The organism is Flavobacterium succinicans (genome assembly GCF_001662485.1).
GTDB classification, from domain to species: Bacteria; Bacteroidota; Bacteroidia; order Flavobacteriales; family Flavobacteriaceae; genus Flavobacterium; species Flavobacterium succinicans_A.
The window spans coordinates 1-57,671 of sequence record NZ_JMTM01000004.1 but is presented as its reverse complement, the minus strand read 5'-3'; the positions used below and the strand labels follow the sequence as shown (position 1 = coordinate 57,671).

The window sequence follows — 57,671 nt, the reverse complement described above, 5'->3', positions numbered from 1 at the left end:
AATAATGGATACAATAAAAATACTTTGGGTAGATGATGAAATCGACTTGCTCAAACCACATATTCTTTTCTTAGAAAAGAAAAATTATAGCATAACCACTTGTAACAATGGACTTGACGCAATCGCTATTTTTGAAGAAAATAATTTTGATATCGTATTTTTGGACGAAAACATGCCAGGAATGAGCGGATTAGAAACCCTTTCGGAAATGAAAGAAAAAAAATCGGCCATCCCCATGATTATGATTACCAAAAGTGAGGAGGAATACATCATGGAAGAAGCTATTGGTTCAAAAATAGCCGATTATTTGATCAAACCCGTCAATCCCAATCAAATCCTTCTAAGTCTAAAAAAGAACTTAGATCATTCTCGATTAATTTCTCAAAAAACAACCTTGGATTATCAAAAGGAATTCAGAAAAATTACCTTAGAGATGGCAATGGTCAACACTTATGAAGATTGGATTGAACTCTATAAAAAATTACTGTTTTGGGAATTAGAATTAGAAAATATCGATGACCAAAGCATGATCGAAATTCTTGAATCACAAAAAGTAGAAGCGAATTCTCAGTTTGGTAAATTCATAGAACGCAATTACGAAGATTGGTTTGCTCCTAAAAGCAATAAACCCATTCAATCGCATACCTTATTCAAAGAATTAGTTGTCCCAGAAATCCTTAAGAAAGACAAACCTGTACTTTTTGTTGTGATTGATAATTTAAGATACGACCAATGGAAAGCTTTTGAAAATGTAGTCGCCAACTATTACAAGCTCGAAAAAGAAGTCCCTTATTACTCGATTCTTCCCACAGCCACGCAATATGCCCGAAATGCTATTTTTTCAGGGTTAACTCCACTAGACATGGAGAAAAAATTTCCACAATACTGGAAAAATGATCCCGAAGAAGGCGGCAAAAATCTCTATGAAGCCGAATTTTTAACGGCTCAATTGAAACGATTAGGCATAACGATTAAAGAAGATTATTTCAAAATCACCAATTTAGCTGGAGGGAAAAAATTAGTTGAAAATTTTAAAGCCTTAAAAAATAACGACTTAGTTACTATTGTCTACAACTTCGTAGATATGCTTTCTCATGCCAAAACCGAAATGGATGTGGTCAAAGAATTGGCCGCAGATGATAAGGCCTATCGCTCTTTGACCTTAAGTTGGTTCAAAAATTCTCCTTTGCTCGAAATCATTCAACAAGCCCAAAAATTAGGTTTCAAATTGATTTTGACGACTGACCATGGTACTATTAATGTCAAAAACCCTTCCAAAGTAGTAGGCGATAAAAACACGAGTTTGAATTTAAGATACAAAACGGGTAGAAGTTTGACTTATGAGCAAAAGGATGTGTATGCTGTAAAAGACCCAAAAGAAATTGGACTCCCTGCCATAAATATGACTAGTTCGTATATTTTTGCAAAAAATGATTTGTTTCTGGCCTATGTTAATAATTATAACCATTATGTAAGTTATTACAAGAACACCTATCAACATGGCGGAATTTCGTTGGAAGAAATGATTATTCCGTTTTTGGTTTTCAATCCAAAGTAATTCGTTTTTACTTGTTTGAAATAAATCTTTGAACTCAAAAAAACTCAAGATTGTTAAAATAATAGCCGATAAACCATTATAAGAATGACAATAACATTTTCAATAGAACAGTTAGATCAAGTTGCCAAACAAATATTAGAACAAAATCCCAATAAAGTACTCTTATTCAATGGAGCAATGGGTGCTGGAAAAACGACCTTGATAAAAAAATTATGCAAGCATTTAGGAGTTAACGAACCTACTAGCAGTCCCACTTTCTCTTTGGTAAACGAATACTATACTAACAACAATCAATATATTTATCATTTTGATTGTTATCGATTAAAAACAGAAATCGAAGCTTTGGATATGGGAATTGATGAATACTTATATTCGGGACATTGGTGTTTTATAGAATGGGCTGAAAAAATTACGACTCTTATTCCAGAACAACATTCGATCATTACCATAGAAGTATTACCTGATGGCAATAGGTCGCTAGTTTTAACATAACAACTATTTCTTGCTATGAAATTCGCCATTAACAACAGGTTTGTTGCAAACAAACACTGATAAATAAAAGGCGATACCATATATGGCTGCTAACAAATAACTTTTACATATATGAAAAATCCAAATGCCACAGTTGAAATCATTCCTTTCTCTATTGAACATAAAGAAGCTATTAAAACATTAAATTTAGAGTGGTTACATAAATACTTCAAGGTCGAACCCAAAGACGAATTGGTATTAAGCAACCCTGTTGAGGAAATCATCAATAAAGGAGGAAAAATATATTATGCCCTTTATGATAACGAAATAATGGGAACCGTTTCCTTGATAAAAATGAATGCTACTACTTTCGAACTATCAAAAATGGCCGTCACTGAAAGTGCACAAGGATTAGGAATAGGCAAAAAGTTACTTGAATTTTGTATTCAAGAAGCCAAAAAAAACGAAATTCAGAAGTTTATTTTATATTCCAACCGACAATTAAAACCAGCTCTACACTTGTATGAATCTTTTGGTTTTAAAGAAATCCCTTTAGAATCTGGGGTGTATGAAAGAGCCGATATCAAGATGGAATTGCTTTTACCTTAAACCAATAAGAGTTCCTTCCTTCTACATCCAAAAAAACAAATACTTTTTGTAAATTGTACGCTTAAATTTTTAAACAATTATGTCGATTAGCCCATTTACCAAACAACAATTAATGCCCCAAGAAGAAAAATTGGAAGTTGCCAGACATAAAAGTGAACTTTTCATTGGGATTCCCAAAGAAACAAGTTTTCAAGAAAAACGAATTTGCTTAACTCCAGATGCCGTTAATTCGCTCACAATTCAAGGACATCGCGTAATGATTGAATCAGGCGCAGGCGAAAGTTCAAGCTACACTGACAAAGAATATAGCGATGCGGGTGCCGAAGTAACTAAAGATACCGCAAAAGTCTTTAGTTGTCCCATGATTTTAAAAGTAGAACCGCCTACTCTAGCAGAAATAGAAATGCTCAACAACAAAGCAATCGTCCTTTCTGCCATTCAATTAAAAACCAGACAAAAAGCATATTTTGAAGCTTTAGCAAGAAAAAAAATCACGGCTTTAGCTTTTGAATATATTAAAGACGAAGATGGTTCTTATCCTGCGGTTAAGTCTTTGAGCGAAATTGCAGGAACCGCTTCCATTTTAGTTGCTGCCGAATTAATGATTACCACCGAGTTTGGTAAAGGCTTATTATTTGGCAATATTACAGGAGTTCCTCCGACTGAAGTGGTTATTCTAGGCGCAGGAACCGTTGGTGAATTTGCTGCTAAAACAGCCATTGGACTTGGTGCTAATGTAAAGGTTTTTGATAATTCGATTACCAAATTAAGACGCTTACAAAATCATTTGAACCAACGCATCTTCACATCTACCATTCAACCCAAAGCTTTATTAAAAGCCTTAAGAAGATGTGACGTAGCCATTGGAGCTATGAGAGGCAAAGAACGATGCCCAATTGTAGTAACCGAAACCATGGTAGAAAACATGAAAAAAGGAGCCGTAATCGTCGATGTAAGCATTGATACAGGAGGCTGTTTCGAAACCTCCGAGGTAACTACTCACGAGAAACCCACCTTTATCAAAAGTAATGTTTTGCATTATTGCGTTCCTAATATACCCTCTCGTTATTCTAAAACTGCTTCTCTTTCTATCAGCAACATCATCACGCCTTACCTACTCCAAATTGCCGAAGATGGTGGTTTAGAAAGTGCTATACGTTGTAACAAAGGACTTAAAAATGGCGTATATCTTTACCACGGGATACTTACCAACAAAGCAATAGGAGAATGGTTTGACATTCAAGACAGCGATATTAATTTACTTGTTTTTTAAGCTAAGTTTCGATTACCTTTGCAAAAAAATTACTTCATGAAGTTTACATATCGTTTCGCTTATTATTTGATTGGTTTATTGATGGGATTATTTGTGGTAGCCGCTATATTTTCTGGCAAAGATACCCGCTGTAACTATTTTCCAAACGCCCGTGTGTTGAATGATTTAAGAAATAAGCCTTTTGTTTATTCAGCTAAAGCTTCTCAAATTCTAAACGAAAAATGGGTCGACACCGCAGATATTAAAAACACCTTAAAATTTGGCGATGTAGATTTTGACAAAAGTAATATTAGTGTAGAAAAAGGAAAACTTTACACCATTTACGGAAAAACAGCTAAAAATCAAGAAATCAGTGTAGAAGTAATTAATTACTCCGACAAAGCGGTTTTAAGAGATATTATCAAAAAATAATTACAACCAATCAATAGGTTGTACCCCCTTAGAAGCTAAATAAATATTGGTTTGTGAAAAATGTTTGTTCCCAAACCATTTTCCCTGATTGGCACTCATAGGCGAAGGATGTCCCGATTCTAATACTAAATGTTGGTTTCGATCAATTTTGTTGCCTTTCTTCTGAGCAAAACTTCCCCAAAGCAAAAAAACGAGCTGCTGTTTTTCAGACGCTAATTTTTCTATTACAGCGTCCGTAAATCGACTCCAAGCTAAATGTTTGTGGCTATTGGGACTGTCTTTTCGCACACTCAAAGTTGCATTCAACAACAAAACGCCTTGCTTTGCCCAAGCTTCTAAATTTCCCGAAGTAGGCATAAAAATAGCCCCCAAATCATCTGTTAATTCTCTATAAATATTGCGCAAAGACGGTGGAATTTTAACTCCATCATTCACCGAAAAGCTCAAACCATTGGCCTCGCCTTCTCCATGATAAGGATCTTGACCAATAATAACCACTTTTACCTCATTTAAATCACAATGATTAAAAGCTGAAAAAATCAAGTCTTTTGGCGGAAAACAAGTATGATTTTGATATTCTTCATCGACAGCTTGCATCAAATTCAAGAAATAGTCTTTTTCTAGTTCTTCAGATAAAAAGGTTTGCCAAGAAGAATTAAGCTTTTTATACATTACTACATCTTTTTAATTCTTCTTCAATAACTGTTTGAAGTTTTGGTAAATGATTTTTACCTATTTCAAAAACAATTTCATAATCAAGCATTTCATAATGGTGCGAAATAAAATCTCTGAATCTAATTATTTTATTCCATTCAATTTCGGGATACTTTTCCTCTAAAATAGTATGTTTTCTGAATATATTCTTCAAATTTTCACCCACCGCTTGAAGCCTAGTGACTATGGCATCTAACAAAATATGACCATATTCGGTCGCAATAAAATCTGAAGGCTCCTTTATTTCTGAAAATCTCTTATTACAAACTTTAATATGCTCTAAAATAGTTTCTAAAGAATACTGATACACTTCATTAAACATAAATCAAATCATTTTGTATACTATTTATGAATCGTTCAGACAAATGAGGCCCCTTTCTTATAATTTCAATTTTAGATTGCAATTTATCTTCCAAATAAGTATACAATCCCATCAATAAACTATAAGAGGGTTCAGAAAATTCTACCATAAAATCAATATCACTATCCTTATTTTCCAAACCTTTAGCATAAGAACCAAATAAAGCAATCGATGCTACTCCAAAATTCTCCGTCAGATATTGCTTATCGGCTTTTAAAGCTTTTATAATTTCGTCTTTTTTCATTTTTGATAAAATCTATTACGAATTTGATTTGTAACAAATATAAATATTAATTGTTTTAGATTAATACAACTTAACAAGTTTGTAACTTTGTCCTTTTCACAATACAAAATTCAATGATTGCTATCACCGAAAAAACATTACAAGATTTACAATTCCCCACTGTACTCGAAACCCTATCGGATATTTGCAATACCGATATTGGCAAAGAGAAAGCATTAAACATAACGCCTTTCAGAGAGAAAGAAACGTTGATGGAAGCTTTGTTGCAAACTTCAGAGTATGTTTCTTCTTTTCAAAATAACAATGCCATTCCAAATCATGGATTTGACGCCATTACTCATGAAATCAAATTTCTTGGAATTGAAGATAGCTTTCTAGAAGTAGGAAGTTTTAGAAAAATTGCGACGCTTTCCGCTACCAGTAACTTCTTACTGAATTTCTTAAAAAAATTCGAAGACTATTATCCTAACTTGAATGCCCGAGCGGCTAAAGTTGAATACACCAAAAACATCATCACCTTAATTGACGAAGTCGTAGATAAATATGGAGAAATCAAAGACAATGCATCCCCGGATTTACTCAACATTCGAAGAAATATGAATGTGGTACGTGGTAAGGTAAACCAAAGTTTTGGTGTGGCCTTATCGCAATACAATGGCTTGGGCTATTTGGATGATATCAAAGAAAGTTTTGTACAAAATCGTAGAGTTTTGGCCGTTTTGGCAATGTATCGTCGTAAAGTGAAAGGAACCATTTTGGGAAGCTCAAAAACAGGCAGTATTGCTTATATCGAACCAGAAGCTACTTTGAGATATTCGCGTGAATTGAGCAATCTCGAATATGAAGAAAAAGAAGAAATCACGCGAATCTTAAAGCAATTATCAAACGCTATTCGTCCCTATTTGCCTTTGCTTGTCGAGTACCAAGAGTTTTTGAGTGATATTGATGTTATTGCGGCCAAAGCCAAATATGCCAACAAAATCAATGCTATCTTACCTCAAATCACCGAAGAAAGAAGGCTCTTCTTTAGAGATGCTTACCATCCTATTTTGTATTTGAACAACAAACAAAAGAACGAAGTTACGCATCCGCAAACTATAGAACTCAACCAAGATAACCGAATCATCGTTATTTCTGGACCTAATGCTGGTGGAAAAACCATTTCGTTAAAAACGGTTGGTTTGTTACAATTAATGTTGCAATCGGGTATGTTGATTCCTGTACACGAACGCAGTGAAACCTTTCTATTTGACCGAATTCTAACGGATATTGGAGACAATCAATCCATAGAAAATCACTTGAGTACCTACAGTTATCGTCTAAAAAACATGAATTATTTTCTAAAAAAATGCAATAGAAAAACCATGTTTTTGATTGATGAGTTTGGTACAGGTTCCGACCCTGACTTGGGTGGAGCGCTTGCCGAAATTTTCTTGGAAGAATTTTACCATCGTGAAGCATTTGGAATTATTACGACCCACTATTCCAATTTAAAGATTTTGGCCAATGAATTGCCTTGTGCTCAAAATGCTAATATGCTTTTTGACGAGAAAACATTAGAACCTTTGTACAAACTCGTTTTGGGTCAAGCAGGAAGCTCTTTTACTTTTGAAGTAGCTCAGAAAAATGGAATTCCGTTTGGCTTAATCAATCGGGCTAAAAAGAAAATCGAAACGGGAAAAGTACGTTTTGACAAGACTATTGCCACTTTGCAAAAAGAACGTTCCAAACTCGAAAAAACCTCTCAAACATTAAAAGAAGAAGAATCCAAAGCCAGAGAAGAAGGTAAAAAAATGGAGAACATCAATGTGAAAATCAAGCAAAAACTAGAAAGCTATCAGGAATTGTATGACAGCAACCAAAAAACGATTTACATTGGACAAAAAATAGAAGATATTTCAGAGAAATACTTCAACAATAAAAACAAAAAAGAACTCATTGGTGAGTTTTTGAAAATTATTGAAATAGAAAACTCTAAGCGAAAAAAGATTTCAGCCAAAGAAGCCAAAGTCATCACCGAAAAGAAAAAAGAGATTATCAAAGAGGTTGAAGTGAAAGTCGAGGAAATCAGAACAATCAAAAAAGAAAAGAAATTGAAACCCGTTATCGAGAAACCAAAACCTATTTTAAAACTAGGTGATCGCGTGCGCATGGCTGATGGAAAAGCGGTGGGAACGATTGATAGTATTGAGAAAAATAAAGCTACTGTCAATTATGGTATTTTCACCTCGAAAGTAAGTTTAGACGAATTGGAATTAGTTGAAGCGGTTAAGAAATAAAAAAAATGACCGCAAATTCGCAAATTTTTATTGCATAAGCCTCAAATTAATTTGCGAATTTGCGGTAATTACACCTATTCTCAAACCTTAATTAAGACCAATAAACAAATGCAACATTCGCTATCACTTCCTGAACATAAGAAAATCATTCTTTTTGATGGCGTTTGCAATTTGTGTAATACTGCCGTGCAAACCATTATAAAACACGATAAAAAAGATGTTTTCCGTTTTGTGGCTTTGCAAAGTGAATCGGGTATAGCTATACAAAAACATATTGGGATTGCTACGCGCAAAATAGATAGTCTTGTTTTTTATGCGCCTGGGGTTTCGTATTCTTATAAATCGGAGGCGGTTTTGGATATTGCAAAGGAACTTGGTGGAATTTTTAGTTTGGCTATTGTTTTTAAAATCCTTCCTACTCCCCTTTTGAATTCCGTTTATGATTATGTCGCCAAAAACAGGTACAAATGGTACGGTCAACAAGAACACTGCTGGATGCCTACTCCTGAATTGAAAGCAAAATTCCTATAATTCCAATAATAGTTCTCTCGAAGACGCTTGCGTGAGTGATGGCAGTGGAGCTCTCCCGATTTTTTCTATCGGGAAGCGGGAACGTACAGCACGACCTCCTCTAGCCTTTTTCTGGCTAGAGGAGGGCACGCCCAAATAAAAAAATCGTTTATAAAACACTAAGTCTTACAAACGATTATAATTTTGAATCCGCTATGTTATTTCATTTTAAACACAGAAATCGCCAAAGGAGGCAACGTCAAGGCGATGGAATAATCTCTGCCATCATAAGGCGTGGCTTCGACTTTTAGCTTTTCGCTTTGTTGCACGCCACTACCACCAAATAACTTGGCATCGCTGTTGAATAGTTCAACTAATTCTCCTTTTCTAGGAATCCCTATGCGATAATTTTCTCGAACTACTGGTGTGAAATTGCAAATCACAATCAAATCATTCTTTGGATCGTTCCCTTTTCGGATGTAGGTCATAACTGCATTCTCGTGATCAGAATAATTAATCCATTCGAATCCTTCAGGGCTAAATTGCTTTTCGTACAAGGCAGGTTGTGATTTGTAGAGTGTGTTCAGCTCAGTGATTACTGTTTGAATCCCTTTGTGAAAAGGATGTTGCAGCAAATGCCAATCCAAACTTTGTTCAAAATTCCACTCGGCACTTTGCCCAAATTCGCTACCCATAAACAGCAGTTTTGTTCCTGGATGTGTAAACATATAGCCATACAGCAAACGGAGATTAGCGAACTTTTGCCACTCATCACCAGGCATTCTTCCCGCGATGGAATGTTTTCCGTAGACCACCTCATCGTGAGAAAGTGGCAACATAAAATTCTCCGAAAAAGCATAAGTCATCGAGAAAGTCAACTCGTTTTGATGGTATTTTCTATAGACTGTTTCTTTTTGAAAATAATGCAAGGTATCGTGCATCCAACCCATCATCCATTTCATTCCAAAGCCTAATCCACCAGCGAAAGTAGGTCGAGAAACCATAGGAAATGAGGTACTTTCCTCGGCTATGGTTTGCACACCTTCGTAATTGGCATAAACTGCTTCGTTAAAATCTTTAAGAAAGCTTATCGTGTCAAGGTTTTCGCGTCCACCAAAAATATTGGGTTCCCACTCCCCATCTTTTCTAGAATAATCTAAATATAACATAGAAGCTACAGCATCCACTCGTAGTCCATCCACATGATAATGGTGCAACCAAAATAAAGCATTACTTATTAGGAACGAACGCACCTCGTTACGACCATAATTAAAGACTAAACTTTTCCAATCGGGATGGTAGCCTTTTCTGCGGTCAGGATGTTCGAATAGATTTGAGCCATCAAAAAAACCTAACCCGTGTGCATCATCTGGAAAATGAGACGGTACCCAATCCAAAATTACTCCAATTCCTGCATCGTGTAAACGATCCACCAGATACATAAACTCTTGAGGGTTTCCAAAGCGAGAAGTTGGTGCAAAATACCCGACCAACTGATAGCCCCAAGAAGGATCGTAGGGATATTCCATTACGGGCATGAACTCTACGTGTGTAAATCCTGTTTCTTTGACATAGGCCACAAGGTCTTCGGCCATTTCTGTATAACTTAAGAAACTATTATCATCCGCATGGCGTTTCCAAGATCCTAGATGCACTTCATAAACAGAATAGGGTTTATCTAGCGCATTGTGTTCTTTTCGAGACTTCATCCATTGGTCATCCTCCCATTTATAATCCAAATCCCAGATTACTGAAGCGGTGTGTGGTGGTTTTTCGCAATAAAAAGCAAAAGGATCTGCTTTCTCAGTAACTATGCCGTTGTTGGATGACTGAATTTTATATTTATAAGTTGTTCCTTTAGTGATATTTGGAATAAAACCTTCCCAAATACCTGAAGCATCCCAACGGACATACAAGTCATGATTGCCGGCTATCCAATAATTAAAATCCCCAATCACAGAAACCGAGGCCGCTGAGGGTGCCCAAACGGCAAAATATACTCCTTTCACACCATCCACTTCCATAGGATGTGCGCCTAATTTTTCATAGAGACGAAAATGCTTCCCTGCTTTAAATAAATCAATATCAAATTCGGTGAAAAGAGAATGTACTTGTACTTTATTCATTTTTTATTTTTTAAACTGATTGCTCAGTACTGTCATTTATTTTGTTCCAAAATTCATAATACTCGCAATTCCTGTCAGTGGAATTACAGACCAACGAGGTCTTGAATTTAATTCGTACCCTAATTCGTAAACCGCTTTTTCGAGCAAACAATATTTGAGTAAAAAGTCAATTTCATTTTTGTAACCAATATTAAGATTCCCTCCTTGAGCGACCTCGGTGTACGTTTGTAAAAAAATACCAACAAAGTATTTATACAACAACTCTCCTGCCATAAATAGTTCAGCTTGTTCGTAATTGTACTTGTCCTTATTATTGAAAATCGTAGCATAAATGGCATAATGGAACGAGCGGAACATTCCTGCCACATCTTTCAATGGGGGTTGTTTTACTTTTCGATCGCGAATGGTGCTTTCTGGTTCTCCTTCGAAATCTAAAATGAAAAAATCTTCTCCGTTGACTAATACTTGACCAAGATGATAATCACCGTGTATTCGAATACGCTCAGATTTCATTTTGGTCCAATCAAAATCTAAGAAAACTTTACGAATGTTCTTTTTTTGATCCAAAAACTGATTCGCCAATTCCAGAGCCAAACCATCTAGTTTGTGCAAGTTATTCTCTAGAATATTCAATCGGTTTTGAAATTGATAGGTCAATCGATTCTTTAACCATACCGAATAATCCCCGTTATAAGTTATTGGTGTAAAAGCGGTTTCATGAATATCACTCCCTAAAGCAATATGCATTTCGGCCGTACGCGTCGCCAAGGTTCTAATGCGTAAAAAAATCTTTAACCCTGCCCAATCGATAATTTCGTGTGGAATATCATTCAATCGTAATCTCGAGAACAATTCAACGTCTGGTAATTTGTCAATTTTTATTTTGCGATAGCTTAGGTTTTCAAAAATTCGATCTACTTCTTCTAGCATAAACTTCCATGCATCGCCTTGATTCGGAACTAGCTCTTGCATTAATCCCAAGGTGATATTTCCTTCAGTCAAAATAACGCTAATACTTCCGGTGTAGGCTGGTGAATTTTCAAAATGCATACGTTCCGTCAAAAAACGGCTTATCTCATAATCTGGATTCATATTGATATAAATCCTTCTGAAAATCTTTAAAACCAAGGTATCATTGTAAATTATAGACGTATTGCTTTGCTCCACGCCCATAAATTTCGAGCTTTGATAGGTCTTTTGTGTTAACTTGGAACCACAATGAAAACTCAATTTTTCATTTACTTTCGCGTTAGGATGAACAATGTTATCAAACATTAATTTACGAAAATCCTCCTGATGAAGGGCATCGACCAAATAACCTTGAACTCCATTCATAATAACTGGAGCGATTACTGTATTGGTTTCTAAATCGACTTCCGACATGAACGAAATAGGCATAAAATAATGCTGGTAGAACGCTTCTTTAAAATTAACTTCAAACAAAACCCCATAATAAGTGTGTTTTTTTGAGGAAATTTGAAACGATTCTACAATTTCAATATACTTTAAAGTACTGGCTTTTCCACCATACCATCGTTTATTGATAATGTAATTTTCGAGTATATCCGATGAAAATATTTTCACAAAATCTTCTTCAGCAAAAGCATTTTTCCATTCAATATTGAAAACAAACGGATTTTGGAATTCGTCTTCGTTAATTTTATCAACCATTACTTGATTATTTTAAATAAATGAAAAGGCAAATCAGGTCGTAATTCTATAAAATTCCATTCATTTTCCCAGAAATAAGTTGCATCTGTCATTAAATCGTGTACACGAATGGGTTGATTTCCTAGTTGTGCATAAGGCAAACGCACCATGGCTTGAACCATCTGTTGATCGTTTAAACTCACCACCATTAAGGTTTCATTCTGTTTGTTATCGTCGTATTTATAGTAGGCAATTACTTGATCATTATTGGTCTCACAAAAAACAATGTTATTGGTCTGCTGTAACGAATTTTGTGCCTTTCTTATCGCATTAATTTGGGAGATTCTGTGGATTAAATTATTCTGAATATCCCAATCCCATTTAACAAACTCATATTTCTCAGAATCTAAGTATTCTTCTTTTCCTGGAGCCAATGGTGCACTAATCCTATATTCGAAAACAGGTCCATAAATCCCCACATTTGAACTTAGGGTAGCGGCCAAAAAGTACTTTTGCAAATGAATGGATTCGTTTCCTCCTTGCAAAGGAAACGGGTTAATATCGGGAGTATTGGGCCAAAAATTGGGTCTATAAAATTCTTTTTGAGAAGACTGCGTCAGCTCTGTCACATACTCGATTAATTCGGCTTTGGTGTTTCTCCAAGTAAAATACGTATACGATTGACTAAAGCCTTGTTTGGCCAATTCATTCATGATTTTTGGGCGCGTAAAAGCTTCGGCTAAAAACAAAACATCGGGATGTTTTTTCTTAATTTCACCAATCAACCATCCCCAAAAATAAAACGGTTTGGTATGTGGATTATCCACACGATACACTTTGATATTGCATTCTTCAATCCAAAATAAAGCCACATCTAACAACTCTTTCCAAAGGTTTTTCCAATCGGTACTTTCAAAATAAATGGGTTGAATGTCTTGGTATTTCTTGGGAGGGTTTTCGGCATATTGTACGGTACCATCTGGTCTCCATTTGAACCACTGTGGAAAATCTTTAACATATGGATGATCGGGAGCCGCTTGCAACGCATAATCCATCGCGACCTCAATACCCAAATCTTGAGCTTTTTTGACCAAAGATTTAAAATCTTTTATAGAACCCAACTCGGGATGCGTCGATTTGTGTCCACCATATTGAGAACCAATTCCCCATGGAGAACCAACATCACCTTCCTGTGCATTAGTAGCGTTGTTTTTTCCTTTACGGTTGATTTCCCCAATAGGATGAATGGGTGGAAAATACAAGGTATCAAAACCCATGGCTGCTACTCTAGGCAACAATCTTTCGCAGTCTTTAAAAGTACCGTGTTTCCCTTGTTCTTCCGATGAAGATCTTGGAAAAAATTCGTACCATGTACTGAACAATGCTTTTTTTCTATCGACATATACCTTTAGTTCCGAGGATTTATTTTCTATGTAACGAACAGGATATTTTTTAAAAATACTTTTTAGTTCATAAGAAGTAGCCTCTTTTACGGCTTCATTGTAATCCGCTTCGGATTTGAAAAGTTGCATTACCTTTTTGAGATAGTCTTTCTCAGAAGCATCGACTTTCTTTATAATCGCTTCTATATACTCTGCCCCTTCAAGCAATTCTGATTTTACATATTGATGGTCTTGAATTTTACGTTCAGTACCGTGTTGCCAATTCAATGCATAATCTACCCATCCTTCTACGAAATAGCTATAAAAACCTTGCTGTTCCACTTTAAAACTTCCATTCCATTCATCATTATAAGTTGGCCACATTCGCACTTCTTGCCATTTCTTTTCAGTTTCGTGTTTGTATTTGATACAACATTCAATTACATCATGTCCGTCTGAAAAAACATCTGCTGTAAGAGCGACAGTTTGACCTACTATTCTTTTGATAAAATGAGTGCCTCCATCTAATTGAGGCATCACATTTTCGATAATAATTCGAGTTTGCTTCTGCATAATATTAAAAAAAATTAAATCATTTTCTATTCTCTAGAAACTGATACTATATTCATAAATTTATAATACTTTGCTGTATTATTCTATTCTAAAATTATCCGGCAATACAGTTCCTTTTTTAACCACTACAATACCATCTTTGATACAGTATAAATCTTCGGAACAATTGGCGAGATGCTTACCCCCATTGATATACACGTCGTTACCTATTCGGCAATTTTTATCTACCAACGCATGATTAATAAAACAACGTTCTCCAATACCAATTAATTGATTATCATTTTCGATATCCTCTTTCATATCCGATAGACTTTGATAAAAATCATTACCCATAATATAAGAGTTTTCAATTATGGTTCCTTCACCTATTCGAGAACGGTTACCGATTACCGATTTTATAATGGCTTTGGCATTAATAATACAGCCTTCGGATATCAAAGAATTATCCACTTGTGTGCTTTTAAACTTGGAAGGGGGTAATAAACGAGGTCTGGTATAAATTTTATTATCGTTGTCGAATAAATTAAAATCTGGAACATCATTGGTCAAACCAATATTAGCATCAAAAAAGGATTCTATGTTTCCAATATCTGTCCAATATCCTTCGTATTGATAGCTGAGTATTTTTTGATGGCCCACGGCTTGAGGGATAATTTCTTTACCAAAATCCTTAGTATCCGGATTTTTCATCAACTCCACCAATAGTTTTTTATTAAAAATATAAATCCCCATTGAGGCCAAATAATGCTTGCCTTGTTGCTTCATTTCATCACTCACATCCGATTCCCATTCCGGCAAAAGCTCGGCGGCTGGTTTCTCGATAAATGCTTCAATAAAACTTTGATGATTCGTCTTTAAAATTCCAAATTCTGGTGCGTCTTTAGCGTTTACGGGAAGTGTAGCTATAGAAATATCGGCATCATTGGCGATATGGGCTTCCAGCATTTCATTAAAATCCATTTGATACAATTGGTCTCCAGATAAAATCAAGGCATATTCAAAATCATGATTTAAAAAATGAGGCATACATTGTCGAACAGCATCTGAGGTTCCTTGAAACCATGTAGGGTTATCAGGTGTTTGTTCTGCAGCTAAAATGTCTACAAAAGCATGACTAAAAATACTAAAATTATAAGTGTTTTTGATATGAGCATTCAAGGATTTAGAATTGAATTGTGTTAAAACAAACATTCTAAAAATATCCGAATTCATACAATTCGAAATTGGAATATCTACCAAACGATATTTACCTCCGATAGGTACTGCTGGTTTTGAACGAAACTCAGTCAGTGGATACAGTCTAGAACCTTGCCCTCCACCTAAAATAATTGCAATAATATTCTTTTTTTGTTGCTTCATTTTTTTTAGTTAAAAATATTAGACCCTACTTTTTATTACAAATTATACTCTTACATAAAACTTACAACAATCACTAAATATTCTCACAATACTCAAAATATTGGTTTAAAAATCAGATTTTATAGTACTTTTATGTTTCTTAAATTTAGTAAAAAAGAACTTCACTACAACTTTTAAAAAAAAATTAGCAAAATGCCTAAAAGAAAGACTAATGCAGCAAAAAATTTGCGAATTCCAAAAATAATCATAGTAACTGCTAAACTATTCGCTTTTATTTCGACAAAATTAGTTACTCGTTTTGCTGCAAAACTTTTCGTGACTCCAATCAAACACAAGACCCCGAAAAGAGAATATGATATGGACTCAAAATGTGCTAAACATATTCTTGATGTCAAAGCAATTGACAAAAAAATAATGACCTATCATTTTGGAGATTCGAATCAAAAAATACTTTTAGTACATGGATGGTCTGGCCGAGGTACACAATTATTTAAGATTGCTGAAGAATTACTAAAAAATGGCTATTCGACCATTAGTTTTGATGCGCCTGCCCATGGAAAATCACCTGGTTCAACTAGCATAATGACGGATTTTATCGAATCTATTTTAGAAATAGATCAACAATTTGGACCATTTGAAGCGATAATTGGTCACTCTCTAGGCGGAATGTCCACCCTTAATGCTATTAAAAGAGGCTTAAACGTAAAAAATGCAACCGTTATTGGAAGTGGCGATGTGGTTCAAGATATTGTTGATGATTTTGTATTGAAATTAAAAATTAACCCAAAGATTGGTAATCATCTCAGAGCGTATTTTGAAAAAAAGCACAACATTATTATGGATGATTTTTCTGCTTATAAAGCTGCTGCCGAAATTACCATTCCGATCTTAGTCATTCATGATCACAATGATGCCGAAGTTCCTGTTTCGGCAGGCATTCATATACATGAACACTGCCAAAAAGGAACATTATTTTTGACCCATAATCTTGGGCATCGCAAAATTTTGGGAGATAAAGAGGTAGTTGATAGTACCGTTTCCTTCGTAAAAAAAGCATCGCAAATTAAGTAACCCTTTTTCAAGATGATCAATCTTCTTCTTCAGGAATAAGACCTTCTTGATTTTTCTTAGGTTTTTCAGGAACCGGCTTTTTCGATTTATTGAAATTAATATAATCTGGTGACAATGAGGAATCGTCATCGATAGGTGTTGTTTTGGTAGGAATAACCAATTTATGCTTTTTGAATATTTGTTGAACAAATTCTTTAAAAGTATCAAAATCTACATCATAGGAAATACCTACGCCTTGAGTATAACCAACTCCTTGCCCTATATAATTGATATCATTCTCTTTGTTAAACAATCTCAAATTAAAATTACCGGCTTCATTTACCCTATATAAGATTTCGACATCTCCTACAATTGCCGATTCATTAACCCCTCCAAAAGGGACACCTACTTTTCCGTTTATGGTGATTCTTTCATTTAATTGGGAAGAAACTGTTGCCACAAAACGTCCATCTGTTTCTCGACCCGCTCTTCTATCGGCTGTAATTACATTCATTCCAATTTTAAACTTATCATTATCCGATTGAATGATATCCCCCAATAGACCTGATGCTGTTTCAAAAAGACTGGTCGAAAAATCAGATTGACTTATCCCTTGAGCACTCAAGAAACTTCCCGAAGACAATAAATATAGTGCTTGAGTTTGTCTTGTATCTTTATCGTTCAATTTATACTGTATTTCGGATTCTAAAACAGAACTTACTGTTGGAAATACAATATTAAAATCTGGTTCAGGACGAGCTAAATCCCCTCTAATTCCAACCACTACCTCTACTGGCACCTTTGTATTAAAAGAAGAATTTTCTAGTAAAACAGAAGGATTCGCAGATGTTTTATAGACCGCTTCAAGATTTAGTTGTGCTTTCAATGGATTGCCCTCCCAAATGATGGAACCTCCTTTTTTAACCGCAAATTTTTTATCGATTAAACCACCATATTTAAAGTTATAAGTCCCCTCGTAAGCCTGAAAATCTCCCCACATATTGAACTTTCCTAAGGTATTAATTTTGAATAACAAAGATCCGTATCCTTTCCCTTTCATACCGTGCCCCGTGTTTCTATCCAGAATTACTTCTACCTCCGCGTTGGGATTAATATCAAAATCAAATTCTAATTCAAGACCATTATAATCCCTTATACGCTCTGAAATTCCGTTTTTGCTATTGCTTTTCTCTTTTGCCGTAACAAAATGAATGAATCCATTTTCGCTAACACTTTCAGTATTGTTAATAGGGATTTTTACCGAGGTTCCTTTTTCTGATTTGGCAACCACTTTTACAAATAAACCATCAACAGGTCCTTTTATTGATGCAGTTCCATCAATAAAAGCAGTTCCAAAATAAGCAGCATCCTCAGAATCTTTTGTATCTAAAGCCAAAAATCGTTTAGAATTAATGGCCAAATCTAATTTCCAATCCGAAAATTGATTATGTTCTACAACCCCATTCAAAATCCCCTTGGTTTTGTATTTGGTATCAAAAATAGCATTGTTTCTGAACAAAAACTTTTCATTAGTTAAATCAACTATTGTTCTATCTGCCAATTCATAATCGACGTTCAAATAAGGAATAATCATCCCTGCGCCTTCTAAATACAAACGACCATTTATGTCGGGTTTTGCTAGGGTTCCTTGTACTTTGGTATTTCCTGAAGCTAATCCTCTAATATTTTTAATAACTTCTCCACCAACTGGACTCAAGAAAGCCAAATTAAATTTATCTAATTTAATATCTAAATCAAGTATGGTTTCTTTATTTACAATTTCAAATTGACCATTAGCACTAAATGATTCAAAACGATCATTTTCTAAATTGGAATGAATGGTGAATTTTTTAAAGCTTTGATCACCCTCGATGTCAAAATTTAGGTCTCCAAAAAAAACATCATTTATTTTTAAACGGTCCACTACTACAGAGGCCGTTGGTTTGTAGACCAATCCATTTTGCTCATAATTTACCTGTCCATTGATATTACCGTTAAAAGCAAATTGACTTCCTGAGGGAGTAATTTTTTTCAAATCAACCCCTTTAAAATTAAGATGCAATTCTTTATAATTGTCCCCTTTAATCAATCCTCTCAAATCAATTTCTTGATCTTCATGAGTCAAAACAATATCATTTATTGCGAAATTTTTTAGTGTTTTATCAAAAATAATCTGGTTACTCTCAGTATCAACTTCGTTCAAATTCCAGACATAATTTTTAAATTTTATGTCGGATTTACTAAAACCAATTACATTGTTTTTGTTTTTATCAATAGTATGATACAAATTTAGATTATAAAGATCCTCCCCATTTTCACCCCCTTTGAACTCGGTTCTCACTTTTAAGGAATCTTTCATGGTCACATTGATCAAGCTAAAATCTCTGATTTTATAAACTCCTGTTTTTATGCTATCCAATTCTATAAAAGTGTTGAACAAAGGATTTTTATTATCGATGGCAACTCTTATATTATCCAAAGTGGTTCCTGCTGCTGTAATCTTCTCCGAATTAAGATTCAATTTAAACTCCTTGTTGTCAGAATTGATTACCCCCTTAACTCGAGCATCTGTTGCCAAAACTACTTCCGGATATAAAACTTCAATTATTTTATTATAAATGGTAAAATCAAATTTGAGAAATTGCCCCTTAGCAACAAGGATAGGTTTGTAGTTGCCATAAAGACTTCCGAGTGAATTTTGAACTAAAGCTTCTAATTGATTAAATTTAAATTTACCAACTACTTGTCCTTGACCTACATCTGTAGAATTTATGGTTAAGGTTCTAACATTATTTGCATCAAAAACAGAAGCAACATGCACATCATCAAAGGCATAGGTTTTCTTAGAATTCTGATATGTAGTGTTTTTTACGTAAATGTTTCCAAAGACATTGTCCATTGAATTACCGGTGGCATCAACCACAATATCACCTTTGAAATTGGAAATTAACTCTTTGTCAAAATGCAATTGATGTAAATGTGCTTTATCAATGGCAATATGAAAATCGTATTTATTTTGCTTTCCACTCAAATCTATTAAGCCATCAAAATTTAGCGCTAAATTTGGATCTTTAATTGAAATTTTACCTTTATATAATGGCATTTTGAAATGACCATCTAAAATCACATTACTGTAGCTATACTCATTATACATGGCTTTTGAAACTTCGCCTTTAACTACCGTATTTAAGCTTTTTTCAGTAAAACCTATTCCATCTACTTTCAAATTTAAACTGGTTGGCCCGATATCTTTCTTGTTCAAGAAAACGCCTAAATCAAAATCAGTCATTTTAACATTACCAACATACTTAGCTATATCGGACTTATTCATGTTTACAATCACCAAATCTGAAGTTAAAGTTCCAATAGCCGTTTTCATTACAAAATCGGCTTCAATGTTTTCAGTAGTTAATGCTGTACTTCCTACTAAATCAACGTTTCCGAGTCTTTTCAAGATTTCAGGCAATCTTTTTCCTAAAACATTAGGCAGAATAGTGACCAAATTATCATAACTTGTGGTAAGTGATTTGAACCTACCTTTCATATAAAACTGCTGTGATTTTGAAGGAAATAAATTTTTGAAGTTTAAAGCTCCAACAATTTTAGAGCCTTTTCGATCCCTCAGCGAAAGATCGGTTAGTCGCAAATCATTCAACGTTCCTTCAATTCTGGAACGGGCATTAAAAAATAGATTGCGACCGAGCTCGTTATAAAAATAGCGAATATCATTTGAGGCAATGGAAGACGATTTTAGATTAATATCAAATTTTACTTTGTTGTTGAAATCTGAAAAATCTTCAATCTTGTAATTTAATTGAACATCACCTTTTAAGCTAGATTCTTTTGTAGCTAAATCTAAGTCTTCTAGTCGGATGCGTTTTTTATTGTAACTAAAAGCCGCACTTAATCTTTTCACAAATACCCCTCGATGATCTTTGAATGACAAAAAATTGATATTGGTTTGCACTTCGGGACCAAGGATTTTAAAATTACTAATTTGAGCATTCAATTTCGTAAAGTCAACATCCTTTGGAATGGTTCTATTTTCATCGGTCAAAATGAAATGTCCATTAGATATAAAAGCTTCTCTAGCGGTCATCAAAAAAGGCTTAGTAGAAGGCTTTCCTGTCTCAAAAGCCTCAATAAAAACATCTAAATTGGTGAGTTTTTCTTTTTTATAGGTTTTCAAATTAAAGAGTAACCCGTCCAACCGAATATCATTGAAGATTAAATCGCCGTCAATTACTTTCTTTAGTCCGATAAGGTTAGTTTTTATCCGATTAGCATAAATCAACGTATCTTTGTGATGGTCTAAAATCAGAACTTTTTTCAATTTTACGCCTCCAAAAATAGAAATTGCAACTTCATCTACCACCATGGAAGTTCCGTAAGTGGTATTGATATCATCCATCACTTTTTTTGCAATTCGAGTTTGAACAGCAGGCAATGAAAGGGCAATACCTGCTACTAATAAAAGTAAAAGAAGTGCTAAAATTGATCGGAATAGTATTTTTTTAAATTTTTTGATAGCAGAAATATTAAGCATTCTTTAGATAAACATAACAACTTTAGTATTACTTGAAGAAGCATATTACTTTATAATACTATAAATCTAATGACTCCAACCGCCATTTCATAAAAAATAGCTAATTTTGACCAGGCTGTAAAATTAAAGAATTTCGCAGCCATTTATCAAATAATATTTAAAAATTGTCCCTTTTTATGCAAAATCAAGACGTTTTTATTCTTGCTATTGAAAGCTCTTGTGACGATACCGCCGCTGCGGTTCTAAATAACAACCAAGTTTTATCAAATGTTGTTGCTAATCAGCTCATTCACAATCAATACGGTGGCGTTGTTCCAGAATTGGCCTCGAGAGCACACCAGCAAAACATTGTTCCCGTTATCGATGCCGCCTTAAAGAAAGCCAATATTACAAAAGAACAACTTTCTGCCATTGCCTTTACCCAAGGCCCAGGTTTAATGGGATCTTTACTTGTAGGTAGTTCCTTTGCGAAATCTATGGCCACAGCACTTTCTATTCCTTTGATAGCCGTAAACCATATGCATGCTCACATTTTGGCTCATTTTATTGATGAAGAAGGATTTGAAAAACCTGAATTTCCATTTTTAGCTTTGACCATCAGTGGCGGTCACACACAAATTGTTCGTGTAGACGGCTTTTTTGATATGACCATTATTGGTGAGACTACAGATGATGCTGTTGGAGAGGCTTTTGATAAAAGTGCTAAAATACTAGGATTGCCTTATCCTGGTGGTCCTTTGGTGGATCAATTCGCGCAATTGGGCAACCCAAAAGCATTTTCATTTACCAAACCCAAAGTACCCGGATTGGATTTTAGTTTCTCTGGTTTAAAAACTGCCATTTTGTATTTCATTCAAAAAAATCAAAGAGAAAACCCTCACTTTATCGAAGAAAATAAAAATGACATTTGTGCCTCTATTCAGCACACTATTATTGCAATTTTAATGGATAAGCTTAAACAAGCAGTAAAAGAAACAGGAATTAAACAAGTAGCCATTGGTGGAGGTGTTTCGGCAAATTCAGGAATTCGAAGTACGTTAAAAGAAGCTGAGCAAAAATACGGATGGAAAACGTTTATCCCTAAATTCGAGTATACCACAGATAATGCGGCAATGATTGGAATTGTAGGTTATCAAAAATATTTATCTCAACATTTTGAAGCTTCATCTGTAGTTTCAAAAGCAAGAATCCCATTTTAATCATGCAATTATTTTATAATTCCGCTATAAACGAAAGCAGTACTTCTTTTGTATTTGACAAAGAAGAAAGCAAACATATCATTAAAGTCCTTCGAAAAAAAGACGGCGACATTCTCTTTGTAACTAATGGGCTAGGCTATTTGTTCAAAACAGCGATTACTTTGGCTTCCGACAGCAAATGTAATGTTAGTATTTTGTCCTTTGAAAAGATGGCAACATCACTTCATCCATTACACTTGGTGGTTGCTCCTACCAAAATGAATGACCGTTACGAATGGTTTTTAGAAAAAGCTACCGAAATTGGTGTACAAGAAATTACCCCTATCATTTGCGATCGTTCCGAAAGAAAAGTAATCAATAAAGAACGATTTGAAAAGATAATTTTGACAGCAATGAAACAATGTAACCAATGCTACTTGCCCAAACTCAATGATCCTATTGCTTTAAAGGATTTCTTGAAACAAAAACAAGAAGGCAATTTATTCCTTGCGCATTGTGAAGAAACTGATAAAAAATCATTGAAATCAGTTCTTGAAAAGCATACCCAAACAACCATTCTAATCGGTCCTGAAGGAGATTTTACTGAAAAAGAAATTCAATTTGCCTTAGCCCATAAGTATGTTCCAGTAACACTTGGCAATACACGATTGAGAACAGAAACGGCAGCGGTTGTAGCCTGTCATAGTGTAGTTTTTTTTAATGAATAACAATACTCCGTATATCCTCTTCAAACAGTTTCAATAATGGCAAAACCTCTTTTATTACTTATTTTTTTGGTTTCCTTTGGAAGCAATGCACAAGAAATTGCATTATTAAAATACAATGGTGGAGGGGATTGGTATGCCAATCCCACCTCTTTACCTAATTTGATCCGTTTTTGTAATGCAAATATAAACACCAAAATAAAAGCAAAACCAGCCACTGTAGAACCAAATAGCCCTGAATTATTTTCTTATCCATTTGTTCACATGACTGGACATGGAAACGTAGTTTTTAGTGATTCGGATGCAGAAAACTTAAAAAAATATCTTGAAGCTGGGGGTTTTCTTCACATTGATGACAATTACGGGATGGATCAATACATCCGAAAAGAGATCAAAAAACTTTTCCCTAATTATGATTTAGTTGAGATTCCTTCCAATCATCCTATTTTTCAAAAACCCTTTGTTTTTAGTTCTGGTTTGCCCAAAATACATGAGCATGATGGCAAAAGACCTCAAGCGTATGGGGTTTTTATTGCCAATCGTTTGGCCTTACTATACACTTACGAATGCGACTTAGGAGACGGCTGGGAAGATGCTGAAGTCAACAACGACCCCATTGAAGTTCGTCAAAAAGCACTCAAAATGGGCGCAAACATCATCCATTATATTTTTACTAATTAAAAACTGTTTTTCATGCAATTACATCATGAATCGGTCCCTTTTCAACACCAACAATTCCCAATCGTATTAGTTTGTGATTCTATACTTTTTCAACCCAACATAGGTTCGCTCTTTAGAATAAGTGAAGCGTTTGGTGTAGAGAAAATTCTCTTTCTAGGTATAGGCAATCAAATGAATCCGAGAAAAATCAACAAAACTTCACGAAATACGCATCGCCATGTAGCGCATGAATTATTTGAAAACAAAGAAGAAGTTGTCTCTTATTTAATCGAAAATGATTTTGAAATCATTGCATTAGAAATAACATCAGATAGCAAACCGTTAGTTGAAGTCTTAATTCCAAAAAACAAAAAAATTGCTCTGCTCATTGGAAATGAAATTGAGGGAGTTTCAGAATACTTTTTAAAAAAATCACATCAAATTACTCATATTGAAATGTTTGGAAAAAACAGTAGCATGAATGTCGTTCAAGCCACTGGAATTGCACTCTATGAGTTAACAAGAAAAATAAAACAATCCTAAAACCCTCTTTTTAAGAAAATAGTCATAAAATTTTTATTAAAAAAATTGGTAGTTCAAAAAAAATGTTATAAAATTGTTAAACAATTAACCAAATTAACTTTTTTATAACAATTTAACAAACCCAAATTATGAAAAAAATTTTATTGAGTGCAGCACTTTTGGTAATGCTTTTTTCTTGTCAAAACGAAGAAACCTTAAAAACCAACTCAGATGGACAAGCAGTAGCTAGAAGAGGCTGTGCAACGAACGAAGTTTTCCAAGCACAATTGGCTGCTGATCCATCGTTAGCAATTCGAATGAACCAAATCGAAGAATTTACTCAAAAAGCTAGATTAACTGGTAAATTAGTAAACGGAAAAGTAGTCATTCCTGTGGTTGTAAACGTTCTATACCGCACCGCAGCAGAAAACATTTCTGACGCCTTAATCCAGTCACAAATTGCCGTTTTGAACAAGGATTTTACAGCAACTAACACTGATTTTTCTAGTACACCCGCTTTATTTGCAGGTGTAGCTGCCAATGTTGGCATCACCTTCGAATTAGTTAAAATCAACCGTAAGTCTACTACAAAAACCACTTGGGGAACCAAAGATGCAATGAAAAAAACAAGCTCAGGTGGTATTGCCCCAACTTCTCCATCCAATACTTTAAACTTATGGGCTTGTACCATCGGTGGAGGTATATTAGGATATGCTCAATTCCCAGGTGGTGCGGCTGCTACAGACGGGGTTGTTATCGATTCTAAATATTTTGGAGTAACCAGTAATTCTGGAACAAGCTATCCTTACAATTTAGGAAGAACAGCTAGCCACGAAGTAGGACACTGGATGAACTTAAGACACATATGGGGCGATGCTAATTGCGGTAGTGATTTAGTTGCAGACACGCCTACTCATGATTCTGCTAATTACGGTGTACCCACCTATCCACATTTAAGCACTTGTACGGGTACTCCAGTAGAAATGACCATGAATTACATGGATTATACCGATGATAGAGGAATGTACATGTTTACCAACGGACAAAAAGCTAGAATGGCAGCACTATTTGTAAGTGGTGGCGCTAGAGCAGGATTCGGAATCTAAACCTCAAAAAAAATATTTACTCTTAAAACTCGCTAGACCTAGCGAGTTTTTTTTATATTTATCCCATAAAGAATCAACTTATGATAACATCCAAAATGATTTCGAATGGAATTATTAGAGCTATAGCAACAATTTTGGCCCTTACCGCAATAGCCTATTTTTTTTATCAAATACAATCCGTTTTAATCTATCTCGTTGTTGCCTTAATTTTAACTTTAATTGGTAATCCTATAGTAGATTTTTTCAAGAAAAAATTAAAATTTCCACACACTATGGCCACTATTACGACACTCACTTTGTTTGTAATTTTAATTTTTGGCATCATTACCCTTTTTGTGCCGTTAATCATTGCACAAAGTGAAAATTTATCTTTGTTAAACACCAAAGAAATTGAAAAAAATGCCATAGCTCTAATCAATCAAGTGAATGCCTTTCTAGAGAGTCATCATATCAATTCCAAAAAAGTCCTTAACTTCAATACCCTTACCTCAAATATAAATTTTGGTCTCATTCCCAATTTTTTAAATTCGATTTTGGGAACCATTAGTAGTTTTGGCATGGGATTAGGTTCTGTACTATTTATAACCTTTTTTTTTCTAAAAGACCGTGTTTTATTCATTGTTGGTGCCAAAAAATTAATTCCAGATACACACGAAGAGCCAATTTTAAACTCCATTGAAAAAATCAATCACCTTCTTTCTCGATATTTTATAGGGTTGCTCCTGCAATTGTTTATTGTTTTTTTACTTTACCTAGTGGTACTCTTAATTTTTGGGATTCCAAATGCGATCATTATTGCATTTTTATGCGCAGTACTTAACATCATTCCTTACATCGGCCCCTTAATAGCTTCCGTTTTAGCAGCAATTCTTTCTATGATTAGCCATCTTGGCAGCGATTTTCAATCCGAAATTCTGCCCACAACTATTTATGTTCTAATTGGCTTTTGGATAGTTCAACTCATTGACAATAATTTATCACAACCCATTATTTTTTCAAAAAGTGTCAGTTCACATCCGTTAGAAATCTTTTTAGTTATTCTAACCGCTGGTTTTCTATTCGGAATTTTAGGGATGGTGATTGCTGTACCATTATATACAATTTTAAAGGTAATTGGAAAAGAATTTTTTCCCGAAAATAAAATCATTCAGTTGTTAACCAAAGACATTTAACCTTGAATTTTGATCTATTACATATTGACGTTCAAAATTTTATTAACGATCAATTACCCCAAAACATAACGAAACTTGCTTTACAAAAAAATCCATTTCCAACCCTTGAATGGATGAAAATTTTAGAGCAAATTGAAAGTAAAGCCAAAGCCAAGGAAAAACTACCTACTTGGTTTTCGGCAAAAAACATTCTATATCCGCCAAAAATTTCCATTGAGCAAACCTCTTCTGAGACTACTGCTGCTTATAAATCTAACTTAATTTCAGGAACTAACTTAATTGATTTAACTGGTGGATTTGGAGTAGACGATTTTTACTTCGCTAAACAATTCAAAAAAGTGGTGCATTGCGAAATTAACCCTGAACTTTCCGCAATTACCGCTCATAATTTTGAACAATTAAAGGCCTTAAACATTGAGTGCAAAACAGGAGACAGCCATGATATACTTGGTTCTTTTGAGCAAACTTGGGATTGGATGTATATCGATCCTTCCAGAAGAAGTGAAAGCAAGGGAAAAGTTTTCATGCTAAAAGATTGCCTTCCCAATGTGCCAGAAAATATAGATTTGTATTTTTCTAAATCCAAATCAATTCTACTAAAAACAGCGCCATTGCTTGATTTAACCGCAGGATTATCAGAATTAAAAAATGTCAAAACCATTCACATTATTGCCCTAAACAACGAAGTAAAAGAACTTTTATGGGAACTTCATAAAGACTATTCCAGTAATGTTTCCATAAAAACGGTGAACCTTCTTAAAGATAAAGAAGAAACATTTGATTTACCCGAAAATGATAGTCCACCGAGTTATGGTTTGCCGCAGGAATACCTATACGAACCCAATAGTGCGATTATGAAATCTGGCGGTTTTGATGCCGTTAGTGCTGTTTTCCAATTGAATAAATTACATGTCCATTCGCATTTATATACTAGTACTGAATTAATCGAGTTCCCAGGCAGGCGATTCAAAATCAACAAACGACTGAACTACAATAAATTAGACTTAAAAAACAACTTAGTCCAGCAAAAAGCTAACATTACTACTAGAAATTTTCCGGAAACTGTAGAAAACATTAGAAAAAAATGGAAAATAAAAGAAGGAGGAAATACTTATTGTTTTTTCACCACTGATATAAATAACGATAAAATAGTTTTAATTTGCAGCAAAATTTAATCCAACATGAAGCAACTCGTATTTACCATTCTTATCCTTTCCAGTTTTTCTTTATTTGCCCAAAAACCATGTGACTATAGTACCAATGTCGTAGATTCTATAGGTAGTTATAAAGTAACAAAAGAATACATGATAAGCGAAAAAAACTTCGCTGGCACGGCTAGTTATATTTTCTTTTCTCTAGCACTAACAGATGGTGTACCCACTTTAAACATTCAAATGATACAAAAAAGTAAAGGCTTTATAAAAGCCAACTGCTTTGATAAAAACTCAAAATTGTTTCTTCAATTAAATGATGGAAGTATTATTTCTTTGGTGCATAAAGATCAAGAAAATTGCGGAACATTGTTGCGAGATGACAAAGGATTTGATAACAGAGTCACTACAGGCGAATTTTACTTTTTGAAAGATAGTTTTGAAAAGTTAAAAAACTCTCCTTTATCATTGATGCGAATAAAATATTTGACCGATTTGGAAGATTACATTATAAAAAAAGAATTTACTTCCGAATTAGACAACAAAGTGTATCAACCTGAAAATTATTTTATCAAAAATCTTCCTTGCATAGAAAATTAATCACATTCCCACTTTGTATTGGCTACTTTATCAGTCAGACCTGAGGCTAAGTTATAATGCCACCACTCTGATTCAAATGCCATAAACCCATTTTGAAGCATTATTTTCTTTAACATTTTACGGTTATCCATTACTTTTTTATCAGGAAATGGATACCCGTGACTTGCTTCTTTTCCAAAGAAATCAAATGCCGTTCCCATCTCTAATTCTTTACCCTCCAAAGTTACAAGGGTTAGGTCTACAGCCCCTCCCCTATTATGGATTGAACCTTTAGCAGGATCGGCAACATATTCTGGATTTGAAACTATTTTCCACATTTTTTTTTGTATATCTAAAGGTCGGTAACAATCAAAAAGTTTTATTTTATATCCTTTTTGTATAAACGTATCATTAGCTTTAATCAAGGCTTTTACCGTTTTCCATCTCAAAAAACATGCGGCACAATCATACACCTTTGACTTCAAAAAATTATCGGTAGTTGCATACTTCATGTCGTATACAAAATCCTGGCTATAGTCTTTCAAATTCACAAATGTAGTATCTGAAAGTGATGACATTAATCTATTTTTAGTAACTAATTGCCGTTCGGAAGTTTGGCTATACACTTTGAAATAAATAGATGAAAAAAGCAGGAAAAAAGAAAAAAGAAGTATAAAACGCATGATTCAATATTTTTTTATAAATGTATACAATTTGAAACAAAATAGAAAAACCCTTTTTTGTGCTTTTTATAAGAAAAAAGAAATAAAAAAAATACTTATAAAATACTTAGTGCATAAAATCTAGTTAGTCAAAAGGATGGATCCAATCCAATAAACTCAATTAATTTGAGGGGTTAAAATCAAGTAAAAACTAACTTTTTCAAAAATCCATAAAGAAAACACTATAAAAGAAAGAATTTATTTAATTTTAGAAACTATTACTTTCTAAAATCAACTAAATTCATGGAAAACAAAAAAACAATCTTTCGCTTAAGTGCATTGCTTTTAAGCTTTTGTTTACTTCCCTCGCTTTCAATAGAAGCACAAAATACGGCTAAGAAAAAGGACAAAACAGCCGTTTCTTCTGGCAACACTGCTTACTTCAATGGATTAAAATGGCGTAACATTGGTCCGTTTAGAGCAGGTCGCTCATTGGCAGTAGCAGGTCACGCAGACCAACCTTTAACGTATTACTTTGGAGCTACTGGTGGTGGTGTTTGGAAAACCACCGATGGCGGCAACGAATGGCTAGCCGTTTCTGATAGCACTTTTACTTCTTCCTCGGTGGGAGCAATTACAGTCGCACCTTCAGACCCAAATGTGGTGTATGTTGGGATGGGAGAAGCTGATATGCGTTCTAATATCTCCTTTGGAGACGGTATGTACAAATCTGTAAATGCTGGTAAAAACTGGAGTAAAATTGGACTCGACAAAGCCGATGCTATCGGAAACATCGAAGTGCATCCTAGCAATCCCGATATTGTTTTTGTAGCTGCAATGGGTAATCCATTTCATTCCAATCCAGAGCGCGGCATTTACCGCAGTACCGATGGTGGAAAAAACTGGAAACTAGTGCTGTCTAAAAATGACAAAACGGGCGGAATGGTGGTCCGTATCGACGTGAACAATCCAAGAGTGATTTATGCGACACTTTGGGAAGCTTACCGAAATGGGCATTCCATGTCTTCTGGAGGAACCGAATCTGGTCTTTTCAAATCTACCGATGGTGGCGATACTTGGACTAACTTAAGTACCAAACCTGGAATGCCAGTAGGGCTTTTGGGCAAAATTGGAATCGCTGTATCACCTGTAAACTCCAACCGTTTGTATGCCTTGGTAGAAAACGACAAAGGAGGACTGTACCGTTCTGATGATGCAGGAGAACATTGGTCACTCATCAACGAAGACAAAAACTTATGGCAACGCCCTTGGTATTATATGAATTTGCAAGCTGATCCAAAAAATGAAGACGGTTTGATTGTGTTGAATGTAGATGCTTGGAAATCATCGGATGGTGGTAAAAATTTCAAAAAAATACCAGTACATCACGGCGATACTCACGATGTGTGGATCAATCCGAAAAACCCAGAAAACTATATTATTGGAGATGATGGTGGAGCAGAAATTACCTTTAACGGTGGTGCCAATTTTTCAGATATTGACATTCCAACGAGTCAATTTTACCATGTATCCTTAGACAATGATTTTCCGTATAACATATATGGTGCACAACAAGACAATTCCTCTGTTAGAATTGCTTCAAGAACCACTGGTTCCAGTATCGACAGAGAAGATTGGTTTCCAGTTGCGGGTGGCGAAGCGGGATACATTCAAGCCGATCCTAGCAATTCCGACCTTACTTATGGTGGCGAATATGATGGACAGTTGAGTAAATACAATTCGAGAACCAAACAAGGACAAGATATTTCACCTTATCCAGAATCCAACATTGGTTCACCAGCAAAAGCCAAAAAACACCGTTTTCAATGGACCTACCCTATCGTTTTTTCTCCGCATAATCCCAAAAGAATGTATGTGACCTCACAATATGTATTGGTTACAGAAGACGGAGGACATTCCTTTACTGCCATAAGCCCAGACTTAACCCGAAATGACCCAAAAACCACTGGAGACACTGGAGGTCCAATTACCAAAGACCAAACGGGAGCCGAAGTCTATGCCACTATTTTTACCTTTTCAGAAGCGCCAACAGAGCAAGGGGTGCTTTGGACTGGTTCTGACGATGGTTACATTCATGTTTCTAAAAACAATGGAGCAAGCTGGGACAAAGTCAACATTCCAACTTCAATGTTACCTGAGTTTTCTTTGATAAGCATTATTCACACTTCGGAACACACCAAAGGAAAAGCTTATGTTGCTGCCAACAAATACATGTATGGCGACCGTGCTCCTTACCTTTTCAAAACCACAGATTACGGAAAAACTTGGAAAAAAATCACCGCTGGAATTCCTGCTGATGAATATTGTAGAGTACTGCGCGAAGACCCTAACAAACCAGGACTTTTGTACGCTGGAACCGAAAGAGGTATTTATGTTTCCTTCAACGACGGTGACTCATGGGAAAAACTGAACCTGAATTTACCGCTTACGCCTATTCGTGATTTGCAAATTCACAAACGCGATAAAGATTTGGTTGTGGCGACACACGGACGTGCTTTCTGGATTTTGGATGACATTACGCCTTTACACGAAATAATGGATAAAAAGGTAACAGGCGAAAAATACCTTTTCCAACCCAGAACCGCCTACAGAACACAAGGTCGTCAAAGCGATACCAAATCAGCGGGCACCAATGCTCCAAATGGGGTAATCGTTCGTTTTTATCAAAAAACGAAAGCAGCCAAAGAACTAGAACTCGAATTCTTGAACGATAAAAACGAAAGTATCATCAAGTATTCTTCGGTTAAAAACACCAAAGGCGAACCCCAAAAAGTAGCCAAAGAATTCCACCAAGACACTGAGATAGAAAAAGCAGGTTACGTGCCCAACAATGCCGGAATGAACGTTTTTGTTTGGAATATGCGCTATCCAAATGCTACCGAAGTGGAAGGCACGAATGTAATGTGGGCGGGTTCTGGCGTAGGTGCCAAAGTTCTTCCAGGCACGTACAAGGTTCGTTTTATCGAAGACAAAAAAATCATCGGTGAACAAACTTTTGACATCAAAAAAGACCCAAGAGCCGAAGGAACCGATGCCGACTTGAAAGAACAATTCGAATTCCACCAAAAAATCAACAAAAAGGTAGACGAAGCCCATTTGGCCATCAACAAAATCCGCAAGATTAAAGGACAAATCAATAGTTATGTTGGTGCGGTGAAAGATTCGGTTATGGTGAAAGAAATGAAAAAAATGACCGAGCCTACCCTCAAATCTTTAGAAGAGCTAGAAGCTACTTTGATGCAGCCTAAAGCCAAAGCCCCACAAGACGTTTTGGCCTACCCTATTATGCTAAACGATAAAATGGCAGGATTGGGTTCGAATGTTTCCTCAGGAGACACCAAACCAACCAAAGGCGCTTATGAAGTATACGATGATTTGGCTAAAAAAATTGATGCCGCAGTAGCGAAAGTCAATGAAATTGCAACGGTCAAAGTACCCGAATTCAATGCCTTCATCCAACAAAAGCAGATTCCTGCCATAGTGATTGAGGATAAAAAATAAAGCACCCTTTACAATGCAAGCCGTTTCTGAAAAGAAGCGGCTTTTTTTATTCCCCAAAAAAGCATCCAAAAAAACAACAAATTTTGTTAATTGATTTTTAGTGTAATCAATTGCATCCCGCTTTAGCGGGATGACATAATGATAAAAGATACAAAGGCTTTAGCCGAAACTTAGGTACTATTTTGGCTAAAGCCTATTACTAAACTCATTGTAAAGAACGGGCTAAAGCCCATTCCTATTGATTTTTTTACAATCCTGCTCTTTGCGGCTCTGCGCCTTTGCGAGAACAATTTCACACCCAAACACCGAGACACAAACTATCTTTTCAATACTTTATCTCTAACCTGTACTGAGCCATCAAATTGTCGCAAAAATAATAATTGCCGTAAAAAATCATAAATACTACAAATTAAGTCGATTCCGTTTCAAATTATCATCGAATTCACGGCTACTTTCTCACTTAAATTTTATAGTTTTATAAAGACAAAAAACAAAGCTTTTTTACTTCTCTAAATGTGTTTTTTATGAAAATAGCCCTTTACAGTAATGAATTTCCTCCGCACATTTATGGTGGTGCGGGAGTACATATCGATTTTTTAAGCCAAGAATTGGCCCAACTCGCCCAAGTAGAAGTCCGCTGTTTTGGGGCACAATCCGAAACTACCCAAAATATGCACGTGCAAGGCATCACCTCCAGCTTGACCAAAATGGAAGACCCAAGCAATGCGCACATCAAAATGTTTCATAACCTGAGTAAAAATGTCGAGATGGCACAAGCCACACCCGAGGCCGACATTGTCCACTGCCACACTTGGTACACCCATTTGGCGGGCGTTTTTACGCGCGAACTGCTACAAGTACCGCTCATTTTGACTACCCACAGTCTCGAAACCCACCGCCCTTGGAAGGTCGAGCAACTTGGCAACGGTTATTTCCTGTCGCGTTGGTTGGAGCAACACGCCTACGCCTCTGCCGATGGTGTGATTGCCGTAAGCGAACAAATGAAAACCGATGTCATCGAAGCTTATGGCGTAGCACCCGAAAAAGTTACGGTGATTCACAACGGCATCGACCCCGATTTTTACCAACCCACTTTTGATGATGCACTGTTGACCGAATTAGGCATCGACCCTAACATTCCGTTTGTGTTGTTTGTGGGACGCATCACGCGCCAAAAAGGCATTTCGCAACTCATCGCTGCGGCACAACATTTCAATGCCAATTGCCAAATCGTATTGTGTGCAGGCGCCCCCGACACACCCGAAATCGCCGCCGAAACCGAACAACTCATCGCCGAGCTAAAAGCCACCCGCGAAGGCGTCATCCTCATCTCCGAAATGCTCCCAAGAGAAAAAGTAAAAGTGCTCTACAGCCACGCCCGCGTTTTCGCCTGCCCCTCGTTATACGAACCCTTTGGCATCATCAATCTCGAGGCTATGTCCTGCGAAACACCCGTAGTAGGAAGCGCCGTAGGAGGCATACCCGAAATCATCGTCGAAGGACAAACCGGATTTTTGGTACCCCTCGCCCCCGTTTCCCGAACCGATTTTAACCCCGCCAATCCTCAAGCCTTCCAACACCATTTTGCCACCAAAGTCAATCTCTTGCTCGACAACGAAGCCTTGGCCAACCAAATGGGAAAAGCCGGTCGCCAACGCGTACTCCAACAATTCAGTTGGGCTTCTATCGCCAAAACCACCTTGGCCTATTACCAAGAAGTCATTGACCGTTTCGAAAAAGAAAAAGCATAATTGGGGCGTGACCCCAGTACCACAAAGGGGCGAATAGCAAACGTGTTATGCGCCCCTTTGCGTTCCTGCGGTCGGGCTATCCATACTACTTCGGTAGTTTATTCCTATCCCTCACGCGCAATGTCATTAAGTTAAGAGGGGGGGAAAAAATAGCACGCAGATTCAACAGATTTTAACTGATTTTTCTGCGCAAATCTGCGAAATGTGCGTGAAAACAAAAAGTGTAATTCCTTAACTTAATGACATTGATTCCTATCCTTCAGGCAAAACAGCATTAAGTGAAGAGTTAAATGATTACTGATGTAAAAGACACTGAAAATCATTTAATTTTTATTCACTTGCTCCAAATAGTCGTCTTACTAACTAAAATTGCCTTCAAGGACGTTTGACCAAAGTTTCTTGTTCATAGAAAAAAAAAGGTATCTCATTAGAAAATAGCTCAATGTAGATTTTTTTTCTAAAAAAAGAATATATTTGGAATAACATCAATGTTACAACGTAGCATTTTTGTTGCAGTTTTAAATTGATAAGCCAATCATAGTGCCATTGGAGCAATGTATTGTGACAGCAAGGAAGGAACTGATAAAAAAACACAATACCGTTTTTAGTTTGAGATGCAACCTTAATATATTTTGATAACAAATTAAATTTTAAAAAAATGAAAGAGATAAAAAAAATCACATTATTATTTATAGTTACACTTACGTCACTTTCTTACAGTTTTGCTCAACAGCAAATTAATAAATCTCGAAAAAAAACTACTATTGCTGTCGCAAATCCACTTCCATCTTGGAACGAAGGAGCAACTAAAAAATCCATTATTGATTTCGTAACGAAAACTACAAAAGAAGGCAGTAAAGATTTTATTCCTGTTTCTGACCGCATTGCATGTTTTGATAATGACGGAACGTTGTGGAATGAGTTTCCTATTTGTTTTGAATTTGCCTTTGCTATAGACCGTGTTAAAGCAATGGCAGCACAACATCCGGAATGGAAAACTACGCAACCATTTCAGGCAGTCCTTGAGGGTGATATGAAAACTGCTTTGTCTGGTGGCGAAGAATCTCTCATGCAAATTATTGCTGCAACACATACTGGAACGTCAACTGAAGTATTTGAACAAAACGTTAAAGATTGGTTACAAACTGCAATACATCCTAAAACTGGGAAACATTACACAGAAATGGTTTTTCAGCCAATGTTGGAGTTACTCAATTATTTAAGAGCTAACGGATATAAAACATTTATCGTTTCTGGTGGCGGTGATGATTTTATGCGCGTATTTTCTGAGCAAGTTTATGGAATTCCTCCTTATCAGGTTGTTGGTAGTTCCGTTAAAGTAAAATACGATACAACAAACGGAAAACCTACACTAATAAAACTTCCCGAAGTTAATTTCATTAACAATAAAGACGGGAAACCCGTTGGTATCTATCAACACATTGGCAAAAAACCAGTTTTTACTGCTGGAAACTCTGATGGAGATTATGCTATGCTACAATGGACTAGTACTGCAAGTACTCCACAATTCGGGCTAATTATTCATCACACAGATGCTGAAAGAGAAGCAGCTTATGATCGTACTTCTTCTATTGGCCATCTTGAAAAAGCTTTGGATGATGCAGTAAAATATAATTGGCAAATTGTAGATATAAAGAATGATTGGAAAAAGATTTATCCTTTTGAAAAATAATATCAATAATTTATATCACTTCACCCGTTTATTGGTGCATACAAATCGTTAAAGTATACAGCCCGAACATATCCAACTTAGCGCTATTTTTTAATCAACTTTTGATCAACAAACACGATAAAAATAACCTAATTCACTTGAAAGTAATGGGCTTTTAAAAACTGTAAAAACGCAACTGCGCCTCCATCGCCAAAACCACCTTGGCCTATTACCAAGAAGTCATTGACCGTTTCGAAAAAGAAAAAGCATAATTGGGGCGTGACCCCAGTACCACAAAGGGGCAAATAGCAAAGGTGTTATTCGCCCCTTTGCGTTCCTGCGGTCGGGCTATCCATACTACTTCGGTAGTTTATTCCTATCCCTCACGCAAATCACAGAAGTTTAAGGCAACTAAACACTAAAGAATATTTCAGATTTTTTTAATATTTTTTGAAGGAAAAAGGATATATTTGATAAATAAAGAAATCTGAATACACTGGGATCTTTGTTTCTAATATAAATATGATAAGTATTATTTTATCAGACTTATATGCTAATTGTGTGCAATGCCAAAACACGATTGTAGAAAATTACAAATAATGAAATTTTAAAATAATGGAAAAAAGAATAGAGTTTACAAGCAAGACCGTAAAATTTGAACAATTGTTTTTGGACCCAAATAATCTAAGATTTAAAAACTTTGACAGTTCATCTAAGCTTGTTCCTATAGCAAGAATAAAAGATGAAAGTGTTCAAAAAACAACTTTAGGTAAGTTAAAAGATGACGAATTCCAAATAAAAGCTCTTAGAGATAGTATTCTTGAAGTTGGTTTTCTACCTATGGATAGAATTGTTGTGACTGAACTAGATGAGAATTCATATTTGGTTATTGAGGGAAATAGAAGAATTGCGGCTTTAAAGTGGATTGAAGAATTAATTAATGAAGGGATTGCTGAAAAAGAAGTGAAGGATACTTTCGCCGAAATTCCAGTAAACATAATAAATAAAGAATCTGATACAGAAAGTAACAGATTAAAAATTCAAGGAATAAGACACATATCAGAAATAAGACCTTGGGGAACATATCAAAAAGCAGTTCTAATAAAATCTATGATTGAAGGAGAAAAGCTAACACCACAAGACGTTGCGAATGCAATTGGATACAGAACCCAAGAAGTTAATCGAATTTATAGAGGATACAAACTTCTTGAGCAAATGCAAAATGACGCAGATTACAGTGAGTATGCCAAACCTGATTTAATAACTTATTTTTATGAAGCAGTTGGTCGTGCTCCATTAAAAACTTTTTTTGAATACAACGATGCCACATATGAATTTGAGAATGAAGATAATTTTAAGCTTTTCTATAAATGGATAACTAAAGATCCTGACAATGGAAATATTCAAAAAATCTCATCTTCAACAAATGTGAGAGATTTGACTAAAATTGTTGGAAATGCTGAAGCTTTAAGTTCTTTCAAAGAAGATTCAACAAGTTTAGAAGGTGCTTTAGCCATCGTCATTAAATATTCAAGTTTTGATTGGAAAAAAGAAATTAATCAAGCAATTGAAGCTTTGAAAAAATTGCCAACTGATGAATTAGAAAATTTCACCGAAACAGATATAATTTTACTAACAGGATTGAAAGAAATTATCGAAAAGCGTATTAGCCTATATGACAAAATCAGAAGTATTAAATAAATACGCAAAAGAGCTGTATTTTCAAATATTAGTCACATTTAAACCAACTTATAAATCGTTGAACTTAAATGATGAAGTTGAAAGATATGCTATAGAAAACTCTTTAACTTTAAGTCCTGATGAACAAATAAAAATATTAAAACAAACTAAGAAAAATTTAAAAAATTATATTGAAAGTAGAACCCAAAAGGGTTCCTTTTCAAAGTTTAATTTTTCTCTTAGTGATGACGATTTCATTATAGGATTAGCTAATACAAAGAAAGAATTTGAAGTATTTCCAGACTTTGTTAGATATATGATTAAAATGAATGATAATGATTTTGAAAAATTTTCTTCTAAATATATTCAATTACATTTTTGTGATTTTGGATTTGCGACCAGAAAATCAAGTGATGGTGGTATTGATTTTATTGGCACAGGTACATTCAAAAGACTTGTAAATATTGCAGATAAACCTGTAGATTTAAAAAATAAAAATTTGTCATTTCGAATGGTCGGACAATCTAAAAGGTACAAACCCGAAAATGCTATTGGCCCAAGAGAAATAAGAGAATTTTTAGGTAGTGTGAGAATTCTACAAGAAGCACTTCATCCAAATAAAGAAAGTGCGTGGCTAGGACAAACTGATGTACTAAATAAAATAAAACTTGCAGAACCTTTTATTTATACATTTTTAACTACTTCGTATTATTCTGATGATGCCGTTGAATTAGCAAATAAATTGGGAATTTACATTTATGATATTGATGATATGATTTTTGATTTGATAGAACATAAGGTTGGAATAAAATCTAATAAATTTAATGTTGTTGAATTTGAAAAATGGTGCCGAAATTAAGCACTGCACACAACGCACGCTACAAGCAATTTGGGCAATAGACTTAATGGGAAGTTGGTTTTGCATTTGGAAGTTTAGTGATAACCGAAAAATAAATCTTAATTTAGTCCCAAACAGCCCGAAGTACTAAATCGTTAAAAACAATACCTAAACCAACCTATGTATAAAGAATATCCGAGCATATTAGACCGCATAAAATCAACAACCATCGATACTATAATTATTATTGGATTTATGTATCTAGCTTCAGAAATATTGAACTTATTTGAAAATGTACCAAATTATTTCAGAATGATAGTATTTGCAGGAATATGGTTGTATGAACCAATTTTAACTGCGTTTGGAGCAACAATTGGGAATGACAAGATGGAAATACGCGTTAGAAGTAACTCAGATCACTCAAAAAAAATTAATTTATTTCAAGCTGTTATAAGATTTATCATTAAAATTTTGCTTGGTTGGTTATCATTCATAACAGTATTTTCAAGTAAAAAAAGCAGAACAATTCATGATTATCTTAGTGGAAGTGTAATGATTAAAGCATAATAGCAGAGCCTCTGATAGCTGGTATTAATGAACCCCGCTCATCAAAGCATCCAAACCATTAATATTTACTGCGCGAACGTCTCCAATTCAGCACTACAACTTCAGCAGCAACCAAAAACCTATACATAATAAAGACTATGACTGAAAAATTCTTAAAAGCAAAGCATTGGCAATTATTCTTACTAACTTTTGGAATACCAATGCTTTTTCAAATTGTGCTGATGATAACTATGTTTGCAAATATCGGCAGTGATAATAATCCTGATGTTTCATTGCTTTTTAATTACTTTATGTTTTTTCCAATAATTATGATTCTTATTGTGGCAACACAATTTGGTTGGTTTTGGTCTGTGGGCATTGGACTTCAGAGTAAAGTTCCCGAAAATGTAAAAATGAAAACCAAAAAATTTAAAATATTTTTTTTCATTCCGTTGCTATATATCATCCTTCTTTCAACAATTTTTAGTGTGTCTGCGAGCGGAATGATGGAAAACGAAACACCTCCAGCCGTTGAATTAATTATGAGCCTTGTTGTAATTATTATACCCTTACATTTGTTCTCAATGTTTTGTATTTTCTATTCATTATATTTTGTAGCCAAAACATACAAAACGGTTGAATTACAGCGTCAAGTGAGTTTTTCTGATTTTGCAGGAGAGTTTTTTATGATTTGGTTTTACCCAATTGGAATATGGATAATTCAGCCGAAACTCAACAAAATTATTGAAAATGAAAGTACTGCTCCCAATCCAAAACAGATTTGAGTAGTTGCTTTCCCGAAGCTCTTCAAAGCAAACAAACCATTAAAGTATGCTGCGCGAACATCTCCAATTTCGCGCCATTTTTAAACAGATTCTCACTCAAACACGATAAAAGTCTCACGCCTTTTTAGCCTAAATACCTTTAGAATAATAAGCTTTAAAAACTGTAAAAACACCCCGCTGCGATAACTGAAACTTGTAACGCATCTTGGAGCAACAGCAACCTAAAAGAAACAAAATTAAAAATGAGAAAAATAATCATACTTTTACTTCTAATGCTATTCGTGCACCTTAAAGGAAATTGCCAAACCAAAATAGTACAACCAAAAGAAGTAGTTAAAACCGCCTTTGGATCTATACTGGATAGTTTAAAAGTCAAAGGCTCCATTTTAATTTATGACGTAAAAAACAAAACATTTTATTCCAACGATTTCTCTTGGGCAAAAACTGGTGTAATTCCGGCATCAACTTTTAAAATTCCAAACTCAATAATTGCCTTAGAAACTGGAGTAATCAAAAATGATTCCGCACTATTTAAATGGAACGGTGAACAACGAAAATTTAAAAAATGGGAAGAAGATTTAACGTTCAAAAAAGCGTTTGAAGTTTCTTGCGTTCCTTGTTATCAAGAAATTGCTAGAAAGATTGGGGTAAAGAGAATGAAATCTTATTTGAAAAAATTGGCCTACAAAGGAATGGTTTTCGACACCTTAACGATTGATACTTTTTGGTTACAAGGAAAATCGAAATTTTCACAAATGCAACAAATTGACTTTTTAGAAAGACTGTATTTCTCAAAATTACCAATTTCAAAAAGAACTGAAACCATAATGAAGGACATCATGCAGCTTGAAAAAACTGAAAGTTATGTTTTAAGCGGTAAATCAGGTTGGGGAATGCGAAATGAAATCAATAATGGTTGGCTTGTAGGATATTTAGAAACGAATAATGCTGTTTATTTTTTTGCAACAAACGTAGAAAAAGAAGCAACAACTATGGATGAATTTCCTTTAATTCGTTTAAATGCAACTAAAGAAGCTTTTAAAAAACTAAAGCTGATTAAATAAAAACCGAACAAAGAGCCCTTGCTCATAAAAAATTTAGCAAATTCGCTTTGCCAAAGCATCAGGAAAAAAGTTGATTTTGTATTTGCGCTCCTAAAAATTGGCAAATACAACTATTTAGATTACATTAGTGATGTACCTATTGTACTACCAGAGTGTTAGTAAAACTAGACAGCACCGACTGCTAACCTCACTATAAACTAACCACAACTTGGTTGAGCCATTGCCAACCTTACAACGACGCCTGAAAACATGATAAAAAAGACAACATTGACCTCTAAACTTTTTAGTAGCTGGAAAAAATTGGGTCCTGGTCTTGTGACAGGCGCTAGTGATGATGACCCCTCTGGAATTGCCACTTATTCGCAAGCAGGTGCTTCATTTGGACTAGCCACCTTGTGGACAGCCATCATTGCTTTTCCGTTAATGGCTTCAATTCAGCAAATGTGTGCGAGAATTGGGTTGGTCACCTCACAAGGATTGACTGGGACACTCAAAAAACACTATCCAAGACCTATTTTATATTTGATGCTGCTATTTAGCTTTCCTGCCATTGTCATGAACATTGGCGCTGATATTGCTGGTATGGGTGCGGTGGGAAATTTGCTCTTTCCCTCCATAGACGCTAATTTTTTCAGTGTCCTTTTTACCATTATCCTTCTAGGGTTAATTGTTTATTTACCCTATCAAAAAATAGCATCCGTTCTAAAGTATTTGTGCATTGTTATGTTGGTGTATTTTATTGTTCCTTTTTTGTCTAAACAGGATTTTAAAGAAATACTGAAAGCAACATTTATTCCGACGCTACAATTTGACAAAGATTTTATTGCCATAATTGTAGGCATATTGGGTACGACCATTTCTCCCTATCTTTTCTTTTGGCAAGCCTCTGTAGAGGTGGAAGAGATGAAAAACAAAAGGAAACATTTGATAGTAAATAAAAAGATAATTCATGAGATTAACCAAGATGTTGATTTTGGAATGACCGTTTCCGGATTTGTTATGTATTTTATAATTCTTACTACGGGAACTGTTTTATACCAAGGCGGTATCCATCAAATTGACACCGTAGAACAAGCGGCAATGGCATTAAAACCATTAGCTGGAAATCTCGCCTATTTGCTTTTTGCCATTGGAGTAATTGGAACAGGACTTATTGCTATTCCGGTATTGAGTGGTTCAATTTCGTACATCATTACGGAAACCTTTGGTTGGGAACAAGGACTTGATAAAAAATTTCATGAGGCCAAAGCATTTTATATCATTATTGCCATTTCGCTGTTACTAGGGTTATCTTTAAATTACATTGGCATTACTCCAATTCAATCATTGATTTATACAGCTATTCTTTATGGATTAACAGCTCCTGTCTTAATTGCAATCATCTTACACCTCTCAAACAACAAAAAAATAATGGGCAGAAACGTCAATGGAAGATTAACTAATATCCTAGGCTTTTCAGCATTAATTATTATGACAGTGGCAGCTGTAGCTTTAATTTATCTACAATTTTCAGACCTGTAACCCCAATCCTCGAAGCATACAAACCTTTGAAATATGCTGCAAACGTCTCTGACTTCTCGCCATTCATCATCAGGTTTTCCAAGTAAATCCGACAAAAGTCTCACTCCTTTTCAACCCAATTGCCTTTAAAATAATGGACTTTTAAAAGCTATAAAAAACACCGAAAATGACCTTTGCACTTTTTTGTTTTTTTTAGTTAAGTAACAACATAAGAATTGCTATAAAAAATGAGAGATTTTTTAGAGAGATTTTTAGAGAAATTAAAATGAATACTACTGAAGTTGTTTTAATAAAAAGCAAAGTTAAAAATGCGAAAAAATTTACTATAGTTTTTTTTTGAGAGAGGGGAATTTGATTCCATTTAGTTTTGGATTTGGAATAGACAAGATTCCCCTAATTTAGCTTTAAATAATTCAATCAACATCGTTTTCATGTCATATTTATTATTGCTGATTTGTGTTGGCTCAAAAAAATATTCCTAAGATGAATGATATAAAAAATTAAAATTGCTGATGAATTAAAGGTAACATAATAGATCATAATCAAAACGTCCAGTAAGATTTCATTACACTTGATTGAAAAACTAAAGAAAATAAGAAGTCATTTATAAAAATATTATTTCGAAAAATATTCATTTAAAAGGGTTGGCAGGAAACCCCTTGAATTTGCAACAAATCTAAACACAAAATTTATATTTTCTAATTTAAATATATTTGACTAATTTAGATTAACAACAAACGCTGTATTTTTAAAAAGACTTACTTTATGCAAAGTATGGAAAAATTCAGGAAATATTAAACACATAAAATAATTATACTAGATAATCAATTATGAAAAAAAGTCTATTTTCTGCAATAATTGCAATTTTAATCTTTACCAATAATTTTGCACAAACCACTTGGGAGGCACCTTATGTTGGGTCTTCAAAAGAAATTTTATACCTTCCAGACGCCAACGCTGTTTATTGGCGATATGGCTGGGAGCGTACTGAAAACCAAACCAGTGGATATATTATTAAAGGAGAATTTCCTGATGCAAGGTATTTTAGTTATAACATATATGATGATAACACAAAAACCTCATTAGGGAGCTTAACAGATATAAATATAGTAGCCGATGGTAACAACGAATATTCAATATATATTGTTCCCGAAGGGACAATCATAAATGCTAAAAATGTTTTTTACTTCAAAAAGAACTTGACAAAAATTTCTATAATGTTGCGCCATTATTTACCTAAAAACAACATAAATGGGAATAAACCACTCCCGACAATTGCCAATTTTGACCCAAAAAACAATGCAATAGAAAAAGCAAACAAAAGCACTACTGTACCAAAATTTTCAAAAGAAGATGTCGATAAATACTTAATCCCAATGTTTAATAAGTTTATGGAAAATTCTGAAGAAGAAATGGAAAAACTCATGACTAATGAATCAAAAAAAACACTTAATATTGAAGAACTAATATGTAAACAAGTTGTTGAAGGTGCTTTTAATTTTTATAAAAAAGATAGTTTAATTCATTCTTATAATTTGAAATCAGACGGAACTTATCCCAATAAAGACAATCATTATTTGACAATGCCAATGATAAGATTTAATCCATCAGATGTTTGTATTGTTAAATTTAAAGCACCAAAATTTCCAAAAACAAAATCAGAATTTACTAAATCAGATGTTCGATATTTTTCGATAAGCCAAGGAGACGAACTTACATATAATATGCAAACTATAGCTGATTATCAATTTTTGATTCATCCGGACGGATTCATATATATTGTGATCGGAAATGAAACAGAAGCGTTAAAAAACAAAGCTAAGTCGTTGAAAATTAATTTTATGCCATGGTTGACCAAAGAAAAAATGCTACTTATATACAGAAATATGTTACCTAATGAAAACTATAAGTTAGGCGTAAATTCTGTCCCTGAAATGGATAAAACAAAACCAGCTGAAAAACAAAGAGGAGAACGATTTATAGGTGAATTTTCACCCATATCAAATTTTTTCTCAACAGAGATATTTATGAAATCTACCTCAATACCAAAATTTTAATAATTACATTTCAACTAAATTATGACTATGTTTTTTGAAAATCTGATTAAGCTTTTATATGGCATTATAATTTTTACAAGTCCTTGCAAAACCTCTAAAAAAATTTTAATCCCTGATTACTTCTAAAATACAAATATCGTTGAAATATGCTGCAAACGTCTCTGACTTCTCGCCATTCATCATCAGGTTTTCCAAGTAAATCCGACAAAAGCCTCACTACTTTTTAACCCAATTCTCCTTAAAATAATGGACTTTTAAAAGCTATAAAAAACACCAAAAATGACCTTTGCGCTTTTTTGGTGTTTTTTTTTAGTTAAGTACAACATAAGAATTGCAATAAAAAATGAGAGATTTTGTAATATGATTAGGTAAAAAGCAGATAAACTTTTAGTATGTTTATGTCTTTGAATGAAAAGTATAAAATTCTCAAAGTAAAGCAGTTTGACAATGAGAAAAATAATCATTAAAATAAATTTATGAAAAAAACAGTTTTAATTATTTTGATTTGTTTCTTTTCAAATTACGCTTTTAGTTGTGTTTGTGGTATCACAACATTAATGGAGAGATTTAAAAAATCTGATTTTGTTGCAAAGGTCAAAATAGTAAAAATAACCAATATTGAAAATGATTTTGATTATCAAGATGCTGAAATTGAAATACTAGAACTCTATAAAGGAGAAAAACGACAAACAATTAAGATTTTGTACGCAATTAATAGTTCTTGTGCATTTAATGTTCAAGAAAACTCAACTTGGTTAGTTTTTGCTGATAATTATAATGGAAAACTAAGTTTCGGTTTTTGCTCAGGCTCTGAACAAATAGACAGGAATTTTGATACAAATGAATATCCAAATGCTCAAAAATATCATAATCAATCCATTCAAATAAAATTATCAATTCTTACTATCTTAAAAGAAAACAGAGTTACTACTTTTAATGAAAATGGCTTGTGGCTTCTTCGCTCAAAAAAATGTGATAGCGATTTTAAAGGTTATGAAGTAAATAATAATATAGCCCTTTATGAAATTAAGGTTAGTACTAAATTGAAAATAAAAAAAGTCAAAGCTTTAAAAGAATTTGACAATGCGGCTTTATCAAAAGAAATCTTGAAATGTCTTTCCAAAAACTTTATAATTGACAATAAGGAAATAAAAAAAATACCAAAAAAAACCAAAATTTATATTGCCTACGCATACTACAAAAATGATAATCCAAATGAAAGCTTTATGAGTGAAATTGAGTTATAATTCAAAAACTTCTAAATACAAAAGCAATATAAGCATTGGGTTTTTCCGAAGTATTGGAAGAAAATTATTTATTTTATTGGAGTCTAGAAGCTTCAGAATGACAAAATAAGAAAACAAGGCTTACTTATGCCAAATAAAAGAGGTTCGTAATTTTGGCTAAAGCCTTTACGCCTTTCAAATTTAACCCCTCCAACTAAAGCTCGAGGCAATTAATTTCTAAAAAAAACTTGAATAGTTACAAAAAAAGAATAAAATTAAATGACCGAAATCATAGCTATTAAAAATAAACCGAATTGGGTTATTGCCTTAACATTTCCTTTTGTGCTATTACTTTTGATCTTAATAATGCTTGCTATTTTACCTATTGTTTCGGTAAGTAATACGTACTTGCTATCTGCTTTGGATTACGTTTTTTCATTGATACCGTTTCTAGGATTTTTTATTCTTTTCCTTTACGTATGGTTATGGAATACTTTCGGCAAAGTGATTTTAGAAATCTCGCCTGAAAAGATAAGAGTCACGAATAAAAACAAACTTTTCAATAAACCAAAAGAATATCTGAAATCTGAAATACAAAAAATTGGTATTGTAGATTTTGGAGTTGAACAAACAAGATATTATATACGATTAAATTATTTATTTTCAAATTCTAACTACTCGATTACGATTCAAAAAGGTAGAGAAACTATTAGAATAGTTGATTGGTTGAGTTATGAAGAAGCACATAGCATCCTCGAAAAAATAAATCAATACACAACTCCCTATAAGAACTAAGGTTTCGTTGTATATCTTTTATAGCAAAATGTTTGTTCTTTTTCTGATGTTACCATATTGAAATTAATCATCTTCGTGTATAAGCTAATTAGAAAGTTTCTGTTCTTTGGTAGCAGCCTTTTTAATTTCACTTCTTTCATACATAACGTAAAAACCAGCTACCTTGAAACTTATTCCTGACTCAAAGACATGTTCTTGGACAAAATAATGGCTTTAGTACTCGTATTTGTAAAGAATCCTATCACCAATCGTTAAATAGTACTCTAAACTTTACTCCACCCGCAAAAAGAATACAAACTACCTGAATTTGTATTATCTAACGGCTTAAATAAGGAGATATTTTTGCATTATAATTTTAAAAATGAAAAAATGAAAAAGACAATCTTTATTACTGGAGCAAGTAGCGGCATAGGAAAAGCAACTGCAAAATTATTTCAATCCAAAGGTTGGAATGTAATTGCCACAATGCGAAATCCAGAAAATGAGAAAGAATTAAAAGAATTAGACCATGTTCTTGTTGTCCAACTTGATGTTTTAGATTTGGATTCTATTCAAAAAGCGTTTGCAGAAGGCGTTCAAAAATTTGGAAGTGTGGATGTCGTACTCAACAATGCAGGTTATGGTGCATACGGGCCTTTAGAAACCTTTAGTAGAGAAAAAATCATACGCCAATTCAATACCAACGTAATCGGTCTTCTAGATGTTACCCAAACTGTTTTGCCTCATTTTAGACAAAACAAAAAAGGAATTATCATTAACATATCATCTATTGGAGGAAAAATGACTTTTCCGTTGGGTTCATTATACCACGGGACAAAATTTGCCGTTGAAGGAATTTCAGAATCATTAAATTATGAAGTTGAAGCTTTTGGCGGACAAGTAAAAATTGTAGAACCGGGCATGATCGCTACTGATTTTGGTGGCAGATCCTTTGATTTCTCTAACGATGGAACTATAGCTGAATATCAAAACATTGTTAACGCCTTGATGACTGCTATGCCTACAATGGCAGAAAATGCATCTCCTGCCAGCTTAGTAGCCGATGTTATATTTGAAGCGGCCACGGATGGCAAAAAACAACTGCGATATACTGCGGGAGAAGATGCAAAAATCCTTGTAGCAAACCGCCAACAATACGATGATGCCACATTTATTGGCGGTATTAAATCACAATTTAATCTTTAATCCTAAAAAATAACCAAAAATGAATGCAAGTATGAATGTATATGTTACTGCAAAATTTACAGTAAAAAGCGACAAACTAAATGAAGCGATAAACCTTATCAAAGGACTAACTACCGAAACAACTCAAAATGAAAAGGGGTGTATTGCGTATTACTACCTTCAAAATACGACTAATCCCTATGAATTTACTTCGTATGAAATCTGGGAAAACGAAAGTGAGGAATCAAAACATTGGGAAACGACGTATGTACAAAAAGCCATAATAGAAATGCCCAATTTACTTGAATCCAATCCTGAAATAATAAAGTGGAAGGCTATCCTCTAAAACCAACATATATGAACCCAATAGTAAAATATTTTCATGGCGAAAAAGCCGAAAGTTGTATTTTTATTACAATAGGAGTCATTGCTTTTGCAATGGCTCTCTATTTTATTTTTGTAGGAAAGACTTCTTTTTGGAAAGGTTTAGCAATACCTTTCATAATGGTTGCCTTACTTGAAATCGTTGTAGGTTATGCTATTGTTATTAGAAGTCCAAAAGATAGTGCACGCGTTGAAACCTATATTCAAAAAGAACCACAAAGCATAAAAACACTTGAAATTCCTCGAATGGAAAAAGTAATGAGCAATTTTGTTATCTTTAGGTACGTGGAAATTACTCTAATTATTCTAGGAATCATTTTGATGTATTGCACTAAGAATGATACCTTCTGGAGAGGCATTGGATTAGGGTTGTTTATGCAAGCAAGTATAGTGTTGAGTTTAGATTTTTTTGCGGAAAGACGAGGACATGTTTATATTAAATATTTAAAAGAAGTAGTCGAAAAAAATGAAAGAAATGATACATCTTCATAGTGTTGCTGACCTGTATAAACTATTTGGTTTGGGAAACAACCAACATCCTTTGGTAGCCGTTTTGGACTTTAGCAAAGTAACCGATCAAGTGGGACAATATACAAAAATAAGTACCGACTTTTATTCTATAATGTTTAAAAACTATTGCAAAAACACTATTAAATATGGTAGAAAAGCAATAGATTTTCAAGATGGTAATTTAATCTGTATTGCTCCCAATCAGACTATTGAGATAGATACCGAAATTGAGCCTAAACAAAATATGTTGGGCTGGGGGTTGTTTTTTCACCCCGACTTAATCAGAGCAACTTCATTACATGATAAATTAAAAAGCTACAGTTTTTTTAATTATGAAGTATCAGAAGCCCTTCATCTTTCTGATAAAGAAAAAAATACTTTATGGGAATGTGTACAAAAGATTCAGCTTGAACTCCAAGAAAACATTGATGTGCATAGCCAACATATTATTGTCTCCACCATAGAATTGTTATTAAATTATTGCTCCAGATTTTACGGCAGACAAATGATTACAAGAAGCCAAACCAACAAATCAATCATTGTTCAGATAGAAAATATTTTAACTCAATATTTTGCCGAAACTAAAGTAAAAGAACAAGGATTGCCCACGGTTAAGTTTTTAGCAGACAGTGTCCATTTATCTCCGAGTTATTTGAGTGACGTTTTAAAGAAAGAAACGGGTAAAAATGCTCAAGAACATATTCATTTTTACCTCATAGAAGAAGCAAAGAATTATTTGATCAATACAGAAAAAAACGTCAGTGAGATTGCCTATAGTTTAGGGTTTGACTACCCACAATATTTTAACAAACTATTCAAGCAAAAAACTGGAAACACACCAATGGAATACAGAAACTTAAATTAACCAATACACCTATGAGCAACATTTCATTTCAAACCATCGATTGGGACACCATCACTAAAACGGAGCATCCAGGAGAAACAGGAACTTCCTTTTGGCAGACTTTGCAATTGGATAACTTAAGGATTCGAATAGTTGAATATTCAGCAGGATATGTAGCAGATCATTGGTGCCAAAAAGGGCATATTGTTCATTGCTTAGAAGGCGAATTTCAAAGCGAACTCGAAAATGGTGAAACGTTTTCATTGCGTAAAGGAACAACTTACGTGGTTTCTGATAACTTGAGTTCGCATCGTTCTATTGCAAAAAATGGCGTAAAACTTTTAATTATTGACGGTGATTTTTTAAAGAATTAAAACATGAAAACTATTGGATTAATCGGTGGAATGTCTTGGGAAAGTTCAGATTTGTATTATCAAATTATAAATAAAAAAGTGCAACACGCTTTGGGCGGAGTGCATTCTTGCCAAAGTTTGCTCTATTCTTTTGATTTTGCTGAAATTGCGAACCTACAACATCAAAACAATTGGGAAGAATTATCTAGTAAGATGGTAAATGCAGCACAAAGTCTTGAAAGAGGTGGCGCAGATTTTATTTTGCTTTGTACCAATACCATGCACAAAGTGGCCGACACTATTCAGCAAAATATAACTATCCCGCTTTTGCATATTGTGGACTCCACTTCTGAAGAAATACAACGAAAATCATTAAAAAAAGTGGGGTTAATTGCTACAAAGTTTTCTATGGAAGGCGACTTTTTAAGAAATCGTTTTAAATCTAAGTTTGATATTGATACTATTATTCCGAACGAAAAAGACAGAAACGAAATACACAAAATAATTTATGAAGAGCTAGTAAAAGGGATCATCAGCAATAAATCAAAACAAAAAATTTTAGAAATTATAGACAAATTAATCGCAGAAGGTGCAGAAGGTATAATCTCAGGTTGTACAGAAATTGAACTTTTAATTAAACCCTGTGATATAAAAGTTGAATTATTTGAAACCACAAGATTACACGCCGAGCATGCCGTAAAACTTGCACTACAAAAATAAAAAAGGCATTAACCCAAAGTTTCATAGGCTACACTGTACAAATATTATAAACTGTATTGAATAGTGCCGAACTATTTTTTGGAATGTTGAATTGTTGTATAGTTTTAATTAAGAATAGCAAAAAGACTTTTGTCTTTTTTTTTTGGAAAAAAAATTAATGTGCTGACAGTAAGTTGTTTTGTTCTTTTAGCGTATGCCACTCCATTTTAACTACTTTTGAAAAAACAATAGACACAAGTTTTGACTGACGTTGTGCGTCAATTTTCAGAACTCAAGAGCCAACATAAAAATTGAAAACGAAAAAAAAAAAAGAAAAATGAGTATTACAAAATCAGACAAGCCTGCACTACTTTTAATAGACATTCAAAAAGGTTTTGACAATGTTGCATATTGGGGCGGACAGAGAAACAATCTTGATGCAGAAAATAAGGCTGGAGAACTTTTACAACTTTGGAGAGAGCATCAACTTCCAATTTTTCATATCCAACATTGTTCTTCTATACCTACATCCTTACTAAATGAAAACAACGAAGGAAATGAGTTTAAAGATGTTGTAAAACCAGCTGCAGGAGAAGCCATAATCAAAAAAAACGTAAATAGTGCTTTTATTGGCACCAATTTAAAGGAGCAACTTGATAACAACAAAATAACCAAGCTTGTAATTGTGGGCTTAACAACTGATCATTGTGTATCCACTACAACAAGAATGGCAGGGAATTTTGGATTTGACACTTTTTTAGTAACTGATGCCACAGCGACCTTTAATAAAAAAGGAATTGATGGTCAAAATTTTTCAGCAGAATTAATTCACGAAACCGCTTTAGCTAGTCTAAATGGCGAGTTTGCTACCCTTGTAAGTACTGACTTTTTAAAACAAAAAATAAATTCCATAAAATAAGAAAAGTAGACGCACAACAACCCTTTGAGTGAAATAGATCTAGCCAAGGCACAAAAAGGCAGATACAGTAATGATAAAGTTTGTAAAAAAGCAACAAGAAATTTATGCTAAGAAATGACTAAAATAACGAATAGTCTTACAATAAATATTGAAATCATGAATAAGAAAACAGTTTCTTTGCTTTATCCCATTTTAGGGTCTTTCCTATATTTATTTGTTATCTATTTAGAAGAATCAAAAAATAGTCAACATATTCCCAGTGATAGCGATGATCTTTTTTTTATTGTTTATATACTATTATTTATCCCATGCAGTTATCCTCTTTGGCGTATAAATAAACCTTTATTTAGCAAAATATTGCTAATCATTTTATATTACATTGTGTCGATTATCATTGCTTTTTATATAATATATTTAGGTTTGATAAGTATCTCTGGATATCATAATTAATAATTTTTTTAAACAGAATATCCCATTTTTTTTTTTAAAGATTACTACACAAAAAAAACCACTTGACATTTTACATACAAGTGGCTTATTTTTTTTGTAGCAACTTAAAACTTTACAGGCATAGACCAAGTATGGCATTGAATTTTCCAAACTGAATTTTCTAAAATCCAAGTTACTGAATAATTACCTTCGCCAATAACTTTTTGGGTAGACAATTCGACATCCTTAAAAACGCCATGCTCAAAAGCTAAGTTTTCGCTAATAACTCTATTTTCTGCCTCAAAAAAAACATCGACTTTGCCTAAACCACCTTTCATAAAGTCCAAAATATTTTCATTACCTTGAACCGTCGGCTTGTTGGGTGGAAAAATTAAAGCGTTTTTTGAGTATACATTTTTAAAAGTTGGAGCATCGGCCTTGTGCCAAGCAGTTGTCCAAACTTGCATTGTGGGTTGTTGAGCCATAGTGAGATGATAAAAAATTAGACCTAAAAAAGGTAGTAAAAATTTCATTACGACTTACGTTGAAAATAAACAAAACCCGCATCTGTTCCACCGCCGGCAAGAGCAATGGCAATATTGAGATGAGCCATTGCTTCCAAATGACGGGCATTTTTTATTCCTCCCACAATACAACCATTAAAACCAGCATCATCAGCAAGTTTTTGTATAGTCAAAGCCGCATCTGTATCGTCGGATGCTATAAAAGCAGTTACCTTTTGTCCTTCAAATTGTTGCTTATCCGCTTTCATTATATCTGCAAAAATAGTATTAAATGCTTTTACCACTTTACTTTCAGGTAATAAACTCGCGGTTTGTTCACCCCCACTATCTTCTCCCAAAAATAAAGGAGACCAATCGGCTAAATTGATGGCATTGGTACTATCAACAACAATTTTGCCTTTTAAATTTTCCTTATTTAAAGTCAAAACTTCACGCATTGCGGCATAAGGAATTGCAAAAAAAACTACTTCCCCAAAAGAAATCGCTGCTGCAACAGATAATTGCTCACCAACAGGATTTTGAGTTCCAAATTTTACAATATGCCCAGCATTTGTAAATAAATTTCCTAAACTTGATGCTACATTTCCAGCACCGACAAAACTAATATTCATACTCTTTTTTATTTAATTAATAAACGAGTTGCAAAACTAGAAAGGTATAGTTACTTTTGCAAGTAGTTACCAAATTGTAGGGTAGTTACCAAAAAGTAAGTATAGCAATATGAGAAAAGAAAATTCAGTCAATTTAGAGAATGAACTTGCATTAGAAACAGCATGCCCATTCATATATGCCTTATCCTTAATGGGGAAACGTTGGAAACCCGCCATCCTTTGGAAGATGACTGAAGGTTGTTATAGATTTGGCGAATTTAAAAAAGCTATACCTCAAATAAGCGAAAAAATGCTTACCCAACATTTGAGAGAGTTAGAAGCCGATGGACTTATTACTAGGACTATTTATCCAGAAATGCCTCCCCGTGTAGAATATGCTTTGACTAAGCTGGGCGCATCATTACAACCCATTCTAGAACAACTAAATGATTGGGGCGAAAAAGCCACAAAACTTAAAATGACCAAATAAAACAGTCTGCAAGAATGCTGAATCCGTTTATAGTTTTTCCAAGCTCAGTCAAATTCTAGCGCCTATCTTTTCGATAATTCAATCCATTGCGGTACTTTTGCGCTTTGTTAAGCTGTATCCTATGAATATCAAATTGATTGCCATTGGCAAAACCGACAATAAAGCGCTGCAAACCTTAATCGATGATTACACTAAGCGATTGTCGTTTTACATCAAGTTTGAATTGGAAATCATTCCTGATATTAAGAATGTAAAAAACTTGTCCGAAAGTCAGCAAAAAGAAAAAGAAGGCGAATTAATACTTTCGAAAATCACACCTACCGATCAGTTAATTTTACTAGACGAAAATGGAAAAACCTTTTCTAGTGTGGGTTTCTCAACCGAATTGCAAAAAAAAATGAATTCAGGAATCAAAACCTTAGTTTTTGTAATTGGTGGGCCTTATGGTTTTTCGGATACGGTTTACGCCAAAGCGCAAGGTAAAATTTCCCTTTCATTAATGACCTTTTCCCATCAAATGGTTCGCTTATTTTTTATTGAACAATTATATCGTGGATTCACTATTTTACGCAATGAGCCTTATCATCATCAATAAACCTCAAAAGTAAGAGCTTATTACTTCCTTACATTTGTTCTTAAAAAATGAATTCTTGTCGAGGGGAATTAGGGTCAAAACCTGCAAACTGCAAGCCTCTTATAAAGATTTGATGTTGTAAGTAACTATCAAAACTACTTTCTTTTGGAAAACCATAATAGAAGGTTCTCGTTTTGTCGCTTGGCAATTGATGCAAATACTCTTGTAGAGCATCTTTATCAAGTGCTTTACCCTCCACCATTACGCTATGTTTTGAGGTAAAAAGAATTATTATTCCAGACTTCGGCCGCTCCATTTTATAAGTCACATTCGTAAACGAAACAAAAGCCAAGTTTTTGTGAAGGCTATCCGCATACGAAAAATAGTTTTCGGAAGTTTCGCTTTTGTGCATGCTTTTCTCTTTCTTGGCTTGCATTTTCATCACTTGAGGCATCACCAAACGGAGAGGCAATCGTTTATCGATATTGAACACCCAATGAGTTGAACTAATCGTATTGTTCCTATTCAATTCGGCAAGGGTATCTTTTCCCTTTAAGGTAAAGAAAATATAAATAGGTGAATGTTCCCCGATTGTCGTAATCAAGGATTGATTCGACTTAGGCAATTGAATTTCTTTTTTTCCTTCGCAAGCTACTAAAAACAGCGCCAAAAAACCTATAATAATTGATTTCATCTTTCTTATTTTAATGCTACTTTTTCCCATAACCTAATTGTTTCTACTGCTTCTTTCACATCGTGAACTCTCAAAATTGTAGCTCCTTTTTCTAAGGCGAGCGTATTCAAAACAGTAGTACCGTTTAAGGCTTCTTCAGGTTTAATTTCTAGTGTTTTGTGAATCATTGATTTTCTAGAAACACCTGCTAAAACTGGTAATTCTAATGATTTAAAAAGTTCCAAATGATGTAACAACTCAAAATTTTGGTCGATAGTTTTAGCAAATCCAAAACCTGGATCCACTATCAAATCGGATATCCCCAAGCTTCGTGCGGCTGCAATTCGTTCGGAAAAGTAATACAACATTTCTTTGACCAAATCATCATATTGGGTGAGTGTAGTCATTGTTTGTGGTGTTCCCTTCATGTGCATCATGATGTAAGGCACTTGATAATTGGCTACAATTTTCAACATCAACGGATCCAAAAATCCAGCCGAAATATCATTTACTATAGCCGCACCTTGATCCAAACACAATTGTGCTACATCACTTCTAAACGTATCAATTGACAGGATTGCTTCAGGAAAATGATGCATTATTGAAGTCACCACAGGTATCGTTCTAGCCTTTTCTTCTTGAACCGAAACCTCCGCTGCATTGGGCTTAGTAGAATAACCACCCACATCAATAAAAGTAGCACCATCAGCAAGCATTTGTTCTACTCTAAGTAAAATTTCACGCTCATTAGTATAACGAGCTCCATCAAAAAAAGAGTCGGGCGTAACATTCAAAATACCCATTACTTTGGGTGTAGATACGTCTATTAATTGTCCGTTGCAATTGATTGTCATGATTTTGTTGATTGTTGAATAAATTTGGTAAACGATTCCAAAAAAATAGCTTATTTTTGGAGCAATCAGAATACAAATATACACCAATAATGAAGAATACTTCACAAGAATACGATGCAGTTATAGCCATTTGTAGGCAATTATTCGTCAACAAAATGAAAGATTACGGAAGTGCTTGGCGCATATTGAGATTGCCTTCGCTTACCGACCAAATATTTATCAAAGCACAACGTATTCGCAGTTTACAAGAAAACGAGATCCGAAAAGTAGACGAAGACGAAACGGGTGAATTTATCGGCATCATCAATTATTCGATTATGGCGTTGATTCAGCTTGAATTGGGAGTGGTTGATCAACCTGACATGGATGTAACCGCTGCTACCACTTGGTACGATACCAAAATCGAGCTGACCAAAACCTTAATGGAAGCCAAAAATCACGATTACGGCGAAGCTTGGCGCGAAATGCGAGTGAGTTCACTTACCGATTTGATTTTACAAAAACTACTCCGAGTGAAACAAATTGAAGACAATAAAGGCAAAACATTAGTTTCTGAAGGGATAGACGCCAATTACCAAGACATGATCAACTATGCCGTTTTTGCCCTAATTTTAATGCAATTTCATTTAAAAAAATAAATCATCTTTAGCTATGAAAAACATCATTACCCAGTTTTCCCGACTTTTCGTTGGAATTCTATTTATCATTTCTGGATTAATCAAACTCAATGACCCAGTTGGATTCTCCTACAAACTAGTCGAATATTTTAGTGAACCTGTATTTAACATGCCTTTCTTAGAGCCTTTTGCTTTAGCCATTGCACTATTCTTGGTCATACTCGAAGTAGTTTTGGGGGTATTGTTATTAATTGGATACAATACAAAATCCACGATTTGGAGTTTGCTCATCCTGATCATTTTATTTACCTTTTTAACCTTTTACTCTGCTTATTTTGAAGTAGTTAAAGATTGCGGCTGTTTTGGCGATGCACTAAAACTAACCTCTTGGCAATCATTCACGAAGGATATTGTATTATTATTTTTCATAACTATTCTTTACTTTAATCAAGAAAGAATACAACCCTTATTCAATAAAAAAACTCAAAATATCATTTTAGTAGTTTCGTATTTGTTATGCTGTTTTATGGGTTATTGGGTCTTGAATCACTTACCTATTATTGATTTTAGACCGTTCAAAGTAGGCAACAACATCTACGATGGAATGATGATTCCTGATAACGCACCCAAAAGCGAAGTAGAAATGATTTTTATTTACAATGTTAATGGCGTTCAGAAAGAATTTACCGAAAAAGAACTGATGCAAATTCCAGCTGGAGCTACTTTTGTAGATAGAAAAGATAAAATAATCAAAGAAGGTTACGTTCCTCCTATTCATGATTTTACTATGGAAAAAGATGGAGAGGATTACAAAGATCGTTTTTTAAGACACGAACAATTAATGCTAATTGTTGCCTACGATTTAAACAAATCCAACAAAGAAGGGATGGCAAAAATAGAAGCTTTACATCAAAAAGCATTGATCAAAGGCTATAAAGTAATAGGAATGACCGCTTCCTCTCCTGAGCAAATTGAAGTTGCAAAAAAACGATTTGGACTTACTTTCAATTTTTATTTCTGTGATGCCATTGCGCTTAAAACCATCGAAAGAGCTAATCCTAGTATCGTAATTATCTCAAAAGCGGTAGTTAAACAAAAAGTACATTACAACGATATTGATCAATTGAAACTTTAAATTTTTCCTCTAAAAGTTGTTTTAAATTTTAAGAAGTGCGTGCTGCAAAAACAGTACGCATTTTTTTGTTTACTATCCGAGCAACAGAAGCCAAGTATTGAATAGCGATAAACTATTTTTGGTTTAATTCTACTATTAACAGCTTTTCAACAAATGCTGCAATTTATAGTACTAAGGGACTATTTTATAACTATTCAGGTATTTTTTTTATAATATAATTGCCTCCAACTTTAGTTGGAGGGGTTAAATTTGAAATTTTTAAAGGCTTTAGCCAGAATTAGCTGCTTTTATTTGGCTAAAGCCTATGAAATCAATTAACATAACTCCAGCTAAAGCTGGAGCCAATTGAAAGCAAGACCAATAACTCCAAATCAAGCTGGACGCAATTCAAATCAATTAACATAACTCCAGCTAAAGCTAGAGCCAATTGAAAGCAAGACCAATAACTCCAGATCAAGCTGGACGCAATTCAAATCAATTAACATAACTCCAGCTAAAGCTGGAGCCAATTGAAAGCAAGACCAATAATTCCAAATCAAGCTGGACGCAATTCAAATCAATTAACATAACTCCAGCTAAAGCTA

The 57,671-nt window shown here is 34.4% G+C and carries 52 protein-coding genes; 39 read left to right on the top strand and 13 right to left on the bottom strand.

Annotated features, from left to right (window positions below; all coding sequences use genetic code 11):
- Positions 1–4: 4 nt before the first annotated feature.
- The 5 genes from FLB_RS00275 (at position 5) to FLB_RS00255 (ending at position 4,322) form a co-directional block, all read left to right on the top strand.
- The gene (locus FLB_RS00275) at positions 5–1,558 is read left to right on the top strand and encodes a bifunctional response regulator/alkaline phosphatase family protein (RefSeq protein WP_064713962.1); all 1,554 of its coding nucleotides are present in this window, start codon (positions 5–7) and stop codon (positions 1,556–1,558) included.
- Positions 1,559–1,642: 84 nt separating this feature from the next.
- Positions 1,643–2,050 carry a tRNA (adenosine(37)-N6)-threonylcarbamoyltransferase complex ATPase subunit type 1 TsaE gene (gene tsaE / locus FLB_RS00270; protein WP_064713961.1) on the top strand — a complete coding sequence of 136 codons (408 nt, stop codon included), beginning with the start codon at positions 1,643–1,645 and terminating at the stop codon, positions 2,048–2,050.
- 111 nt (positions 2,051–2,161) lie between these two features.
- Complete coding sequence (locus FLB_RS00265) at positions 2,162–2,638, top strand: GNAT family N-acetyltransferase (RefSeq protein WP_064713960.1); 477 nt, start codon at positions 2,162–2,164, stop codon at positions 2,636–2,638.
- Between the two features lie 79 nt (positions 2,639–2,717).
- A complete protein-coding gene (locus tag FLB_RS00260) occupies positions 2,718–3,911 on the top strand; it encodes an alanine dehydrogenase (RefSeq protein WP_064713959.1) in 1,194 nt (397 codons plus the stop codon).
- A 36-nt stretch (positions 3,912–3,947) separates the two neighbouring features.
- Complete coding sequence (locus FLB_RS00255; protein WP_064713958.1) at positions 3,948–4,322, top strand: DUF4258 domain-containing protein; 375 nt, start codon at positions 3,948–3,950, stop codon at positions 4,320–4,322.
- On the opposite strand, the gene ung is transcribed toward FLB_RS00255, so the two are convergent.
- Genes ung through FLB_RS00240 form a run of 3 tightly spaced genes read right to left on the bottom strand, consistent with a single transcriptional unit; the run spans position 4,323 to position 5,641 of the window.
- A complete protein-coding gene (ung, locus tag FLB_RS00250; RefSeq protein ID WP_064713957.1) occupies positions 4,323–4,994 on the bottom strand; it encodes a uracil-DNA glycosylase in 672 nt (223 codons plus the stop codon).
- Positions 4,987–5,358, bottom strand: a complete 372-nt coding sequence (locus FLB_RS00245; protein ID WP_064713956.1) for a DUF86 domain-containing protein — start codon at positions 5,356–5,358, stop codon at positions 4,987–4,989. The genes ung and FLB_RS00245 overlap by 8 nt, the downstream gene beginning before the upstream one ends.
- Positions 5,351–5,641: a nucleotidyltransferase family protein gene (locus tag FLB_RS00240; RefSeq protein WP_064713955.1), complete on the bottom strand. Its 291-nt coding sequence runs from the start codon at positions 5,639–5,641 to the stop codon at positions 5,351–5,353. Before FLB_RS00240 ends, FLB_RS00245 begins: the two co-directional genes overlap by 8 nt.
- A 113-nt stretch (positions 5,642–5,754) precedes the next feature.
- Between FLB_RS00240 and FLB_RS00235 the strand changes: the two genes are divergently transcribed.
- Together FLB_RS00235 and FLB_RS00230 are read left to right on the top strand one after the other, a co-directional pair.
- Positions 5,755–7,920 carry an endonuclease MutS2 gene (locus tag FLB_RS00235; protein ID WP_064713954.1) on the top strand — a complete coding sequence of 722 codons (2,166 nt, stop codon included), beginning with the start codon at positions 5,755–5,757 and terminating at the stop codon, positions 7,918–7,920.
- A gap of 108 nt (positions 7,921–8,028) precedes the next feature.
- Entirely contained in the window at positions 8,029–8,451 is a 423-nt protein-coding gene (locus FLB_RS00230) for a thiol-disulfide oxidoreductase DCC family protein (RefSeq protein WP_064714020.1), read from the top strand.
- A gap of 197 nt (positions 8,452–8,648) precedes the next feature.
- On the opposite strand, the gene glgB is transcribed toward FLB_RS00230, so the two are convergent.
- The 4 genes from glgB to FLB_RS00210 all read right to left on the bottom strand — a co-directional run bounded on the left by glgB (position 8,649) and on the right by FLB_RS00210 (position 15,520).
- Complete coding sequence (glgB, locus tag FLB_RS00225) at positions 8,649–10,556, bottom strand: 1,4-alpha-glucan branching protein GlgB (protein WP_064713953.1); 1,908 nt, start codon at positions 10,554–10,556, stop codon at positions 8,649–8,651.
- A gap of 36 nt (positions 10,557–10,592) precedes the next feature.
- Entirely contained in the window at positions 10,593–12,227 is a 1,635-nt protein-coding gene (locus FLB_RS14295) for a hypothetical protein (protein WP_064713952.1), read from the bottom strand.
- Positions 12,227–14,161, bottom strand: coding sequence for an alpha-1,4-glucan--maltose-1-phosphate maltosyltransferase (locus FLB_RS00215; protein ID WP_064713951.1), 1,935 nt, complete (start codon positions 14,159–14,161; stop codon positions 12,227–12,229). Before FLB_RS00215 ends, FLB_RS14295 begins: the two co-directional genes overlap by 1 nt.
- A 78-nt stretch (positions 14,162–14,239) precedes the next feature.
- Positions 14,240–15,520 (bottom strand): glucose-1-phosphate adenylyltransferase, encoded by a 1,281-nt coding sequence (locus FLB_RS00210; protein WP_064713950.1) that lies wholly within the window; start codon positions 15,518–15,520, stop codon positions 14,240–14,242.
- A 192-nt stretch (positions 15,521–15,712) separates the two neighbouring features.
- Here FLB_RS00210 and FLB_RS00205 point away from each other — a divergent pair, with 192 nt between their 5' ends.
- Positions 15,713–16,591, top strand: coding sequence for an alpha/beta hydrolase (locus FLB_RS00205; RefSeq protein ID WP_064713949.1), 879 nt, complete (start codon positions 15,713–15,715; stop codon positions 16,589–16,591).
- Between the two features lie 16 nt (positions 16,592–16,607).
- Here FLB_RS00205 and FLB_RS00200 read toward each other — a convergent pair whose 3' ends face one another.
- A complete protein-coding gene (locus tag FLB_RS00200) occupies positions 16,608–21,116 on the bottom strand; it encodes a translocation/assembly module TamB domain-containing protein (protein ID WP_064713948.1) in 4,509 nt (1,502 codons plus the stop codon).
- Between the two features lie 176 nt (positions 21,117–21,292).
- Here FLB_RS00200 and tsaD point away from each other — a divergent pair, with 176 nt between their 5' ends.
- From tsaD to FLB_RS00160, 8 genes are all read left to right on the top strand, one after another.
- Entirely contained in the window at positions 21,293–22,315 is a 1,023-nt protein-coding gene (tsaD, locus tag FLB_RS00195; protein WP_064713947.1) for a tRNA (adenosine(37)-N6)-threonylcarbamoyltransferase complex transferase subunit TsaD, read from the top strand.
- Between the two features lie 2 nt (positions 22,316–22,317).
- Positions 22,318–23,022, top strand: coding sequence for a 16S rRNA (uracil(1498)-N(3))-methyltransferase (locus tag FLB_RS00190; RefSeq protein ID WP_064713946.1), 705 nt, complete (start codon positions 22,318–22,320; stop codon positions 23,020–23,022).
- 36 nt (positions 23,023–23,058) lie between these two features.
- Positions 23,059–23,700 (top strand): DUF4159 domain-containing protein, encoded by a 642-nt coding sequence (locus FLB_RS00185; RefSeq protein WP_064713945.1) that lies wholly within the window; start codon positions 23,059–23,061, stop codon positions 23,698–23,700.
- A 12-nt stretch (positions 23,701–23,712) separates the two neighbouring features.
- The gene (locus tag FLB_RS00180; RefSeq protein ID WP_064713944.1) at positions 23,713–24,222 is read left to right on the top strand and encodes a TrmH family RNA methyltransferase; all 510 of its coding nucleotides are present in this window, start codon (positions 23,713–23,715) and stop codon (positions 24,220–24,222) included.
- A gap of 128 nt (positions 24,223–24,350) precedes the next feature.
- Complete coding sequence (locus FLB_RS00175; RefSeq protein WP_064713943.1) at positions 24,351–25,307, top strand: zinc metalloprotease; 957 nt, start codon at positions 24,351–24,353, stop codon at positions 25,305–25,307.
- A gap of 80 nt (positions 25,308–25,387) precedes the next feature.
- Entirely contained in the window at positions 25,388–26,479 is a 1,092-nt protein-coding gene (locus FLB_RS00170; RefSeq protein ID WP_064713942.1) for an AI-2E family transporter, read from the top strand.
- Between the two features lie 2 nt (positions 26,480–26,481).
- The gene (locus tag FLB_RS00165) at positions 26,482–27,654 is read left to right on the top strand and encodes a THUMP-like domain-containing protein (RefSeq protein WP_064713941.1); all 1,173 of its coding nucleotides are present in this window, start codon (positions 26,482–26,484) and stop codon (positions 27,652–27,654) included.
- Between the two features lie 6 nt (positions 27,655–27,660).
- Entirely contained in the window at positions 27,661–28,230 is a 570-nt protein-coding gene (locus FLB_RS00160; protein ID WP_064713940.1) for a hypothetical protein, read from the top strand.
- On the opposite strand, the gene FLB_RS00155 is transcribed toward FLB_RS00160, so the two are convergent.
- The gene (locus tag FLB_RS00155) at positions 28,227–28,892 is read right to left on the bottom strand and encodes a M15 family metallopeptidase (protein ID WP_082923174.1); all 666 of its coding nucleotides are present in this window, start codon (positions 28,890–28,892) and stop codon (positions 28,227–28,229) included. The two genes, FLB_RS00160 and FLB_RS00155, sit on opposite strands and share 4 nt — an antisense overlap.
- A 282-nt stretch (positions 28,893–29,174) precedes the next feature.
- Between FLB_RS00155 and FLB_RS00150 the strand changes: the two genes are divergently transcribed.
- The 19 genes from FLB_RS00150 (at position 29,175) to FLB_RS00055 (ending at position 51,201) form a co-directional block, all read left to right on the top strand.
- Positions 29,175–32,393: a WD40/YVTN/BNR-like repeat-containing protein gene (locus FLB_RS00150; RefSeq protein ID WP_064713939.1), complete on the top strand. Its 3,219-nt coding sequence runs from the start codon at positions 29,175–29,177 to the stop codon at positions 32,391–32,393.
- Between the two features lie 524 nt (positions 32,394–32,917).
- Positions 32,918–34,144, top strand: a complete 1,227-nt coding sequence (gene glgA / locus FLB_RS00145) for a glycogen synthase (protein WP_064713938.1) — start codon at positions 32,918–32,920, stop codon at positions 34,142–34,144.
- 658 nt (positions 34,145–34,802) lie between these two features.
- Positions 34,803–35,837 (top strand): HAD family hydrolase, encoded by a 1,035-nt coding sequence (locus FLB_RS00140; protein WP_082923173.1) that lies wholly within the window; start codon positions 34,803–34,805, stop codon positions 35,835–35,837.
- 594 nt (positions 35,838–36,431) lie between these two features.
- The gene (locus FLB_RS00135) at positions 36,432–37,517 is read left to right on the top strand and encodes a ParB/Srx family N-terminal domain-containing protein (RefSeq protein WP_064713937.1); all 1,086 of its coding nucleotides are present in this window, start codon (positions 36,432–36,434) and stop codon (positions 37,515–37,517) included.
- Positions 37,492–38,355, top strand: a complete 864-nt coding sequence (locus FLB_RS00130; RefSeq protein WP_064713936.1) for a restriction endonuclease — start codon at positions 37,492–37,494, stop codon at positions 38,353–38,355. The genes FLB_RS00135 and FLB_RS00130 overlap by 26 nt, the downstream gene beginning before the upstream one ends.
- A gap of 159 nt (positions 38,356–38,514) precedes the next feature.
- Positions 38,515–38,901 (top strand): RDD family protein, encoded by a 387-nt coding sequence (locus FLB_RS00125; protein ID WP_064713935.1) that lies wholly within the window; start codon positions 38,515–38,517, stop codon positions 38,899–38,901.
- Positions 38,902–39,038: 137 nt separating this feature from the next.
- Positions 39,039–39,665: a hypothetical protein gene (locus tag FLB_RS00120; protein WP_064713934.1), complete on the top strand. Its 627-nt coding sequence runs from the start codon at positions 39,039–39,041 to the stop codon at positions 39,663–39,665.
- Between the two features lie 242 nt (positions 39,666–39,907).
- A complete protein-coding gene (blaOXA, locus tag FLB_RS00115) occupies positions 39,908–40,729 on the top strand; it encodes a class D beta-lactamase (protein ID WP_064713933.1) in 822 nt (273 codons plus the stop codon).
- A 249-nt stretch (positions 40,730–40,978) separates the two neighbouring features.
- Positions 40,979–42,250: an NRAMP family divalent metal transporter gene (locus tag FLB_RS00110; protein WP_064713932.1), complete on the top strand. Its 1,272-nt coding sequence runs from the start codon at positions 40,979–40,981 to the stop codon at positions 42,248–42,250.
- 830 nt (positions 42,251–43,080) lie between these two features.
- Positions 43,081–44,307, top strand: a complete 1,227-nt coding sequence (locus FLB_RS00105) for a hypothetical protein (RefSeq protein ID WP_064713931.1) — start codon at positions 43,081–43,083, stop codon at positions 44,305–44,307.
- Positions 44,308–44,783: 476 nt separating this feature from the next.
- Positions 44,784–45,554: a hypothetical protein gene (locus FLB_RS00095; RefSeq protein ID WP_064713929.1), complete on the top strand. Its 771-nt coding sequence runs from the start codon at positions 44,784–44,786 to the stop codon at positions 45,552–45,554.
- 258 nt (positions 45,555–45,812) lie between these two features.
- Positions 45,813–46,328, top strand: a complete 516-nt coding sequence (locus FLB_RS00090; RefSeq protein WP_064713928.1) for a hypothetical protein — start codon at positions 45,813–45,815, stop codon at positions 46,326–46,328.
- A 369-nt stretch (positions 46,329–46,697) separates the two neighbouring features.
- Positions 46,698–47,513: an SDR family oxidoreductase gene (locus FLB_RS00085; protein ID WP_064713927.1), complete on the top strand. Its 816-nt coding sequence runs from the start codon at positions 46,698–46,700 to the stop codon at positions 47,511–47,513.
- Positions 47,514–47,532: 19 nt separating this feature from the next.
- Positions 47,533–47,838 carry a putative quinol monooxygenase gene (locus FLB_RS00080; RefSeq protein ID WP_064713926.1) on the top strand — a complete coding sequence of 102 codons (306 nt, stop codon included), beginning with the start codon at positions 47,533–47,535 and terminating at the stop codon, positions 47,836–47,838.
- Positions 47,839–47,849: 11 nt separating this feature from the next.
- Positions 47,850–48,368: a hypothetical protein gene (locus FLB_RS00075; RefSeq protein WP_064714017.1), complete on the top strand. Its 519-nt coding sequence runs from the start codon at positions 47,850–47,852 to the stop codon at positions 48,366–48,368.
- Positions 48,343–49,251 (top strand): helix-turn-helix domain-containing protein, encoded by a 909-nt coding sequence (locus FLB_RS00070; protein ID WP_064713925.1) that lies wholly within the window; start codon positions 48,343–48,345, stop codon positions 49,249–49,251. The genes FLB_RS00075 and FLB_RS00070 overlap by 26 nt, the downstream gene beginning before the upstream one ends.
- 11 nt (positions 49,252–49,262) lie before the next feature.
- Positions 49,263–49,604 (top strand): DHCW motif cupin fold protein, encoded by a 342-nt coding sequence (locus FLB_RS00065; protein ID WP_064713924.1) that lies wholly within the window; start codon positions 49,263–49,265, stop codon positions 49,602–49,604.
- Between the two features lie 3 nt (positions 49,605–49,607).
- The gene (locus FLB_RS00060) at positions 49,608–50,303 is read left to right on the top strand and encodes an aspartate/glutamate racemase family protein (RefSeq protein WP_064713923.1); all 696 of its coding nucleotides are present in this window, start codon (positions 49,608–49,610) and stop codon (positions 50,301–50,303) included.
- A gap of 316 nt (positions 50,304–50,619) precedes the next feature.
- Positions 50,620–51,201, top strand: a complete 582-nt coding sequence (locus FLB_RS00055) for a cysteine hydrolase family protein (RefSeq protein ID WP_064714016.1) — start codon at positions 50,620–50,622, stop codon at positions 51,199–51,201.
- Between the two features lie 554 nt (positions 51,202–51,755).
- On the opposite strand, the gene FLB_RS00050 is transcribed toward FLB_RS00055, so the two are convergent.
- Complete coding sequence (locus tag FLB_RS00050) at positions 51,756–52,163, bottom strand: YybH family protein (protein WP_064713922.1); 408 nt, start codon at positions 52,161–52,163, stop codon at positions 51,756–51,758.
- Positions 52,163–52,765, bottom strand: a complete 603-nt coding sequence (locus FLB_RS00045; protein ID WP_064713921.1) for an NADPH-dependent F420 reductase — start codon at positions 52,763–52,765, stop codon at positions 52,163–52,165. Before FLB_RS00045 ends, FLB_RS00050 begins: the two co-directional genes overlap by 1 nt.
- Positions 52,766–52,874: 109 nt before the next feature.
- Here FLB_RS00045 and FLB_RS00040 point away from each other — a divergent pair, with 109 nt between their 5' ends.
- Positions 52,875–53,234 (top strand): winged helix-turn-helix transcriptional regulator, encoded by a 360-nt coding sequence (locus tag FLB_RS00040; RefSeq protein WP_064713920.1) that lies wholly within the window; start codon positions 52,875–52,877, stop codon positions 53,232–53,234.
- 121 nt (positions 53,235–53,355) lie between these two features.
- Complete coding sequence (rlmH, locus tag FLB_RS00035; RefSeq protein ID WP_064713919.1) at positions 53,356–53,829, top strand: 23S rRNA (pseudouridine(1915)-N(3))-methyltransferase RlmH; 474 nt, start codon at positions 53,356–53,358, stop codon at positions 53,827–53,829.
- A gap of 40 nt (positions 53,830–53,869) precedes the next feature.
- Here rlmH and FLB_RS00030 read toward each other — a convergent pair whose 3' ends face one another.
- Together FLB_RS00030 and folP are read right to left on the bottom strand one after the other, a co-directional pair.
- Positions 53,870–54,502 (bottom strand): hypothetical protein, encoded by a 633-nt coding sequence (locus FLB_RS00030; RefSeq protein ID WP_064714015.1) that lies wholly within the window; start codon positions 54,500–54,502, stop codon positions 53,870–53,872.
- A 5-nt stretch (positions 54,503–54,507) separates the two neighbouring features.
- On the bottom strand, positions 54,508–55,335 hold the full coding sequence (gene folP, locus FLB_RS00025; RefSeq protein WP_064713918.1) for a dihydropteroate synthase: 828 nt from the start codon (positions 55,333–55,335) through the stop codon (positions 54,508–54,510).
- An 89-nt stretch (positions 55,336–55,424) separates the two neighbouring features.
- Between folP and FLB_RS00020 the strand changes: the two genes are divergently transcribed.
- Complete coding sequence (locus FLB_RS00020; RefSeq protein WP_064714014.1) at positions 55,425–55,973, top strand: DUF1599 domain-containing protein; 549 nt, start codon at positions 55,425–55,427, stop codon at positions 55,971–55,973.
- A 13-nt stretch (positions 55,974–55,986) separates the two neighbouring features.
- The gene (locus FLB_RS00015; RefSeq protein ID WP_064713917.1) at positions 55,987–57,087 is read left to right on the top strand and encodes a BT_3928 family protein; all 1,101 of its coding nucleotides are present in this window, start codon (positions 55,987–55,989) and stop codon (positions 57,085–57,087) included.
- Positions 57,088–57,671 lie beyond the last annotated feature (584 nt).

What these genes read in the sequence shown, in the direction of transcription:
- FLB_RS00275 (WP_064713962.1), top strand. Translation starts at nt 5, where the DNA reads ATGGATACAATAAAAATACTTTGGGTAGATGATGAAATCGACTTGCTC.
- tsaE (WP_064713961.1), top strand. Translation starts at nt 1,643, where the DNA reads ATGACAATAACATTTTCAATAGAACAGTTAGATCAAGTTGCCAAACAA.
- FLB_RS00265 (WP_064713960.1), top strand. Translation starts at nt 2,162, where the DNA reads ATGAAAAATCCAAATGCCACAGTTGAAATCATTCCTTTCTCTATTGAA.
- FLB_RS00260 (WP_064713959.1), top strand. Translation starts at nt 2,718, where the DNA reads ATGTCGATTAGCCCATTTACCAAACAACAATTAATGCCCCAAGAAGAA.
- FLB_RS00255 (WP_064713958.1), top strand. Translation starts at nt 3,948, where the DNA reads ATGAAGTTTACATATCGTTTCGCTTATTATTTGATTGGTTTATTGATG.
- ung (WP_064713957.1), bottom strand. Translation starts at nt 4,994, where the DNA reads ATGTATAAAAAGCTTAATTCTTCTTGGCAAACCTTTTTATCTGAAGAA.
- FLB_RS00245 (WP_064713956.1), bottom strand. Translation starts at nt 5,358, where the DNA reads ATGTTTAATGAAGTGTATCAGTATTCTTTAGAAACTATTTTAGAGCAT.
- FLB_RS00240 (WP_064713955.1), bottom strand. Translation starts at nt 5,641, where the DNA reads ATGAAAAAAGACGAAATTATAAAAGCTTTAAAAGCCGATAAGCAATAT.
- FLB_RS00235 (WP_064713954.1), top strand. Translation starts at nt 5,755, where the DNA reads ATGATTGCTATCACCGAAAAAACATTACAAGATTTACAATTCCCCACT.
- FLB_RS00230 (WP_064714020.1), top strand. Translation starts at nt 8,029, where the DNA reads ATGCAACATTCGCTATCACTTCCTGAACATAAGAAAATCATTCTTTTT.
- glgB (WP_064713953.1), bottom strand. Translation starts at nt 10,556, where the DNA reads ATGAATAAAGTACAAGTACATTCTCTTTTCACCGAATTTGATATTGAT.
- FLB_RS14295 (WP_064713952.1), bottom strand. Translation starts at nt 12,227, where the DNA reads ATGGTTGATAAAATTAACGAAGACGAATTCCAAAATCCGTTTGTTTTC.
- FLB_RS00215 (WP_064713951.1), bottom strand. Translation starts at nt 14,161, where the DNA reads ATGCAGAAGCAAACTCGAATTATTATCGAAAATGTGATGCCTCAATTA.
- FLB_RS00210 (WP_064713950.1), bottom strand. Translation starts at nt 15,520, where the DNA reads ATGAAGCAACAAAAAAAGAATATTATTGCAATTATTTTAGGTGGAGGG.
- FLB_RS00205 (WP_064713949.1), top strand. Translation starts at nt 15,713, where the DNA reads ATGCCTAAAAGAAAGACTAATGCAGCAAAAAATTTGCGAATTCCAAAA.
- FLB_RS00200 (WP_064713948.1), bottom strand. Translation starts at nt 21,116, where the DNA reads ATGCTTAATATTTCTGCTATCAAAAAATTTAAAAAAATACTATTCCGA.
- tsaD (WP_064713947.1), top strand. Translation starts at nt 21,293, where the DNA reads ATGCAAAATCAAGACGTTTTTATTCTTGCTATTGAAAGCTCTTGTGAC.
- FLB_RS00190 (WP_064713946.1), top strand. Translation starts at nt 22,318, where the DNA reads ATGCAATTATTTTATAATTCCGCTATAAACGAAAGCAGTACTTCTTTT.
- FLB_RS00185 (WP_064713945.1), top strand. Translation starts at nt 23,059, where the DNA reads ATGGCAAAACCTCTTTTATTACTTATTTTTTTGGTTTCCTTTGGAAGC.
- FLB_RS00180 (WP_064713944.1), top strand. Translation starts at nt 23,713, where the DNA reads ATGCAATTACATCATGAATCGGTCCCTTTTCAACACCAACAATTCCCA.
- FLB_RS00175 (WP_064713943.1), top strand. Translation starts at nt 24,351, where the DNA reads ATGAAAAAAATTTTATTGAGTGCAGCACTTTTGGTAATGCTTTTTTCT.
- FLB_RS00170 (WP_064713942.1), top strand. Translation starts at nt 25,388, where the DNA reads ATGATAACATCCAAAATGATTTCGAATGGAATTATTAGAGCTATAGCA.
- FLB_RS00160 (WP_064713940.1), top strand. Translation starts at nt 27,661, where the DNA reads ATGAAGCAACTCGTATTTACCATTCTTATCCTTTCCAGTTTTTCTTTA.
- FLB_RS00155 (WP_082923174.1), bottom strand. Translation starts at nt 28,892, where the DNA reads ATGCGTTTTATACTTCTTTTTTCTTTTTTCCTGCTTTTTTCATCTATT.
- FLB_RS00150 (WP_064713939.1), top strand. Translation starts at nt 29,175, where the DNA reads ATGGAAAACAAAAAAACAATCTTTCGCTTAAGTGCATTGCTTTTAAGC.
- glgA (WP_064713938.1), top strand. Translation starts at nt 32,918, where the DNA reads ATGAAAATAGCCCTTTACAGTAATGAATTTCCTCCGCACATTTATGGT.
- FLB_RS00140 (WP_082923173.1), top strand. Translation starts at nt 34,803, where the DNA reads ATGAAAGAGATAAAAAAAATCACATTATTATTTATAGTTACACTTACG.
- FLB_RS00135 (WP_064713937.1), top strand. Translation starts at nt 36,432, where the DNA reads ATGGAAAAAAGAATAGAGTTTACAAGCAAGACCGTAAAATTTGAACAA.
- FLB_RS00130 (WP_064713936.1), top strand. Translation starts at nt 37,492, where the DNA reads ATGACAAAATCAGAAGTATTAAATAAATACGCAAAAGAGCTGTATTTT.
- FLB_RS00125 (WP_064713935.1), top strand. Translation starts at nt 38,515, where the DNA reads ATGTATAAAGAATATCCGAGCATATTAGACCGCATAAAATCAACAACC.
- FLB_RS00120 (WP_064713934.1), top strand. Translation starts at nt 39,039, where the DNA reads ATGACTGAAAAATTCTTAAAAGCAAAGCATTGGCAATTATTCTTACTA.
- blaOXA (WP_064713933.1), top strand. Translation starts at nt 39,908, where the DNA reads ATGAGAAAAATAATCATACTTTTACTTCTAATGCTATTCGTGCACCTT.
- FLB_RS00110 (WP_064713932.1), top strand. Translation starts at nt 40,979, where the DNA reads ATGATAAAAAAGACAACATTGACCTCTAAACTTTTTAGTAGCTGGAAA.
- FLB_RS00105 (WP_064713931.1), top strand. Translation starts at nt 43,081, where the DNA reads ATGAAAAAAAGTCTATTTTCTGCAATAATTGCAATTTTAATCTTTACC.
- FLB_RS00095 (WP_064713929.1), top strand. Translation starts at nt 44,784, where the DNA reads ATGAAAAAAACAGTTTTAATTATTTTGATTTGTTTCTTTTCAAATTAC.
- FLB_RS00090 (WP_064713928.1), top strand. Translation starts at nt 45,813, where the DNA reads ATGACCGAAATCATAGCTATTAAAAATAAACCGAATTGGGTTATTGCC.
- FLB_RS00085 (WP_064713927.1), top strand. Translation starts at nt 46,698, where the DNA reads ATGAAAAAGACAATCTTTATTACTGGAGCAAGTAGCGGCATAGGAAAA.
- FLB_RS00080 (WP_064713926.1), top strand. Translation starts at nt 47,533, where the DNA reads ATGAATGCAAGTATGAATGTATATGTTACTGCAAAATTTACAGTAAAA.
- FLB_RS00075 (WP_064714017.1), top strand. Translation starts at nt 47,850, where the DNA reads ATGAACCCAATAGTAAAATATTTTCATGGCGAAAAAGCCGAAAGTTGT.
- FLB_RS00070 (WP_064713925.1), top strand. Translation starts at nt 48,343, where the DNA reads ATGAAAGAAATGATACATCTTCATAGTGTTGCTGACCTGTATAAACTA.
- FLB_RS00065 (WP_064713924.1), top strand. Translation starts at nt 49,263, where the DNA reads ATGAGCAACATTTCATTTCAAACCATCGATTGGGACACCATCACTAAA.
- FLB_RS00060 (WP_064713923.1), top strand. Translation starts at nt 49,608, where the DNA reads ATGAAAACTATTGGATTAATCGGTGGAATGTCTTGGGAAAGTTCAGAT.
- FLB_RS00055 (WP_064714016.1), top strand. Translation starts at nt 50,620, where the DNA reads ATGAGTATTACAAAATCAGACAAGCCTGCACTACTTTTAATAGACATT.
- FLB_RS00050 (WP_064713922.1), bottom strand. Translation starts at nt 52,163, where the DNA reads ATGAAATTTTTACTACCTTTTTTAGGTCTAATTTTTTATCATCTCACT.
- FLB_RS00045 (WP_064713921.1), bottom strand. Translation starts at nt 52,765, where the DNA reads ATGAATATTAGTTTTGTCGGTGCTGGAAATGTAGCATCAAGTTTAGGA.
- FLB_RS00040 (WP_064713920.1), top strand. Translation starts at nt 52,875, where the DNA reads ATGAGAAAAGAAAATTCAGTCAATTTAGAGAATGAACTTGCATTAGAA.
- rlmH (WP_064713919.1), top strand. Translation starts at nt 53,356, where the DNA reads ATGAATATCAAATTGATTGCCATTGGCAAAACCGACAATAAAGCGCTG.
- FLB_RS00030 (WP_064714015.1), bottom strand. Translation starts at nt 54,502, where the DNA reads ATGAAATCAATTATTATAGGTTTTTTGGCGCTGTTTTTAGTAGCTTGC.
- folP (WP_064713918.1), bottom strand. Translation starts at nt 55,335, where the DNA reads ATGACAATCAATTGCAACGGACAATTAATAGACGTATCTACACCCAAA.
- FLB_RS00020 (WP_064714014.1), top strand. Translation starts at nt 55,425, where the DNA reads ATGAAGAATACTTCACAAGAATACGATGCAGTTATAGCCATTTGTAGG.
- FLB_RS00015 (WP_064713917.1), top strand. Translation starts at nt 55,987, where the DNA reads ATGAAAAACATCATTACCCAGTTTTCCCGACTTTTCGTTGGAATTCTA.